Source organism: Alcaligenes parafaecalis (genome assembly GCF_026344135.1).
Lineage (GTDB): Bacteria > Pseudomonadota > Gammaproteobacteria > Burkholderiales > Burkholderiaceae_B > Alcaligenes > Alcaligenes parafaecalis.
Genome location: NZ_JAPKNA010000003.1, coordinates 172,734 through 230,404, shown reverse-complemented (window position 1 = coordinate 230,404; position 57,671 = coordinate 172,734). Strand labels below are relative to the sequence as shown.

Genomic DNA, 57,671 nt, shown 5'->3' with positions numbered 1-57,671 from the left:
AAACAAACAGGCCCCACATGCCATAAATGATGGAAGGGATGGCGGCCAGCATTTCAATAGCCGTTCCCAAAGGACGACGCAGCCAAGCTGGCGAGAGTTCCGTCAGGAACATCGCAATCCCGAAAGAGACCGGCACCGCAATACAGAGTGCGATCAGGGAAGTGAGCAAGGTACCGGCAATGGGCACCAGTGCGCCATATTCGTTATTGACCGGATCCCAGTTATTCGTCCAGAGAAAAGAGAAACCGTATTCGGCAATGGATTCCCGGCTTCCATAGATCAGGGAAATAGAGATGGCAGCCAGCAATATGAACACGAGGAACGCAAACGAGCGCGTCATGTTCTTGAAAATGCCGTCCATAAAGGCGTTCTGATTTGATTTCATGTAGACAGATGAAGGGTCAGGCCGGAATGGGACAAACGCACTGCAACCGATTTACGGATTCTGTAACAGCCAAGGCTGCTTGAGTCCGAAAAAACGATCAGGTCACGCGCCGTGCGTCCAAGACAAAACCGTAATTTTTACATAATAAAGACGGCACCACCTAGTGGTGGGCCGTCTCACAAGATCAATTTACAACTGACCTGTATTTGAACACGAATCTTACTTCCAGACCGCTGCGCCGTCTTTGGACTTGATTTCCGCAGCCCAGGCCGCTTTGATCTTGTCGGTCACGTCTTTAGGCAGTGCAACGTAGTCCAGATCGGCAGCGGCTTGAGCGCCGTTCTCAAAGGCCCAGTTAAAGAAGCTCAACACTTCTTTACCGCTTTCAGGCTTGTCTTGCACCTTGTGCATCAAGATGAAGGTAGCCGAAGTGATAGGCCAGGATTGTGCACCAGGCTCTTCGGTCAGAATCACACCCATGCCAGGTGTACCGGCCCAGTCTGCATTCGCAGCGGCGGCAGCAAAGCTTTCCTGACCAGGCTGGACGAACTGGCCGTCCTTGTTCTGCAACTGGGTCCAGGACAGTTTGTTTTGCTTGGCGTAAGCGTATTCAACGTAGCCGATCGAGTTCTGCAACTGACGCACGTAAGCGGCCACGCCTTCGTTACCCTTGCCACCCTGACCGGTAGGCCACTTCACAGCCTTGCCTTCACCAACCTGGGATTTCCAGTCTGGGGACACTTTGGACAGGTAGTTGGTCCAGCCAAAGGTGGTGCCCGAACCGTCGGAGCGGTGAACCACAACGATGTCTTTGTTAGGCAGAGTCAAGTCGGGGTTCAGTGCCTTGATGGCAGCGTCGTCCCACTTGGTGATCTTGGCCAGGTAGATGTCACCCAGCACTTTGCCGGACAGTTTCAGTTGACCAGGTTCGATGCCGTCGACGTTGATCACAGGAACCACACCACCAATCACGGCGGGGAACTGCAACAGGTTTTCTTTTTCCAGCGTCTCGACCTTCATTGGGTCATCCGAAGCGCCGAAATCGACCGTCTTGGCAATAATCTGCTGCTGACCACCACCCGAACCAATCGACTGGTAGTTAACGCGGTTATTGGTTTGCTTGGCGTATTCAGCCGCCCACTTGGCATAAATTGGGTAAGGGAACGACGCACCGGCACCGGTTACGTCTGCTGCTGTGGCAGTAGCCGCAAAAGCGCTGAACGCCAGAGCAATACTTACCTTGTTGAATACACGTTTTAACATCGAGAAATCCTCTTGATGATAGTCAGATCACAGGCCCACCCTGTATGTGTCGTCATAGTAAACAGGCTATGTGACACGTTCATGACAGTCTGTATTTCACACACCGCCCAGACGCTGCATCATATTCAAATGCAGGTTGAACGGTGCCCCACGACTACGGATACGGTTATAAGTGCCATCCGGGTTGGCTTTCCAGGACAGTTGGTTGTCACGCAAGGCGTAGGTAAAGGCTTCGGCAATAACCCGTTTTCTCAGGCTGCGATCCAGTACCGGCACGCCCAGCTCCACCCGGCGGAAGAAATTGCGATCCATCCAGTCTGCGGAGGAAATAAAGACTTCTTCCTGGCCGCCATTGTAGAAATAGAACACACGCGAGTGCTCCAAAAAGCGGCCGATAATCGAACGCACCTGGATATTTTCCGACAAACCCTTCACCCCAGGCCGCAAGGCGCAAGCACCACGCACAATCAGGTCTACCTTGACCCCGGCCTGGCTGGCGTCATAAAGCGCCTGAATGATTTTGGGTTCCAGCAAGGAATTCATCTTGGCCATGATGCGTGCTTTCTTGCCCGCCAAGGCTCGTTCCGTTTCTGCCTGAATCCGGTCCATCATGCTGTCATGCAAGGTGAAAGGCGATTGCAGCAACTGCTTCAATGGCCGCCAGGCCCCCAGCCCCGTCAACATGGAAAACACTTTATCCATGTCTTCACATACTTCCTGGTTGGCCGTAATCAAACCAAAGTCCGTGTACAGGCGAGCGGTACGCGGGTGATAGTTCCCCGTCCCCAAGTGGCCATAACGACGAATCAAGCCACCTTCACGGCGTAGCACCAAGGCCATCTTGGCGTGGGTCTTGTGCCCCACCACCCCATAACTGACGTGTGCCCCTACTTCTTCCAGCTTGGCGGCCCAGTTGATATTGGTCTGCTCGTCAAAGCGCGCCATCAACTCCACCACCACCGTCACTTCTTTACCTGCGCGTGCGGCTGACAGCAGAATATTCATCAGCTCCGAGTCTTCACCCGTACGGTAGATGGTCTGCTTGATGCCCACGACAGCCGGGTCGGCCGCGGCGGCACGCAAAAAGCTCAGGACAGGCTGAAAGGACTGGTAAGGGTGATGCAGCAACTGGTCTTTGCGGGCAATGGCCTCAAAGAACTGTGCGGGGGACTCAAAAGAAGAATCAAAGGGCGCGGGAATCGGCGCGCGGTAATCCGGGAACAGCAAGTCCGGGCGATCCGGCACATTGCACAACTGCATCAGGCGCGTCAGATTGACCGGGCCACTGACACGGTAGGTATCGGGCACATCCAGCGAAAACTCGCTTTGCAGAAAGCGCTCCAGGCGCTCGGGCATGGAGCGATCGATTTCCAGACGCACAGCCGCACCGAAGTTACGTTGCGACAGCTCGCCCTGCAAGGCGGCGCGCAAGTTGGTGACTTCTTCCTCGTCCACAAACAGATCGCTGTTGCGGGTCACACGCCACTGATAGCAGCCCTTTACATCCATGCCGGGGAACAACTCGCCCACGAACACGCTGATCAGGGAAGTCAGCAGCATATAGCCCTGTGGAATGCCGGCAATATCGTCTGGTACGCGGATCACACGAGGCAAGGCGCGCGGCGCCTGCACAATCGCAATCGTGCCGGTACGGGCAAACGCATCCTCTCCGCTCAGCTCGACAATGTAATTCAGGCTTTTGTTGTAAACACGGGGAAATGGGTGCGCCGGGTCCAGACCGATAGGCGTGAGCAAAGGCATGACATCACGCAAAAAGGTTTGATAGGCCCACTCGCGCTGGGCCGGTGTCCATAACGCGGTCAGCAACAGGCCAATGCCTTCATCCATCAAGGTAGGCAAAACCTCATCCATCAGAAGGTCGTTCTGTTTCTCGACCAGTTGGTGGGCGGCAGCCTGCACCTTGTCAAAGGCCTGTTGAGGCAAAAATCCATCATCCCCCACTTGATGAGGATTTTGCAAAATCTGTTCTTTAAGGCTGGAGATACGAATTTCAAAAAACTCGTCCAGGTTGGAACTGACAATACAGATGTAGCGCAAGCGCTCCAGCAAAGGCGTGGTCGAATTTTCGGCCATGGCCAGCACTCGCTCATTGAACTTGAGCAAGGACAACTCACGGTTTAGCAAGGTTGAATCTGGAGAAGGCAGCATGGTGAGGTCGTTAAAAAGCCAAAGAAGATGGGATCGTGAGACTTTTACTACATGAATGTTACAGCTCTATGACCCAGGGTCAATTCAAGTCTAAATCACCACCTCAGAAGCTGCCTTCAAATACCACATCGCCTTTCTAAAGATGCTTTCGTCTAACTTTTCTTAATTTTCCGGTTCGTGTAACAAAACCCATGATTAATGTCCTTATAATCGCACAGTAATCATCCCGAGCGATGCCTCATGGAACAACTTCTTGCCGCTGTGGACCTGGGCTCCAACAGCTTTCGTTTATCCATTGGACGAGTGGTTCAGCACAACGGTCATGCCCAGATCTACACCATTGACCGGCTAAATGAATCCGTCCGACTCGCCGCTGGCATGGGCCCCGACAAGTACATCAGCCCCGATGCCATCGAACGCGCGGTCGTCATCCTGAAACGCTTTAACGAACGTCTGGCTGGATTTCACCCCAATCGTGTTCGCGCCGTGGCCACCAACACCTTTCGGGTGGCCCGCAATTTAAGCGAAGTACTGCCTGCGGCCGAAGCAGCTTTTGGCTTTCCTATCGAGGTCATTTCCGGCCACGAAGAAGCCCGCCTGATTTTCTCCGGTATCAGCAACGAACTGCCCCCCTCCCCCAATCGCCGTCTGATGATTGATATTGGCGGTGGTTCGACTGAAGTCATTATTGGCAAAGGCCTCAAGCCCTTGCTGCTGTCTTCCCTGTACATGGGCTGTGTCAGCTATACCGACAAATTCTTCTCCGATGGCGTGATCACCGAAGAGCGCATGAGCAATGCCATTCTGACGGCCCGCCGCGAGCTGGAAGGCATTACGCGTCAGTATCGCAAGACAGGCTGGCAGGAAGCCTATGGCTCCTCCGGCACCGCGAAAGGCCTGATCGCCATCCTGCAAGAAAATGGCATGTCCAAAAAGGGCATTACGCTGGAAGGCATGGAGCTGCTGCGCAAACGTCTGGTGCACGACGGCAAGGTGGACATGCGCAATCTCAGCGGCATCAAGCCGCACCGTGCGCCCGTGCTGGCGGCAGGTCTGGCCATCATGATGGCAGCCTTCCAGGAACTGAAGATTCGCCAGATGCTGCCTGGTGAGGGCGCGCTGCGTGTTGGGGTGCTCTACGACATGCTGGGCCGCGAATCGGAACACGATCAGCGCGACCAGACGGTTCAGCAGATGATGAAGCGTTATCAGATCGACACGCGCCAATCCCATCGTGTACACGATGCCGCCATGCAGTTTTTTGCGCAGTTGAAGCTGCCTGAATCGCCAGAAGTGCAAGAGCTGCAACGCCAATTGGGCTGGGCCGCTGATCTGCACGAAGTGGGCCTGAGCATTGCACATGCGGACTATCACAAGCACACGGCGTACGTGCTGGAACATGCTGATATGCCCGGTTTTTCCAACGACGACCAGATGCTGCTCAGTTTCCTGAGTCTGGGTCACCAGGGCAAGCTGGGCAAGCTCAAGCGCTTTGAAAGCAATAACGCCTGGTGGCTGACCTTGTTAAGCCTGCGCCTGGCCGTCATGCTGATGCGCCGTCGTGAAGACAGGGATACCTTGCCACTGAGCCTGCAAATGCGCGGCAAAACCGTCCAGATCCATCTGGATCATGAGTGGATGGCTAGCCATCCACTGTCCCAGGCGTCCTTGCTGGCCGAAGTACAGGCCTGGCAAACCGAGCTGAACGAGTTCAGCCTGGAACTGGTTTAAGCCCCTGCCCTGTATAGCCTAAGAATGCCGAGCCAGACTCGGCTTCTTAAGCTTGTTCGGGATGCGTAATGCGGCTCAGGCACAGGAAACCCAAGGATGCTGCTGCTCTCGCGATCCGGTCCCATTGGAATCGCCAAGGTTTGCTTACTAACTTGCTGACTTGCTGCCCATCAAACCATAAAAAACCCCCGAAAGTTGGATAGCTATCCAACTTTCGGGGGTTCTTTTTTAATCTGAGGGCCTTGTTTCAGCCCACACCCTTGGCACTACGCCACTGGCAATCAGACCAGGCCGAAGTGACGCTTGTAGCGCTCGTCCATGGCTTCCAGATCCAGCAAGACCGGGAAGTCTGCTGTATTGAAATCCGGGTCCCAGGCAGGCGCACCGCAAATCGTGGCTCCCAACTTCAGGTAGCCTTTGATCAACGGTGGAATACGCGCTGGCAAATCACTATTCAGGCGTTCGACCGGGTAGCGATTCAAAGGCTGCACATGCGGGATGTGCTTATTGTCCTGCATGGACTTTTGAGCCACACGCCACACTTCAGCGGCAGTGACCCCATCGTCACGCAGGCTGACGCTGGCGCAGCCAAGCAGGTAGCGATAGCCACCCACACGCGTCAGGGCGGCAATTCCACCCCACAGCATCATGATGGCCGAGCCATTACGGTAATCGGGATGGATGCAGGAGCGCCCCACCTCAACCAGGCTGGGCCGCAATGCAGCCAGGGCGCTGATATCAAACTCGGACTCTGAGTAATAGCCGCCCGCCTTATTGGCATTTTCAGGGGTCAGCAAGCGGTAGGTTCCAACAACCCGGTTTTCCTCGGGCTCGGTAACCATGAAATGCTCGCACCAGGGATCAAAGCGATCAATATCCAGACCATTATGCTGGTCTGGAAAGACGGCGTTCATTTCCTGGGTGAAAACCTGAAAACGCAAGCGCTGAAGGCATTCAAGTTCTGTCTGGGTACGAGCCAGACGCAAGGCCAAGCCTCCAACGGTATGACCTGCCCAAGTATTTCCCCAATCCACTTCAGTACGTTCGCGCTCAAGATTTAGCATCGTGATGACTCCAAACACTTTCGTGCATGATGCACAAACAATGTTTCAGGTATTTGATAGCCACATTACTATTTCATTAAATCCACTGCAAGCAAGGTATCGATACCTGCTTGAGCCAGATCCGCCTCTTCCGCTTCCACCATCAGCCGCAGCTTAGGCTCCGTGCCCGATGCGCGAATAAGGACTCGACCACGGTCGCCCAACATTTGCTCCACTTCCTGGGTAGCCTGTTGCAAACCTGCATGATTTTTCCAATCCTGGCCCGGCTGCAAAGGCACGTTGACCATGATTTGCGGGTACATCTTCAAACCATCCATCAATTCGGGCAGGCTCTTGCCGCTATGGCACAGCGCAGTCAAGACCTGCAAGGCGGCCACAATGCCATCGCCTGTGGTGTGCCATTCCAGACACAACAAGTGTCCCGAGCTTTCACCACCGAAGACCCAGCCTTTTTGCTGCATCAATTCCAGCACATAGCGGTCACCCACTTTCGCGCGGGCAAATTCCACGCCCAATTCCTGCATTTTCTTCTCGAAACCCAGGTTGGTCATGAGCGTGCCAACCACGCCTTTTACGGGCTGAGTCTGCAGGCGATCAGCAACAATTAGATACAATAGTTCATCGCCATTGTAGATACGACCCTGCGCATCCACCATTTGCAGACGGTCTGCATCACCATCCAGAGCGATGCCCAGATCAGCACTGTGCTTGCGTACTTCTTCAGCCAGCTTCTCGGGATAGGTGGCACCGACTTCCTGATTGATGTTGAAACCATCAGGCTGAACACCCACGGCAATAACTTCTGCACCCAGCTCGCGGAACACGTGTGGAGCGATGTTGTAAGCCGCGCCATGAGCGGCATCTACCACGATCTTGAGCCCGTTCAGGTTCAAATCGTTCGGGAAGGCGCTCTTGCAAAATTCGATATAACGACCTGCCGAGTCAGCCAGACGACGCGCGCGGCCCAGGGACTCGGACTTCACCCAATGCATGGGCTGGTCAATGGCTCGTTCAATTTTCAGCTCGATCTCGTCAGGCAACTTGGTGCCTTGAGCCGAGAAGAACTTGATACCGTTGTCGTAATACGGGTTGTGCGAGGCGGAAATCACAATACCGGCCGTCAGGCGCAGGGTACGCGTCAAATAAGCCACAGCGGGCGTAGGCACAGGGCCAGCCAGCAAAACATCGATCCCGGCGGCCGACAAACCCGCTTCCAGCGCCGATTCCAGCATGTAGCCGGAAATACGCGTGTCCTTGCCAATCACCACGGTGGGGCGACCTGTCCCTTCATACTGGGCAGCCAGAACCTGCCCGGCCGCGTAACCCAAACGCAGGGCGAATTCGGGGTTAATGGTTGGACCACCCACTTCACCGCGGACACCATCGGTGCCGAAATACTTACGATCGCTCATTCAGAGACTCCACATTCAACCGCGTTCCACACATCCAGCGCTTCGCGCGTGGCGGCTACATCATGGACACGGACAATTTTTGCGCCCCGTGCCACACAGGCAAGGGCTGCCGATAGACTGCCAATCAAACGCTCACTGGCGGGTTTCCCCGTGACATGGCCAATCATGGATTTGCGTGACAAGCCGATTAGCCAGGGGTAACCAGGCACTGCCGCCTGCTGCAAATCCCGTAGCAACTGATAATTATGTGCCGCTGTTTTACCGAAGCCAAAGCCGGGATCCAGCATGATACGCTCGGATTGAATCCCTGCGCTCACTATGGCGTCACATCGTTGTTGCAAAAAATGACGTACATCAACGACAACATCATCGTAGTGAACCTGCTCTTGCATGGTGCGAGGCTCGCCTTGCATGTGCATGATGCACAGACCGCAATTGGAGTCCTTGACGACCTCGATGGCACCGGGCATGCGCAAGGCGTAGATGTCATTAATCATGTCCGCACCGGCGGCAAGGCTGGCACGCATGACATCAGGTTTAAAGGTATCGACCGACAAGGCCACACCGCTATCACGCAAACCCTCGATCAGAGGGATGACACGCTCAAGCTCTTGTTCCAGAGAAACGGGCTCGGCACCGGGGCGAGTCGATTCGCCACCAATATCCAGAATGTCTGCGCCTTCGGCGATTAATTGACGGGCGTGGTCCAGCGCCCGAGGCAAATCATTGTGTGTATTGCCGTCATAAAAGGAGTCTGGGGTGACATTCACAATCCCCATAACCAAAGGGCGCTCCAGCCCAAACTGGAAGCGCCCACAAGACCACTCAGGGTAATTCATGAAATAGGCGTGGCCTATGTTGTAAGTTAAGCAACCGGCGTTGTCGCCGCGGCACCCTTGTCATCGGCTGGGCTAGGACCAGCGGCTGGTGGCGTAGAGCCATCGGAGGGTGTGTTGTCATTGCTGTTGGGCACGTGTGGAGCCCGTGGTGGCAAACCTTTCATGATGTCGTCGATCTGGTCGGCATCAATGGTTTCCCACTCCAGCAAGGCCTTGGCCATGGCATGCATCTTGTCCATATTATCTTCGATCAGCTTGCGAGCAACCGCGTACTGTTCGTCGATAATCTTGCGAATCTCGGAGTCCACTTTTTGCATGGTGGCCTCGGACACGTGCGTCGTTTTAGTGACGCTGCGGCCCAGAAACACTTCGCCTTCGTTCTCGGCGTAGACAACAGGACCCAAGGAGTCCGTCATGCCGTAGCGAGTCACGATGTCGCGGGCAATCTGCGTGGCACGCTCAAAGTCGTTCGATGCGCCCGTGGTCATTTGATTCATGAACACTTCTTCAGCGATACGGCCACCGAACAGCACGGCAATCATGTTCAACAGGCGCTCTTTGTCCATGCTGTAGCGATCGCCTTCCGGCAATTGCATGGTTACACCCAAAGCACGACCACGAGGAATGATGGTGACTTTGTGAACCGGGTCAGTCTTGGGCAGCATGCAAGCCACCAGAGCGTGACCGGCTTCGTGGTAAGCGGTGTTGCGACGCTCTTCCTCGGGCATGATCATGGTGCGGCGTTCTGCACCCATGATGATCTTGTCCTTGGCGCGTTCAAAGTCCTGCATATCCACAGTGCGGCCGTTACGGCGCGCAGCGAACAAGGCCGCTTCGTTAACCAGGTTGGCCAGATCAGCACCGGAGAAACCGGGCGTACCACGAGCCAGCACCACGGCGTCCACGTTGGGAGCCAAAGGTACTTTGCGCATGTGTACTTTCAGAATCTGCTCGCGACCACGGATATCAGGCAGGCCGACAACCACTTGACGGTCAAAACGACCAGGACGCAGCAAAGCGGGGTCCAGAACGTCAGGACGGTTGGTAGCAGCAATGACCAGTACGCCTTGGCCGGTTTCAAAACCGTCCATCTCAACCAGCAACTGGTTCAGAGTCTGTTCGCGTTCGTCGTTACCGCCGCCCAGACCAGCACCACGCTGACGGCCTACGGCGTCAATTTCGTCGATAAAGATGATGCAAGGCGATTGCTTCTTGGCGGTCTCGAACATGTCGCGAACACGGGAAGCACCCACACCTACAAACATTTCAACGAAGTCGGAACCGGAAATGCTGAAGAAAGGTACTTTGGCTTCGCCAGCAATAGCACGAGCCAGCAAGGTTTTACCAGTACCGGGCGAGCCGACCATCAGGATACCGCGGGGGATACGGCCACCCAGACGCTGGAAGCGAGTCGGGTCACGCAGGAAATCCACCAGTTCCTGTACGTCTTCCTTGGCTTCGTCGCAACCGGCAACGTCGGCAAAGGTAACTGGGTTAGTGTTCTCGTCCAGCAAACGCGCACGCGATTTACCGAAGCTGAATGCCCCACCCTTGCCACCACCTTGCATCTGGCGCATGAAAAACACCCACACGCCAATCAAGAGCAGCATGGGGAACCAGGAGATGAACAGGCTGGTCAGAAAGGAAGGCTCTTCGCGGGCTTTGCCCGATACCTGCACACCGGATTTCACCAGTTCAGGCACCATCCACAGGTCACCGGGGGACGTCAGCGAGTAGCTGCGGCCAGAATCCGGCGTGACATGCAGGGTATCGCCCTGAATATCTACCTTGCTGATGCGGCCGGAGCGGGCATCATTCATGAATTGTGTGTAAGTGACGCCATCAGTGGCTGGTGGCCGGCCGTCAAACTGCTTGAAAACAGTAAACAGCACCAGCGCAATAACCATCCAGATCGCGACTTTGGAAAACGAATTGTTCAAAGCCAATCTCCTGCGATTGCGATAACTTGCCCACTATGCTTACACATAGCTGAACAAGCGCCATACATAGTTCATTCTACCCGATTCGAAGACCGGCAAGTCATAAATTACCTGCCCTTCAAGCCTCGGGCAACAAGAAAGGTCTCGGCGGATTTATCGCGCGAAGCCTTGGGTTTACGCTCGACGACTCTGACAAAATTCTGCTTGAACGATTCCACGATCTGGGAAAACCCGCTTCCATGGAAGGCTTTGACGATCAGCACACCTTCATCGGTCAGATGCTGCAGGGCAAATTCCTGTGCCAGCTCGCATAAATGCTGGATACGGGCGGAATCAGCCGATGCCACACCAGACAAGTTGGGGGCCATATCCGAAATCACAAGGTCTACGGCTGCACCTTTTAGGGATTCTTGCAATTGCTCCAGGACGGAGTCCTCGCGAAAGTCGCCCTGCATGAATTCCACACCGGCAATGGGTTCCATTTCTAGGATATCCAGTGCGATAATGCGGCCATTGAGCACGCCGCCGGGACCGACCATGCGTTCCCGAATTAACTGCGACCAGCTACCCGGCGTAGACCCCAGGTCCACCACCACCTTGCCCTGAACCTGAATCTTCTCCAGATCCAATATTTCACTGAGTTTGAAGGCCGCACGCGCGCGATACCCTTTTTGTTGCGCCAATTTGACGTAAGGGTCATTTATATGCTGCTGAACCCACTCTTTAGAGAATTTTTTCTTGGCCATTCCCGTACAATCTCTTTATGCCAAAACTCAACCTTACACCTCATGAGCGCAGCGACCTTCGTGCTGCTGCTCACGCTCTGCGCCCAGTTGTCCTGATTGGAGACAATGGCCTGACCGAGGCGGTGCTCAAAGAAATCACCGTCCACCTGCAGGCTCACCAGCTCATCAAGATCCGTGTGGCCGGTGATGACCGTCAGGCCCGTCTGACCATGTTAGAACAAATCTGCGATGCGCTCGATGCTGCCCCTATTCATCATCTGGGCAAAATCCTGACCATCTACAGACCCAATATTGAACGCCCCCCAGTCTTGATGGGAGCGCCTGAAAAACCTACCCGTGCCGTGCGTAAGGCCTCGGAGCCCTACACACCCAAAAAACTGGCTGCCTCTGGTGTCCAGCGTACTCGCAGCACAGAACGTGCCCGCCGTGCGGAAATGAAAGCAGAACGCACTAGCACCCAAGAGAAAAAAGCGTCGGCCGCTCCACGCAGCCTTCAGAAATTCTCGTCGGTCAAACCGGCTGCTGCTCCACGTAGCAACACCAACCGTCCTGGCAGCGCCATGTCCTTGCGGGCCGGTGCTCGTCGCGGACTGGGCGGTTCGGGCAAACGCTAAACTGCCGTAAATTATAAGGCCCCGGCACAATGTACAGGGGCCTTTCTTTTGCGCGCTTGCATCAACAGCAGGCCAGGCCTGCTGTTTGAGGCGGCATCAAACGTAGTTGATGGTCAGGATTTCGTATTCACGAATACCGGCCGGTGCCTTCACCTCGACCACATCACCAGCGCTCTTGCCAATCAGGGCACGAGCAACAGGGCTGGAAATAGAGATCTTGTTGGCACGAATGTCGGCTTCAACATCACCCACGATCTGGTAAGTCACGGTGTTACCGGACTCCAGGTCCTCGATCTCGACCGTGGCACCAAACACGATACGGCCTTCGGCATCCAGCGTTGCGGGTTCGATGATCTGGGCATTGGACAAAGTGCCTTCCAGTTCGCTGATCCGGCCTTCAATAAAGCCCTGGCGCTCGCGCGCGGCATCATATTCCGCATTCTCGGACAAATCGCCCTGGGCACGCGCTTCGGCGATGGCGTTAATCACATCCGGGCGTTCCACCGTCTTGAGGCGGTGTAATTCGACTTGCAAACGTTGTGCGCCCTGCGCAGTCAATGGGATCGCAGACATAGTATTCCTGCTCAACAAGTAAAAGACGCTCCGTAGCAGGAGCGCCTGGAAAATAGGGGGATAACGATGATGGGGCAAACAATCAAACAGGTTGAATCGGCCGACTTGAAAGTCTTGCTGACCCTACAGCGTACATTCAAACACACTGCTCAAGCCAAACCTGCCGGCTGCCCCAATATGGCTTTTCTGATACAGAAGAATTCTGCTGCAGAAAAAAACCCCGCGAAGAACCGGGGTGTGAGATCTATTGTCGGCAAACTGCCTGAAAATAGCAAGCCCCTAAAACCCCTGTACAAAAAGACAGAAACCTGCCAGATAGGCCGTCTGTCACAAGCAGTCATGCGGATACTGGCTGGGCCTTTATAGCCCAGGCCAGTATTGATCAGCCTTGAGCGAATCAGGCCCGGCTTTGGCCCCGACCTCGCAACAAGGCGTGCAGCAAGATGGCACCAAAGGTGGCACAACCGATACCATCCAGACGGATCACGCCAAACTGCAAGGAGAAGTTACCTGCCCCCAGAATCAAGGTCACGGCAGCCACCAGCAGATTACGGTTATCGCTGAAATCCACCTGGTTGACCACCCAGATACGGGCACCAGCAATGGCGATCAGACCAAACACCACAATAGACATGCCACCCAGCACCGGGCCGGGAATGGACTGGATGACGGCGCCAAACTTGGGCGAGAAGCCCAGGAAAATCGCAATCACGGCAGCAAAGGCAAACACCAGCGTCGAATAGATACGGGTTGCCGCCATCACGCCGATATTTTCAGCGTAGGTTGTCACACCTGTACCACCTACCGAGCCGGACAACATGGTGGCGACACCGTCACCCACAAAGGCGCGCCCCAGGTAACCGTCCAGATCCTGCCCGGTCATCGCACTAACCGCTTTGATGTGGCCCAGATTCTCGGCCACCAGAATGATGGCCACCGGCACGATCACCGTCATGGCGTGAGCCTGGAACACAGGCGTGGCAAAGCTGGGCAGACCCAGCCAGTCCGCCGCCGCCACGGGAGCGAAATTGATCGGAGTGCCGTAGCCCATGACGTTAGTAAAGACCCAGTACAGCACGCAGGCCAGAGCCAGACCCACCAGAATCAGCAAGCGCTGGGCCACCCCACGGGTGTAGACCGCAATACCGCCCACACACAGCACGGTCATCAAAGCCATCATGGAATCGAAGGTGCCGCTACCCATGGCGCCTTTGGCTGCAATCGGTGCCAGATTCAGGCCGATCACGGCCACAATCGAACCGGTAACGACTGGAGGCATCCACTGGTTGATCAGACGCGCCGCACCGCCCTGAGTACGGGCATTGAACACCCAGACCAGCACACCAATCAGTGTATAGACCAGACCGCAGACAATAATGGCTCCCAGAGCCACGCCGATATTGGGATTGGGCCCGCTACCGGCATAACCGGTTACGGCGATCACACCACCGATAAAGGCAAAGCTGGAACCCAGATAGCTGGGAACACGGCCACCCACAAAAACGAAGAAAATCAGCGTACCAATACCGGACATCAAAATGGCCAGATTGGGATCAAAACCCATCAACAAGGGAGCCAGAATGGTGGAGCCAAACATGGCCACCACGTGCTGCGCGCCCATCGCAATGTTTTGCGGCGTGGCCAGACACTCGTCGGGCTGCACAACCGCATCGGGTTCGCTGCCGGATACACGGCGCCAACGCGGAAAGTAAGACTGAGACATAGGGGGTTCCAGAAAAGGAATAAAGAAATACAGCTGAATTCGATATACGGCAGCGCAGCAGGCAATAGTTCACTGGCTGATTCGTTGAGGCATGATTTTAAACGTGAAAGACTCAACAAGGCACCTGAAAATAAGGCAGTACGCGGTAAACCCCAACACAGCTCTAAGCAATAGTGGTTTCAAACTGCCTTTTGGCGTCGATGCTCGCGCTATATGCGGTATATACCCACTCTATCTGCCTGCTCTTGACTGGCCCATTACAATAGACAATCAGCCTGCCTTTGGCAGTCCGATCCCTTACCTGAATGATGGTTGCGAGCATGAGTACGTCTATTTGTCTGATCCGTCACGGTGAAACCGCCTGGAATGCCGTACGCCGTTTACAAGGCTGGCAGGATATAGAACTGAACGAGACCGGCCGCGAGCAGGCCCGTGCCCTGCAAAGCTATTTAAGCTCCCCGGCATTTCACATGCCTGTGAACGCCGTCATCAGCAGTGATCTGCAACGCGCCTCGGAAACGGCAGCAATAGCCTGTCAGCACTGGGATATTGAGATTCAGCAAACCCGGGGACTGCGTGAGCGCGGCTTTGGAACACTGGAAGGCCAGGCATGGGATGCAGCCGGTCGCCACGGCCCGGACCAGCCAGATGACACCGTGGATATCGACTACGCAGTAGAAGGTGGTGAGTCGCTACGCCAGTTCCAGACGCGGATACTGAGCTGCTTTGAGGAACTGTCCCAGCAGAATGCTGGCAAGAACCTGCTGGTTTTTGCACACGGTGGCGTTATTGATATGGTCTGGCGCAAACTGAATCAGCAGCCGCTGAATGCGAAACGCACTCACGCAATTCTGAATACCAGCCTGAACTTCTTCAGCATTGATGCAGCCTTGAACTGGACCTGTACGCAGTGGGGGCAGTTACCACATCTGAATACGGCGCTGGACGAGCAACGCTAAACGGCTTGTCTCCAGGCAAGCTCAGGAGTCTTTCTTCAGGCGCGGCTTGCGCGGTGCCCCACGGGCCAGGCGGTCGTAGAGCCAATTGGGGAGCAGACGCATCAGACGGGACACAATACCCATCGGCCAAGGAATCACCCGGTAGGAAATGCCCTGCTCTATCGTCTTGCGGGCTTTGCGGGCAAAGTCCTCGGCAGGCATCAGGAACGGCATGGAGTATGGGTTATGCGCCGTCATGGCCGTGCGGATATAGCCGGGGGTAATGGTGACAACGGATACGCCGTGCAGCGATAGCTCCAGACGCAGGCTCTCGCAATACGCAATTACTGCTGCCTTGGAGCTGCTGTAAGCACCCGCACCGGGCAAGCCACGAATACCAGCCACACTGGCAATGCCCACCAAAGTGCCCTCGCCTGCCGCTTTCATGGTGCCGATAAAGGGCTCGAAGGTCGCCACCATAGCCAGCAGATTCGTATCCACAATGGCTTTGAAGACAGCGAAGTCTTCGGTTTCTTCCGTCAAGGTGCCAGCGCTGATGCCTGCACTGGCAATAACCACATCAATCTTTTGCCCCGTGAACTGTAAAAAGTCCTGGGCAGCTTGATGCAAAGCGTCTCTGTCACGCACATCTGCAACGTAAATACGATGCTCGCCGGGCAGGCTGTCGGCCAGTGCCTGGAGCTCTTCCTGACGCCGTCCCAGCAAACCCAGGCTGGCCCCTTGAGCCGCATATTCCTGGGCCAGGGCTTTACCCAAACCGCTGCTGGCACCGGTGATAAAGACGGTTTGCATTGTCAGCCGCGCTTTACAGGAAGATCAAGGCAGCGATACCCAATACCAAAATCCATTTGAGGATGTAGTACAGGGTTTCGTTCTTTTTCTTGATCGCCTTGCCGAAGCGGCGCACGGCGTAAACCGTACCGAAAATACGATTGATACCGCCCGTGCGGTCGCCTTCCTGGTTGGGAGCGGCTGCCGCACGCAACAAGAATCCACCCACCGCATGGTTGATAGCCTGCGCCCAGCGGTAACGCATGGGGCGCTCTACGTCGGCAAACAGGATGATACGGTTTTGATCGGTCTTGTTTTCAGCGTAGTGAATAAAGGTCTCATCAAACACCACGGCTTCACCGTCGCGCCAGTAGTAGGTCTGGCCGTCTACGTCGATGTAGCAATCCGGGCTGTTTGGCGTCATCAAGCCCATGTGAAAACGCAGCGAACCGGCATAAGGGTCGCGGTGACGCGGCAAACGGGCACCCGGCGGCAAGGAGGTAAACATGGCCGCCTTGATGGACGGAATATCCTTGAGCAGATTGGTCGTCACCGGGCACAGCTCGCGGGCTGAGGGGTGGTCGGCGTCATACCACTTCAGGTAAAAACGCGTCCAGCCGGTTTTGAAGAAGGAGTTGAAGCCCGCATCGTTGTACTTGTCGGAAGCCTTGATATGTCCTTCGCCAAACAGTTGCTCGGCCTCGGCACGGATTTCGTCACAGTGCTCCAGCAGCTTGTTCAGCTCGGGAAAGTGCTTCAGATCCAGATACGGCTCGTTCGGTACTGCCGAAAAACCGTACATGAAGACGTTCAGAGGTGCCGTGAAGGTGGAATGGTCCAGCAACTGGCGGGAAAACCGGTGCCTGACTCGACCCCTGAAGTGCACCACAATCGTGCACACAATGAATAAGGCAAGAATGAACCATTTCACGACATGATCTCCAAAGAAGAAAACTTCTACGCCTGACAGGCTGTAGCCTGCATGCTGCCCCAATACGACGGCTTGGTCTTGTTGATGCAAGAACAAAAAAAGGCGCACCACTTAGGTGCGCCTTTCTGGCATGGTACGACTTAGTGTTTCGCGAGCAGAGCGTGCAGCTCTTGAACCGCGTAAACCTTCAAGCCATCGCCATGACGCAGATACTGTAGGCCTTGAACAGCCGCTACCGCACCGGCAATGGTGGTGTAGTAGGCCAGGTTGGCAGCCAGCGCATGTGTACGGATTGTACGCGAATCAACGATAGCGTTGCGACGCTCTTCAACCGTATTGATGACCAGGGAAACTTCGCCGTTCTTGATCATGTCCACAATGTGCGGACGACCTTCGGTAACCTTGTTCACCACTTGAACAGCCAGACCAGCCTGTTCGATAGCGGCGGCGGTACCGCGGGTAGCCACAACCTTGAAGCCCAGCGAGATCAGGCCACGAGCCACTTCAACTGCTTGTGGTTTGTCCTGGCCACGCACGCTGATGAAGGCCAGACCGCCTGTAGGCAGGGTTACGCTGGCAGCCATCTGCGACTTCACGAAGGCTTCGGCAAACGAGGTGCCCACGCCCATGACTTCACCGGTGGACTTCATTTCAGGTCCCAGAATGGTGTCTACACCAGGGAACTTCACGAAGGGGAACACGGCTTCTTTCACGCTGTAGTAAGGCGGCGTGATTTCTTCGGTAATACCTTGTTCGGTCAGAGTTTGACCGGCCATGGCACGAGCCGCAATCTTGGCCAACTGCAAACCAGTCGCCTTGGAGACGAAAGGCACCGTACGCGAAGCACGTGGGTTCACTTCCAGCACGTAAACATCACCGTCCTGAATGGCGAACTGTACGTTCATCAAGCCCTTCACGTTCAAGGCCTTGGCCATGAGTGCGGTCTGGCGCTTGATTTCAGCTACGGTTTCGTCGCTGAGCGAGTAAGGAGGCAAGCTGCAAGCGGAGTCACCGGAGTGAACACCTGCCTGCTCGATGTGTTGCATCACACCGCCCACAAAGACGCGCTCGCCATCGGCCAGGCAATCCACGTCGACTTCAGTGGCGTTGTTCAGGAAGTGATCCAGCAGCACAGGCGAGTCATTGCTGACTTTGACCGCTTCGCGCATGTAGCGCTCCAGGTCTTGCTGTTCATGCACGATTTCCATGGCACGGCCACCCAGCACGTAGCTTGGGCGCACCACCAGTGGGTAACCGATTTCGGCAGCCAGAGAAATGGCTTCGCCTTCGGTACGGGCGGTACGGTTTGGCGGCTGACGCAGACCCAGCTTGGTCAGCAGCTTCTGGAAGCGCTCACGGTCTTCGGCCACGTCAATGGATTCCGGGCTGGTACCGATGATAGGTACACCGTTGGCTTCCAGAGCACGTGCCAATTTCAAAGGAGTCTGGCCACCGTACTGAACGATGGTGCCCACTGGTTTTTCGATGTGGACGATTTCCAGCACGTCTTCCAGAGTCAGAGGCTCGAAGTACAGACGATCGGAAGTGTCATAGTCGGTAGAAACCGTTTCGGGGTTGCAGTTGACCATGATGGTTTCGTAACCATCTTCGCGCAATGCCAGCGCAGCGTGCACGCAGCAGTAGTCAAACTCGATACCCTGACCAATACGGTTAGGACCACCACCCAGAACAATGATCTTCTTCTTGTCCGTAGGGTTGGATTCGCACTCTTCCTCGTAGGTCGAGTACATGTAGGCCGTATCGGTGGAGAACTCGGCCGCGCAGGTGTCCACACGCTTGTAGACAGGACGCACGTTCAGTTGGTGACGCAGTTTGCGCACTTCCGATTCCACGGTATCCAGCAAGAAAGCCAGACGGCGGTCGGAGAAACCACGACGCTTCAGACCGAACAAGGTGTCGCGGTCCAGATCGGCCAGCGTCTTTTGTTCCAGAGCCAGCTCGATGTCCACGATCTCTTTGATCTGGGCCAGGAACCAGGGGTCGATCTTGGTCAGGTTGTGAACTTCGTCCAGAGTCAGACCTTGAGCGAAGGCATCGCCCACGTACCAGATACGCTCTGGACCGGGTTCGCCCAGCTCGACCTGCAGTTTTTCGCGGTCGGTAGTTTTCTGGTTCAGGCCATCTACACCCACTTCCAGGCCGCGCAGGGCTTTCTGGAAGGATTCCTGGAAAGTGCGGCCAATGGCCATCACTTCACCCACGGATTTCATCTGGGTGGTCAGACGCGAGTCGGCCTGAGGGAACTTCTCGAAGGCGAAACGTGGCACTTTGGTGACCACGTAATCGATGGTGGGCTCGAACGAAGCGGGGGTAGCACCACCGGTAATTTCGTTCAGCAGCTCGTCCAGGGTGTAACCCACGGCCAGACGCGCAGCGATCTTGGCGATAGGAAAACCCGTTGCCTTGGAAGCCAGGGCCGAGGAGCGGGACACACGTGGGTTCATTTCGATAACGATCATGCGGCCGTTATCGGGGTTCACCGCAAACTGTACGTTCGAGCCACCAGTATCCACACCGATTTCGCGCAGTACGGCGATCGATGCATTACGCATGATCTGGTATTCGCGGTCAGTCAGGGTTTGGGCAGGAGCCACGGTGATGGAGTCACCGGTGTGCACACCCATGGGGTCCAGGTTTTCAATGGAGCACACAATAATGCAGTTGTCGGCGCGGTCGCGCACGACTTCCATTTCAAACTCTTTCCAACCCAGCAGCGATTCTTCAATCAGCAGCTCTTTGGTCGGCGATGCTTCCAGACCACGGCGGCAGATGGTTTCAAATTCTTCCGGGTTGTAGGCGATACCACCGCCTGTACCACCCAGCGTGAAGCTGGGGCGGATAACCACGGGGAAACCGGCTGTGCCGATGTCTTCCGCAATACGCTTTTGAACCGCCCAGGCTTCGTCCATGGAGTGGGCCACACCGGACTTGGCGGACTCCAGACCAATGGACGTCATGGCGTCTTTGAACTTCAGGCGGTCTTCCGCTTTTTCAATGGCGGCTGCATTGGCACCGATCAGCTCGACACCGTATTTTTCCAGCACGCCATGCTTGGCCAGATCCAGTGCGCAGTTCAGCGCAGTTTGGCCGCCCATGGTGGGCAAGAGCGCATCGGGACGCTCTTTTTCAATGATTTTCTCGACCGCTTGCCAGGTAATGGGCTCGATGTAGGTCACATCGGCTGTATCCGGGTCAGTCATGATGGTGGCCGGGTTGCTGTTGACCAGCACAGTCCGGTAACCCTCGGCCTTCAGGGCCTTACACGCCTGAGCTCCCGAGTAGTCGAATTCACAAGCCTGACCAATGATGATCGGGCCTGCGCCAATGATAAGAATGCTTTTTAAGTCTGAACGCTTTGGCATAGTGCGATTTATTTATTGGCCTGGTGAGCAGCCATCAGGCTGATGAATTTGTCGAACAGCGAGGCAATATCGCGCGGGCCGGGAGTGGCTTCGGGGTGACCCTGGAAGCAAAACGCGGGGCGATCTGTCAACTCGAAGCCTTGCAGGCTCTGGTCGAACAAAGAGATGTGCGTAACCTTGGCATTGGCTGGCAGGGTTGTGGCATCCACCGCAAAGCCATGATTCTGGCTGGTGATGAACACACGGCCACTGGCCAGTTCTTGCACAGGGTGGTTGGCACCGTGATGGCCATTCTTCATTTTCAAGGTCTTGGCACCGACGGCCAGGCCCAGAATCTGATGACCCAGACAAATACCAAACACAGGCAGCTTGCGCTCCAGCAAGCCCTTGCAGGCTTCGATGGCGTAATCGCAAGGCTCCGGGTCGCCAGGGCCGTTGGACAGGAACACACCATCTGGCTCGTAAGCCAGCACATCCGCCAAAGGTGTCTGCGCAGGCACGACGGTAACTTTGCAGCCACGGTCTGCCATCAAACGCAAGATGTTGGCTTTGACACCAAAGTCGTAGGCCACCACGTGGAAGCGGTCTGTTGCAGGCTTACCGAAGCCTTGGCCCAATTCCCAGGAACCTTCGGACCAGTCGTAGGATTTGTCGGTGGTGACCACTTTGGCCAGATCCTGACCTTTCAGGCCAGGGAAAGAACGAGCCAGTTCCAGCGCACGCTCGGCATCGTCACCCACGAAAATGCAGGCGCCCATGGAGCCTTTTTCGCGCAGGATGCGGGTCAGTTTGCGTGTATCGATACCCGAGATAGCCACAACGCCCTGAGCTTTCAGGTAGTCAGGCAAAGACTGGGTGGAGCGGAAGTTGGACAGGCGAGCGGGACAGTCGCGAATAACAAGCCCGGCAGCATGGGCTTTGGTGGATTCGGAGTCCTCTGGATTGACACCGGTATTACCGATGTGCGGATAGGTAAGCGTAACAATTTGACCGCTGTAGCTTGGGTCTGTCAGGATTTCCTGATAGCCCGTCATGGCTGTATTGAAAACGATCTCAGCAACACAGTGCCCCTCGGCACCGATTGATACCCCTTTGAATAGGGTTCCATCCGCCAGGGCTAGGATAGCACTAGTGATAGTGCGGGACTCCTCAGGAAATAAAGACGGCAGCACGTTAAAAACCCCGGTTCTGAAATTAATATTAAACCTTCTGATTATATGCTCAAACAGCCATCTTCCGGTAGTTTCTCGGTAATAACACTGAAATCAGGCGCGAAACCATGGGAAATCGACTACAGTAATCGATTGGTTTGATGGCTTTGCGATGGACTAGTAACAGACATGACTACTCAGCTTGACTCTCTGCGCCAGTGCACAACCGTAGTGGCCGACACGGGCGATTTTGAAGCGATGCGCGCGTATCGCCCTACCGATGCAACAACCAATCCTTCCCTGATTCTGAAGGCTGTCCAGCAGGCGGCCTATCGCCCCTTGCTCGATCGCGTCATCGCCGACCACCCCAACGCCAGCCTGGCTGAAACCAGCGATTTGCTGCTGGTTGCCTTTGGCCGCCAGATTCTGGACATTGTGCCCGGCCGCGTCTCCACCGAAGTAGATGCCCGCCTGTCCTTTGACACCCTGGCCAGCGTCGAGCGCGCCCGCCACATCATCCAGCATTACGAAAAAGCCGGTATCGCCCGCGAACGCGTGCTGATCAAACTGGCCAGCACCTGGGAAGGCATTCAGGCCGCCCGGACGCTGCAAGCGGAAGGCATCAACTGCAACCTGACCCTTCTGTTCTGTCTGCCGCAAGCCATTGCCTGCGCCCAGGCCAAAGTCACCCTGATCTCGCCCTTTGTGGGCCGTATCTACGACTGGTTCAAGAAAACTGCCGGTCAGGACTGGGACGAAAGCGCCAATCAGGGCGAGAACGACCCCGGCGTGCGCTCGGTACGCAGCATTTACGAATACTACAAAACCTATGACATCCCTACGGAGATCATGGGCGCCAGCTTCCGTAACATCGGCCAGATCAAGGCCCTGGCCGGTTGCGATCTGTTGACCATCAGCCCCGAGCTGCTGGGCCAGTTGGATGCAGCCCAGGGTGAAGTCCCTGCCATGCTGGATGTAGCCCGCGCCAAGGCCGTTGCGCCGGAATGGCGTGCCAGCAATGAAATCACCTTCCGTACGGATTTGAACCAGGATGCGATGGCGACGGAGAAGCTGGCCGAAGGCATACGCCAGTTCACCGCTGACGGTATCAAACTGGATGCCCTGATTCAGCAGGCACGCCAGCAGGCTTGAGTCCCGGGCCATAGCGATATAGAAAGGGGCTTTGCACCATGCAAAGCCCCAAAAAACGCCCTCTTCCTGAAAAGTGATCTACACCCTGCTCGGGTTTCGCTTATCACCTCTTCTAAAACAGCATTTACATCCTCTCTCAGCGCCCACACAACAAGCTGATTTGTGGACAGTTCAATCCATAGTTATCCCAGAAACCGGGCGGATAGGCATCCAGTGCCTGCCGGGTAACAAGCGGCGCTTGCCAGCGAAAAGATCGAAAGCCTGCTTTTTTCAAAGCAGCTTCATAGTGCTGCTTGCCCCAGCGATGGTAAGTAAACTGGATCGGTGGCCCCACATTGAAATGGGCGGTATGCCGAAAACCCTCGTGGTACGGTTCCTCGGTCAGCACTTTCAAACCGTACTTGGCCACATCCTCTTTTCCCAATTGAAAGTCCGGGTTCACGGTGTAAGCCACCAAACGGCCATCGGGTTTGAGGTTATCCGCCACCGCCTGAAACATCTGCTCCAGCTCCTGCACCGAGCGTGCGTAATTGAACAGAAAAGCCGCAATGGCCCGGTCAAACTGCCCGATCACACCCATTTCCAATACATCTCCCACCCGGAACTCGATATCTTCGTTTTGTTGTCGGGAAATATCCTTGGCCTGATTAATCATGCTCTCCGAGATATCCACCCCCACCACCCTGTCTGCGCCCTGCTCATAAGCAGCACGCCCAAAGAAGCCATAGCCACAGGCCAGGTCCAGCACAGACTTGCCGTTCACGTCTCCCAGCAATTGCTCCACAGTGGCCACCTCCGCCAAGCGGGCGGGTGAGGTTCGGTTGAACTCCTCGTATATGCTGCCGATTGCGTTGTAATCATGCTTTTTTTCCATGTTCAAATCTCCATCTCCGTTTGTCTGAAAACAAAACTACGATGTCTTGAGACTGCTTGAACCCACCGATCACGCGGTACGGCCTTTTTCTATAGCATTTTGTCGGCGCTACCATCGCAGGGAAAAAACATGCCCCTGCATTCCCGGATCTTTTTCTATCTATTTAAGTGCCTAACTGTTTCCTTGCTCCTACCACGAGGGGCAAGCATAAAAAAACCGGCTCCTGAAACAGGAGCCGGTTTTCAACGCATAGCCAAGTTAGCCGATGACTTGCTCAGGCATACGATCAGAGCTTTTCTGTACCGCCACCCTGAGGCCGCCAGGCCAGCAGGCGATCTTCAAACACACTGACCAGACCATCCAGAATCAGCGCAAATACCGTGAGCACCACAATACCGGCGAACACCGTATTCACATCCAGCGTGCCCTCTGCCTGCAGGATCAGATAACCGACGCCACTGGCTGAACCCAGGTACTCGCCCACCACAGCCCCCACAAAGGCCAGACCGACCGATGTGTGCAAGCTGGAAAACACCCAGCTCGTAGCCGAAGGAATGTAGACATGGCGCAGCAACTGACGACGGCTGGCACCCAACATGCGGGCGTTATCCAGCAGCGTGGAGCTGACTTCACGCACACCCTGGTACACGTTGAAGAACACGATAAAGAACACCAGCGTCACCGCCAGAGCAACCTTGGACCAGATACCCAGGCCGAACCACATGCCGAAGATAGGCGCCAGAATCACGCGAGGCATGGAGTTGGCCGCCGTCAGGTACGGGTCCAGCAAGGCCGCCGCACGGGGAGAAAGCCCCAGCCACAGGCCACAAGCCAGACCGGCAATCGTACCAATGGCAAAGGCCAGCAGGGTTTCGCTCAAGGTCACGCCCAGGTGCAGGTAAATATCACCATTGGTGACGAACCAGGCCCAGATCACCTTGACCACTTCCAGTGGCTGTCCAAAGAAAAAGGCCACTTTGGGGTCCAGCGTGAAGAAATGCCAGGCAGCCAGAATGACGATGAGCAGCGAGATTTGCCAGCCGCGCAGGGCCAGCTTGGATCGAGTAATAGATTTAGACATATCAGGCACGCTTTTGCTGGGCATAACCCTTCAGAACTTCATCACGCAAGACGGCCCAGATTGCCGCATGCAATTCGACAAAGCGGGGGTCATTGCGTACTTCGGCCACGTCGCGAGGGCGTGGAAGATCGACATGAAATTCGCCGATGGGATGAGTGCCCGGCCCGGCCGACAGAACCACCACCCGATCGCTCATGGCAATGGCCTCGTCCAGGTCGTGCGTAATGAACAGCACGGCTTTACGCTGCGCCATCCAGATCTCCAGCACTTCGTTTTCCATCAATTGACGGGTCTGAATGTCCAGCGCCGAGAATGGCTCGTCCATCAGAATGATGTCGGGATCACGAATCAGGGTCTGAGCCAGCATGACGCGTTTGCGCATGCCGCCAGACATTTGATGCGGGTAACGATCCCCGAAGCCACCCAGGCCAACTCGCTTGAGCCAGTCCTGCGCACGTGCTCGGGCTTCGTCCTGCGGGACACCGGCAAACTCCAGACCGGCCATCACGTTGGACTCGGCACTGCGCCAGGGCATCAGTGCTTCGCCCTGGAACATGTAGCCAGCGCGCTCGTTCACCCCTTCCAGGGGTTTGCCAAACACGCGCACTTCACCTGACGAAGGGGTCAGCAAGCCTGCCCCTACGTTCAGGAGCGTGGACTTGCCGCAGCCTGTTGGCCCTACAACCGATACAAACTCGCCTGGCGCGATATTCAGGCTGGCATCACGGACGGCGGTGTAAGTACCCTTGCCATCACGCGATGCGAACACACAACTGATGTTGTCTAATGAAAGTGCTGCCTCAGACATTGGGGTACTTCTTGTTGGCATTGTCGACAAATTCGTTGGTAAAGATCTTGCTGGTATCGATCTTGGATGCGTCCAGATTCGGCACAAAAGCGGCCAGTGCATTCAAGGCGGTAGCGGGGCCATCTGCATCTACGCGGCCATCGGGCGAGAGCGCTTCTTTATTGGCGTCCAGACATTGCTTGTAAAGCTCTACGTCACCCAGCAGGTAGGTAGCAGGCACGGTCTTGGCAATGGTTTCGGCATCATTGGCCTGAATCCATTTGTCGGCACGCACGATGGCATTGGCCAAAGCCTGAGCCGTATTCGGGTTCTTGGTGATGAATTCTTCAGACGCGTACAAGCAGGCCGAAGGCATATTGCCGCCAAAAATGGTCTTGGTGTCGGCAACGGTACGCGTGTCAGCAATAACGCGGACTTCGTTTTCTTTCAGCAAGGTGCCAATAACCGGGTCCAGGTTGGCCATGGCATCGATCTGACCCGTACGCATGGCGGTCACGGCACCGGCGCCAGCGCCTACACCGATAAAGGCCACGTCCGACGGTTTCAGACCGTTCTGTTCCAGATAGAAGTTGACCATCATATTGGTCGAGGAACCCGGTGCAGTCACACCGATTTTCTTGCCTTTCAGGTCGGCTGGCGACTTATAGTCAGGCATCGTCTTGTTGGACACAGCCAGAACAATGGCTGGTGCACGCCCCTGCTGCACAAAGGCGCGGTACATCTGCCCCTTGGACTGCAAGTTGATAGTGTGTTCAAACGCACCCGATACCACATCGGCGCTACCGCCCACGACGGCTTGCAGGGCTTTGGAGCCACCGGCAAAGTCCGCCACCTTGACTTTGAGACCTTCGTCATCAAAGTAGCCATTGATCTCGGCAATGGACAAAGGCAGGTAATAGATCAGCGCTTTGCCACCGACGGCAATCGTGATGTTCTTTTTTTCGATTTCTTGCGCACGGGCCAGAGTTGGCAAGGACAGCGCCAGTCCCGATGCTCCAACCAGTTTGAGTGCATGACGACGTGTCAGTTTCATGGCAATCCCCTTCTTGTTGTTGGTCATTAACTTTTTAGGTTTAATACTTATACTAAAAACAAAAGGGGGTGTCCCCCCCTTGTCCACTAAGCGGTCAAACCTGATTAGGTGGCGCGACGCTCCATTAGCGCCCAGGCAATGGTACTGGGGTCTACATACTCCAGTTCGCTTCCCGCTGGCACACCGCGGGCCAGACGAGTCACTTTCAAACCTTGGCTACTGAGCATCTCCGCCAGATGATGGGCGGTGGTTTCGCCCTCTGCGGTGAAATTGGTCGCTAGTATCACTTCCTGCACTTGGCCATCACCAGCTCGCTCTAGCAAGCGGTCAAATTGCAAGGCATCCGGGCCTATGCCTTCCAGCGGCGTCAAACGCCCCATCAGCACATAGTAAAGGCCTCGATAGCCATGCGTGGCCTCGATCATGTTTTGATCAGCAGGCGTCTCCACCACACACAACAACGCCGGATCACGGCGGGGATTGGCACAGGTTTCACAGATAGGTTGAACAGTGAAACCATTGCAGCGCTGACAGTGCTGCAATGCCGTAGTGGCATGTTCAAGAGCGCGGCTCAATTGGTCGGCGCCTACCAGATCGTGTTGCAACAAGTGGTAGGCCATGCGGCGAGCACTACGCTCGCCCACACCGGGTAGCCGACGCAGAGCCTGGATCAGAGCCCGAAGCGGTTCGGGCTCAGCGATCTGCGGTTCGTTCATTAGAACGGCAGCTTCATACCGGGTGGCAGTGGCAGGCCAGCGGTCACACCCGCCATTTTTTCCTGCGAAGTTGCCTCGGCTTTGCGCTGTGCATCGTTAAAGGCAGCAGCAATCAAATCTTCCAGCATCTCTTTTTCGTCTTCCAGCAGGCTGGGGTCGATAGAGACGCGGCGCACATCATGGCGGCAGTTCATGGTGACCTTGACCAGACCACCACCGGAAACGCCTTCGACCTCGATATCGGCCAAGGCTTCCTGGGCCTTTTTCATGTTTTCCTGCATTTGCTGCGCCTGGCGCATCAAGCCGGCAATCTGACCTTTCATCATGGTTTGGTTTTCCTGATTGATTTAAATTGACAAGGGGCCATTTCAGGCGGCCCGAACCAAAGGAGTTGCCTTGATCGACCCTGCTTTGACGCTACCGTCAAAATCCTGGATCAGGCTCAAGACAAAGGGATCCCGGGTAACTTGCTCTTCAGCCTGCCGTTGGCGTTCGGCCAGCTTGGCCTGCTCCACGGCATGCGCGGTGGCATCACCGGTATCCCCGTATTCGATCACCAACTGAATGGACTGGGCAAAGTATTCCGACAAGACGGTGCGCAAGCGCGCTTTGCCCTGGCTGCCTTCAGTGGCCTTGATTTTGGCACGCAGGTGAATTTCCTGCCCTTTCACACCCAGCCATTCGCTTTGACGAGCCAGTTCAGCGGCCCAGCCACTTAATGGCAGACTGGTGGCGACATCGGGCCAGGTCTCTGCTTTCATCCCACCCAGACGCACCACACGGGGGCTGTCCGAGCCGCTTTGCGGTACGGGCAAACCCAGTTCGGTGTCGGGCATGAAACGATCAGACATGGACACGGAGGGCACATCGCCCTCTTCTTCGGCCAGGGCCGCGTCCATATCCAGGGGTTGATAATTCTCGAACTCTTCGTCCATGCCCTCGGACACCCAGGCGGGCTCTTGCTGGCCATCCTGAATCGCTACCGCAGCGGAAGCGTCCTCTGCCACGGGCTCCACACGAGTGGCAGCCTGGGCCTGGGAAGACATCAGGGGTTGAGCGCTACTCTTGCCCTGAGCTTTGGAAGGTTCTGCGGCAGGGTCGGCAGAGGAGTCTACCTGGCCTGCGGAGGTGGACTCTGCGGCTGGCTGGGCTGACGGAGCGGAAGGCGTTGATAGCGCTTGGGCGGCTTCAACAGCGCTGTTGTCAGCAACTGCGGTCGCAGCTTCTTGAGGCTGACTGGTCGCGGACCGGGCGTCAAAATTTGCATCCGCTGGGGCAGACTCTGAAGAGTCATAGCTGACCCCTGCACCGGCAGGCTCAGGGGCATCTTCCCAGGCAGGGACAAAATCGTCGTCCGCAGGAATGGATTCTTCGACAGGCGCTGCTTGGGCTGCATGAGCACTAGCAGCGTCAGCGGCCGGAGCGTCTGCAGGGGCAGAGGCTTGTGCCTGCTGAGACGCAGCCTGTGGATCAGACACAGGCGGAGTTGTTTGCACTGCATGTGCCGTTTGCGTGCTCGGCTCTGTTTGGGCACCCTGCGCAGCTTTCTGTACAGGCGCGGCAGAAGCAGCGGCATCAACAGGGACTGCAGAAGCAGCCACTGAAGCAACTGGAGCTGTCGCAGGAGCGGGAGCAGCCTGAGCCGCACCAGCACCAGCACCAGCAGTATCAGCCCCCGAAGGCCCTGCTGGCGGTGGCACATAGGCCGAGACGGGCTCGGGCAACAAGGCCAGCATACGCAAGCACGCCATCACAAAACCGGCGTACTCATCAGGCGCCAAAGACAGCTCCTGGCGGCTATGCACGGCTACCGAATAAAACAACTGCACATGATCAGGCGAGAGTGTAGGCGCCAATTGCCGCACCGCCGCTGCCAGGGGATCATCATCAGAAATCGTGCCGGGAATGCGTTGCTCGATGGCGATACGGGACAGCAAAGTTGCCAGATCAGCCAGAGCGCCCGAGTAAGACAGACCACGCAAGGCCAGATCATCGGCCACACCCATAATGGCCTGCGCATCGTAAGCGACCAGCGCTTGCAGCAATTGCGCCAGGTGGCGTTGATCAATCGTGCCCAACATGGCTTGCACGGCCTGAGCGCTAAGATCGCCAGCACTATAAGCAATGGCCTGATCGCTAAGCGACAAGGCATCCCGCATGGAGCCATCAGCCGCCTGCGCCAGCAAACGCAAGGCGGGCAGCTCGAACTGCATTTCTTCCTGGGTCAGAATGTCTTGCAGGTGGCCCACAATCGCAGGCACCGTCATCTGCTTCAAATTGAATTGCAGACAGCGCGACAAGACCGTCACGGGGATTTTTTGCGGGTCCGTGGTCGCCAGAATGAATTTGACGTGCGCTGGCGGTTCTTCCAGCGTCTTGAGCATGGCGTTAAAGGCGTGCCCGGTCAGCATGTGAACTTCGTCAATCATGTAGACCTTGTAACGACCCGAGCTGGGGGCGTAGACCGCCTGCTCCAGCAACTGGGTCATTTCCTCCACCCCCCGGTTGGAGGCGGCGTCCAGCTCTACATAATCAATAAAACGGCCAGCATCAATCTCAGTACAAGCGCGGCAAACGCCACAGGGCTTGGAGGTGATGCCGGTTTCGCAGTTCAGCGACTTGGCCAGAATACGCGACAAGGTGGTCTTGCCCACGCCGCGTGTGCCCGTAAACAGCCAGGCATGGTGCAGGCGTTGGGTATCCAGAGCGTGCGTCAGTGCGCGCACCACGTGGTCCTGACCAACCAGGGTGTCAAAGGAGCGAGGGCGCCACTTGCGGGCCAGAACGAGATAGGTCATGCGAATTCCGGACGGCGTGAACCATCAATACAAATAAGCGAAAGGAAAAGTGTACCGGATTCGGTGCTGAAGGGAAGCAGATAGACCGGGCGCGCATAACCCGATAAGCAAATGAAGTGGCGAGCCTGACTCCGGCACTGATTCTGCACGGCTGTGGCTGCTTCGTTCCCGACCTGACCAGATTCACCGCCGAACCATGCGGAGGGGCCCGCCGACCAGTAGTGTAGCATTAATACGGCAGCCAAAGATCGGCCCTCGGGAAATAAAGCGCAGCCTGCGCGGGGCGTCCATCCAGAGCCTGCACCTGCTCACAATAACGCTGTAATTGCGGCGCATAACGCAGCAGCATGCGCGCCGCAAAATCGTCCTTGCTTTCATGTTCGGCAGGCCGTCCGGTCTTGTAATCCACAACCAGCCAGTGATCCTCCTGGGAAATCGCCAAGTCAATAATCGACACCCGACCGCTGACGTCCAGCAAAGACCATTCGCGGTACGCACGGGTAACACCCAGCAACCAGCGGCCCCGTTCGGTCTGTACGGTTGCGGCAATCGCCTCAAACAAGGATTGGGCCGCTTCATCCAGATAGGTGGCAGGCACCCCGGCTCGCAACAATTGACGGCGCATCACGCTACGACCTTGCTGCAAGCGCTCTACCGGCCATTGCTCCAGTCCTTCACGCCCCAGCTTTTCCAGCCAGTCGTGGGCAACGGTCCCAATGGCTTTTTCGTGGGTCGTGTCCAAAGACCACTGCCAGCTTTGATATTGCGAAGAGGCCGCCTGCAACTGCTCGGGAGGCGCAGCAGGCAGGCTGACAACACGCTGCAACAAGGCGGCAGAGCTCTGCCCTGCATTTTCTTGCAGCACGCCTTGCTCGGCTTGCCAGACGGGAGCTTCCGGCTGAACCAGCACCGGCCAGACACGGCTTAACAAAGAGCGACCATCCGGGTCACGCAGGCCTTTATCCTGGGTGATGCTCAGCTCTGCAAACAAATGCAGTTCCTGACGAGCGCGGGTTAAGGCCACATACAAGAGACGGTGGCTTTCCTGCTCCGCCCGTATGCGCTCCCGTGCAGCCAGAAACTGCGAGACCGGGTCACGCTGCTCACTGCCTTTATGACTGATCGGTCCCAGAATCAGGCGCTCGGCGCTATGCTCCAGGCGGATCAAGGGCTCGGAGTCCGCAGCAGACTGCTTATGCAAACCAAACAAGATAACGGTTTCAAACTCCAGGCCTTTGGATTTGTGAATCGTCATCACCTCCACGGCCTTGCCCGTGCCTTGCGGCGTGGCGTACAGGGATTCCACGCGGGCCTGCAACTGCTGCTGGTCGGGCGGCCCGTAGGGGCACAGCTCTTCCAGCAGCCGCAAGACTTGTTCCGCATCGGCCTGATCGGCCAGGCTTGGGTACACCTGCGGCCCGCCCAAACGTGTCCAGCATTCCTGCACCCAGCCCGCAAAAGGCATCAAACCGCTGCGATTACCCCGGTCCAGCAGAATCTGGCAGGCAAACAAAAGACGGGCACGCTCATTCGGCTCCCAGTCTTCAAAATCCTGATTGTGTGTCAGCTCGGCCAGGGTCTGAGTCGGATGCAAGGCACACAGGCGATGCAGGCTGTCCAAGCGCAAGCCGATCAAGGGAGAACGCAACACAGACAGCCAGGCCAGACGATCGGCCGGATGCGCCAGCGCACGCACTAGCTGCACCAAATCCGCCACCACAGGACGCTGCTGCAAAGGCTCCAGCTCTACCGCTCGACACGGTATGCCCTGCTCGCCCAGTTTGCGCACCAGACCATGCAAGTGCGAGCGTGCCCGCACCAGGATGGCTACCGGATGTTCGCTCTCCTGATAACGCTCCAACGCCTGCGCCGCACATTGCACTGCTTCCTCAACAGCCCGCTCCTGCGCTGCTTGCTGTGAAGGCACCGCATCCTCACCACGCGCAACCCGGAAATGCCAGGAAGGATGGAACTGCACTGCCCATTCAGGAATATCGGGTTTGAAAGCCGTGGAATGCTCATACGTCACCATGCCCAGGTCGGGGTCAGGCTGAGCCGGGAACAGTTGCGCCCCCACCTTGTTCACCCACTCCACCAAACGCGGGTGCGAGCGGAAGTTATTGCTCAGGTTCAGCGGCTCCAGCTCTACCTCACCCAGACGTCTGGCTTGCCAGACCTGCAAAAACAAGCCCACTTCGGCTTTGCGGAAACGGTAAATGGACTGCATGGGGTCGCCCACCAAAAACAGGCTACGTCCGTCATTCGGCTCCCAACCACTGGTCAAGCGCTCCAGCAATTGCACTTGAGACTGGCTAGTGTCCTGGAATTCGTCCACCAGCAAATGGCGTATGGATCTGTCCATGCGCAGCAGCAATTCGCCCGGCTCGTCAGCATCACCCAAAGCCTGCAGCGCACGCTGGGCGATCTCGGTGAAGTCGACTTCGGCCTTCTCGGCAAAGCGCAGCTTCAGTTGCGCCGCAGCCAGCCACAAGACCTGAATCAGATTAGAGAGCACCTCTTGCTGCTGTTCGGAATACTGGGCAGGCAACAAGCGAGCACTAGCCAGGCGCGAAATCCAGGGCTCCATTCCCAGGCAATTGCCCAACCATTCGGTCAGCGTTTCTTTTTGAGCGGTTTTAGGTGGGAAACCATTACGCACCGTCAGGCTTTTACGTAGGTCGCCCTTATCGGTCAGCAACAAGGCGGCCAAACCGCGCCAGCGCGGCAAATCGTCCATGACTGGGGCCAGCTTATCGCCTTGCCAATCCGCCAGGGCCAACACATCACCGCTTTCCAGATTCGATGCCGCAAAGCAGGCCAAGGGCGCCAGGGTTTGCGCCCAGCCGGGGGGAAGGGAGTCACTTAATTGTTGTAACTGCTGCTCTACCACCTCGCGCAAACTGTCTTGCAAAAGCGCAACATCACCGCCCTGACCTACCGCGGACAACCACTGATCCCGGCTGGCCAGCATACCGGCCAACAGTGCCTGTGCCTGGAGCAAGTTGACATCCATATGCTCCAGAAAACGCGCGACACTGGGTACGCTTTCAGCCATTTCCAACGTGGCCCAAGCGGCGGCTTCGTAGTGTTCCTGAGCCTTGTCGGTAATGGCTGGCACACCGCCCAAGCCGGTAATCCAGGGCATGGCACGCACCAGGTGCGCACATAAGGAGTCGATCGTACGGATACTTAGACGAGCCGGGTAAGCCAGCAAATCCCAATGCTGCTCTTGATTGCGCTGCATGGCGGCACGTGCCAACTCCCAGCTACGCACCCGGTACGGTTCGGCCGGGCGCTCCTGATCCGCCGCGGCCAGTTTTTCCAGTACACGAGCGTGCATTTCAGCCGCCGCCTTGCGGGTAAAGGTGATGGCCACAATTTCCTCTGGCCGCTGAACACGAGCCAGCAAAGCCAGAATGCGGTCAGTCAGTAATTCCGTCTTGCCCGAGCCTGCGGGTGCCTGCACCAGAAAAGAGGACTCGGGGTCCAGCGCCCGTGCACGGGCTGGGCTATCGCTAGGGGCTGTCAGCATTACACCTCTCCTCCATTGTCCTGGAGGTCTTCCTGGAATAAACGTAAAAAGGGCAAAACATCGCAATACAGCAAATCGTTGCGGTTCCAGATCTGATTGGCTGCCTGCCCTTGCAGGAACTCATCAGCCAGACCTTCCACCGCCTGCTTCCACTGGGCAATTTGTGCAGTCCACTGCTGCGCACTTTCCAATTCGGTCAGACCTTCAATCTCCATGCCGGGAGCAGCCAAACCGCTTAAACCTACTTGACGGGCATGCAAGCGCACAAAGGCCAAACCACTGACGGTTCTGCCCTCGTCTTGTAAGGCGGCCGCATAAAACGGCAGTTGCAGATTTACGGGTCTAGGCCGCAACCAGTCTTTATCAGGTCGCAGCTCGCCTATGCCGGTTTTGTAATCCATCAGCAATTGTTCGCCATCGGCCAGATCATCCAGGCGATCCAGACGCAGATTCAAGCGCAGCAGACCACGGTTCCAGCTCAATTCGTGCTCCGTCGCCCCCAATGCGAATGGGGGGCGCTGGGCTTCTTGATGGGTGTACTCACTTAACACCGCCAGACCACGCTCCATCTCCAGACTGCGCAGCACCGGGCCATAATCTGCCAACTCTTCCTGAGCCGCCTGATCGACGCAGGCTTGCACCACATCCTGCAAGGAGCCCTCGCCGATCAACTCATGCAAGCTGTCCTGATCCTTCACTCGCAGCCAGAACAATTCGACAGCACGGTGCAAGAACATGCCACGCGTATTCATGTCACCCACACGGGCGTAATCCGGCAAAGCCTGTCCGTGCAAACGGAATTTCACAAAAGCCCACAAGGGATTACGGGCCTGTGTATCCAGCACACTGATCCCGCCACGTATGCGCTCTTCCATGCGCAAACCGGGGCCTTGCTCATCCAATAAAGCCTCTTGCGCAACGGCCTGTTCAGCCTGCACCGCCCACGGCGTATCCAGCACTGGCCAATGAGCAATCAAGGGGCTGGGCCTGAGCTCTTGCTCCCCCTGATGCAAAGGTGCGCTCAGCAAAACCTGATTTCCACAGCGCAGCAAAGCGGCGAGCATCCAGCGCGCCCATTCCAGCTCTCGTTCCGGTGTACTGCGAGGAGCCTGCACCCGACGCAACACCTGGGCTGGAATCAAGGGATTCGGTTTGACAGCCGCAGGCAAAATATCGTCCGTCAGACCCAGAACCCAGACGGCATCCCAGCGCCCGCCTTCAGCCTCCAGAAAACCCAGCACATCCAGACGCGACTGAGGATCACGCTGCGGCTGGAACAGGTTTTCACGGGCCATGCGAGCCAAGGCACTTTGCGCTTTCAAAGCACTGATACGACCCAAGACAGGCGCTTGCTGTGCCAGTTGCAGCAGCAGGGCTTCCAAGGCCTCCAGGGTTTGAAACTGGGCACTGTCCAGACTACTGGAGCCCGGAAAGCCCAAGGCTTCCAGACACTGCCGCATGACCGAGGCCCAGGTATCCACACCTTGAGCACCGGCTGACACAGACTCGAAACGCTCCATCGCCTTGCCCCAGGCCAAGGCCAGTTCGGGCGTGTGGTGGCTGAGCATATCGGCAAATTCTTTACGGCTCACTTGCGTGATGCGATTGTCGCGCCAGGCCTTATCAATACGAGCACGGCCTCCGGCCTCGGACTGCTCGGCCTGACACGCCCCCAGACGCAAAGCCTCGCCCAGCATGGCCGGTTCTGCCTGCGCCTTGGTCGCCAACGTAAACAGGGCTTTCAACCAGGCCAGGGCCGCTTCGACGACCGGCCACTCTGCCAGGGATCGGGCAGCGGCCACGTTATAAGGCAAAGCACCGTGATCGGTTTGCATGGCCTGCCGCAACAAGCGGTGCACCAGCGGCAATTGTGTTTCCAACTGCGCGGCCACAATGGCGACCGTACGCTTCGGGTCCTCATCCACTTGACGACGAGCCCACTGCACGGCCAAACGCCATTCGGTATCGGCATCTTGCGCCTGCACCCGGTGTACCTGATTTGCCGGAGCCTCTTCATGCTCCAGACGCAAAATCTCTACCCCCATTTCCTGCAAGCCACTTAATAAGGCCTGCAAGCGCGGCGAGTACTCGTGGAAACCATGCAGCACCATATGACGATGACGTATGTGCAAGGCTCCGGCCCTGACCGCGTTCAGCACACGCCCGGCAGCCAGATTCGCGTCATCCAGATCCGCCTGTTCCAGACTTTGTCGGTAATGCGCACGCCACTGCAAAAAACGCTCGAAGTCCACGCTGGCTTCGCCGGGATTTAATTCAATATTCCATTCATCCAGCAAGGCATCGGCTTCGCAGGCCAGACGCGCCGCCTGCCCAACGTCCAGGAAATAGCCCTCTTCCTCGCACTGCTCAATACTGTGTTCCCAGCGCTGCAAGGCGGCAAAGCGATCCATCTGATGCGCAGCCGGTTGCCATTGTTCGGAAAAACAAAGCTGGTCGCTGGCCTGCCCCAGCCAAGCCCCCAAGGGCACAATTTCTGGAACTGCTACCGTCCCCCCTGCTCCGGCAAGGCGGGCCGACAAATGGCCCAGCAAACGGCGGGCATAGCGCTTGTTCACGGTCAGGACGACCGTCTCGGCACTATTGAGCTCCTGCAATTGAGCCATGGAAACAGTGGGGGTGTCGTACATAGAAAAAACCAGTTAAGGTTGCAAGAAAACAGAACGGCCAGCAGCGCTGATCCGGCCATTGTACCGGCGCTCTATCCCTAGCTCGCTCTCGCCCTTACACTTATCACCATGTCTAGTTCACACACTCCCAATACCGAATTAACCGGCAGCCTGTCGCTGCGCACGGGCGACCATACCTGGGGCAGCGCCCGTCGTATGGCTTTGCTGGCCGCCATTGCCGAGCTGGGCTCGATCTCTGCCGCTGCCCGCCATATTGGCATCAGCTACAAAGCGGCCTGGGACGCCATCGACATCATGAACAATATGGCGGGCGAGCCACTGGTGCTGCGCAGTACTGGCGGCCACCGTGGCGGTGGCGCCACCTTGACGCCCAAGGCTGTTGAATTGCTGGAGCTGTACCAAACCTACGACCGGCTGCATCAGCGTTTCATGAGCCGTATCGGTCGCTTAATGCCTTCAGTGGCCACTCAGATGGAGTTACTCCAAACCATGATCATGCAAACTTCTGCTCGCAACCAACTGCCCGGTGTTGTTACCACGATCAAAACGGGTGCCGTCAACGACGAAATTCATGTAGATATTGGCCAGGGCCAAACTGTCGTGGCGTCCATCACACGAGAAAGCACGGAAAACCTGGGCCTGCGCGAAGGACAGAAAGTACTGGCTTTCCTGAAAGCGTCCTCGATCATGATTGGTACTGGCGATACGCGCGACTCGCTGTCCGCCCGCAACCAGTTGCCCGGCAAGATTACCGATGTCATCGCCGGTGCAGTAAATGCGGAAGTGCGTCTGGAACTGCCTCAAGGGCTGACCGTGACGGCCAGCATCACCCTGGACAGCACACAGCGTTTGCACCTGGAAGCAGGCCAATCCGCCTATGCGCTGTTCAAAGCCTCCAGCGTGATGATCGCTACGCTGTAGCCAGTTCCAGATCAGCGCTGGTACAGCGCTCTATGATGCGTCCATCGCGAATGCGGTAGACCTCTTGGGCCAAGGCCCTGGCATCTTCAGGATCATGCGTGATCAAAATGGTGGGAATATCGATCTGGCTTTGCAACTGAGCCAGTTCGGCCCGCAAACGGGCACGCAAATCCTGATCCAGGGCCGCCAAAGGCTCATCCAGCAACAGCAATTGTGGCTTGATTGCCAAGGCTCGTGCCAGAGCACAACGCTGCTTTTGCCCGCCCGATAGCTGGGCAGGATAGCTGTTCAGCACAGACTCCAACTGAAACGCCTCTACCCAACGCTGGGCAGCGGCAGGCATGTCCCGCACCGAGCGGTTGAACAAGCCCGTGTTCAGGCCAAAGCAGATATTCTGCGCCGCTGTCAGATGCGGGAACAGGCCGTAATCCTGAAACAGATAGGCCACCCGACGCTCGCGCGGTTTCAGATTGATGCCTTTTTCAGAATCAAAATAAACCTGATCGCCAATCTGGATGCGGCCATGGTCGGGGCGCAACAAACCAGCCACGCTTTGCACCGTCAAGGATTTACCCGAGCCCGACGGCCCGTACAAGGCAATATGCCGGGCCTCGGTTTGAATCTGTATATTCAGCTCGAAACGACGGGCCTCGCTGAGCACGGTGCGTTGAATCTGTACATTCAGGCTCATTACATCCCTCTTTTACGACGTACATGGCGCGGTGACAAAGCACTGGTGCTCCACAGAACCAGCACGCAGGTAATCGAAATGATAGCGACCAGCACCAAGGCTTGCTGATCCTCGCCCGCCTGCACCGCTTCATAAATGGCAATCGACATAGTCTGGGTACGCCCAGGTATGCTGCCTGCAATCATCAGGGTGGCACCGAACTCGCCCAATGCACGGGCAAAGGCCAACAAGACACCCGCCATAATGCCACGCGCCGCCAAAGGCAGGCTGACACGGAAAAAAATGGCCAGGGGTTTCAGGCCCAAGACGCTGGCTGCATTTTCCAGTCGCGGGTCCACGTCTTCAAAAGCTGCACGAGCCGCTTTCAAAATCATGGGAAAGGCGACGACTGTTGCGGCAATGACGGCGCCCTGCCAGGTAAAGACCAGCTCAATCCCCATGCTGGAGAGCCACTGCCCTACAGCGCTTCGTCGCCCCAACAAGACCAGAAGGTAATAGCCGATCACGGTGGGCGGCAAAACCATGGGCAAGGTCAGAATGGAGTCGAGCAGGTCACACCAGCGCGACTGCCAGCGCGACAAGGCATAGGCAATGCCTATGCCCAGCACGCAGGCGAACAAGGTCGCCCAACCGGCGACCTTGAGCGATAACCACAAGGGAATCCAAAGTGAAGTCATCCTGCTATCAAAATCCTATCTATCAAGGCTTGGCAAAACCGTATTTTGCCAGCACTTGTTGACCGGACTCGGACATGACGAAATCCTGGAAAGCCTGGGCCTTGTCGTTACGGCCGTCACGCTGAACCAAAGCGATCGGGTAAGTAACAGGCTCGGTGGTCTTGAGCACTTCCAGCACTTCCACTTTGTCTTTCATGATGGCTGCGTCGGTTGCGAACACGAAACCGGCTTCCACTTCACCACGGGCCACGTAATCCAGCACCTGACGCACGTTTTGGCCCAGGATTTCGCGCTGTTTGACCGCATCCCACTGACCGGCTTTTTCCAGAGCAGCTTGGGTGTAGCGGCCAACAGGCACCACAGCAGGATTACCCAGAGCAACACGTTTGACTTCTGGCTTGCCCAGATCGCCAGCGTTAGTCACTTTAGCGGGGTTGTCGCTAGGCACAATCAGCACAACCTGATTCTGCACAAAATTCTTGCGAGTAGCGGGATCAACGGCTTTGGCTTCCTCGGCCTTGTTCATGGCTTTCTGGTCTGCCGACGCAAACACATCCACGGGAGCGCCATTGACGATCTGCTGCAACAAGACATCCGATGCGGCAAAGCTGGTCAGCACTTTAGTGCCGGGGTGCTCTGCTTCAAACTGACCGGCCAGTTCCTTGAAGGCGTTGGTCAGGCTGGCAGCAGCGGCCACCACCAACTCATCGGCTTGGGCGGTGCCTTGCAGGAACAGGGATAAGGCGGCTACCGATACGACACGTTTAAACATTGTTTTCTCCTCCAGGACGGGTGTAACGAATTAGTATAATCAGGAAATATATATAGGTATATAGCGCAGGACACCCTATCTACTGAATGAAGATCATCATGCTGGAGTGATAGCATGATGACTTTCTCGCCCTGTTTCCCTGTACTAAAGCTCTCTGAAACCCGGCTTTATGACGCCTCCATTCCCATGACGCAAGCCAGTCTGATTTCCGATTTCATCACCATGCTCTGGTTGCAGGATGGCCTGGCTGCCAACACGCAGCAAGCGTATCGGCAGGACTTGGAGCGCCTGGAAGAATGGGCTCAGCAAAAGCGCGGGGGAAAGCCGCTGGAGCAGCTGGAAGCGATTGATTTACGAGAGTGGATGGCCAGCCAGTCCGGGCACAGCAAAGCCAGCACCGCCAACCGCAGACTAGCGACTTTGCGCCGCTTTTACGATTGGACAGTACAGGAAGGCATGCGTCAGGATGACCCTTGCCTGGAACTGAGCAGTGCCCGTCAGGCCCCGCGCGTCCCGCACACCTTGTCCGAAGAGCAGGTAGAGCGCCTGCTGGCAGCACCAGACATTCATAATCCCTTGGGGCTGCGTGATCGCTGCATGCTGGAAACCTTGTATGCCAGCGGTTTGCGCGTCACTGAACTGACTGAGCTCCCCCTGCAAAACCTGAGCCTGAGCGACGGTGTGCTACGCATTGATCAGGGCAAAGGCGGCAAGGACAGACTGGTTCCCTTGGGCCAAGAAGCCATGCACTGGATCGAGCGGTATATGCAGGAGTCCCGCCCGGCTTTGCTGGGCCAGCGACGCAGCGACTTTGTTTTTATTACCGGACGCGGCACCTGCATGAGCCGCCAATCCTTCTGGCTGATCGTCAAAAAGTACGCTGTCCAGGCCGGGATTTTGGCCCCCTTGTCCCCGCACGTTCTGCGTCATGCTTTTGCAACTCATTTGCTGAATCACGGTGCCGACTTGCGCGTCGTGCAGATGCTCTTGGGGCACGCCGACATTTCCACGACCCAGATTTATACTCATGTGGCACGTGAGCGCTTGAAAGCCTTGCACGCAGCCCATCACCCACGCGCCTGAGCGCCCTACCCAGATATGGCTAAAGAAAAACACGTTAGCGAAACACCCGCCACGCAATGGCTACGTAAAAATGGCATTTCCTTTACCGAGCATAGCTACGACTATGTCGATCACGGCGGAGCCATGGAAGCAGCAGCCCAGCTAGGTCTGGACCTGCACCGGGTGGCCAAGACCCTGATCATGGAAGATGAAAGCGCCAAGCCGTTGATTATCGTGATGCACGGTGACCGTGAAGTCTCCACCAAGAATCTGGCCCGTCAGACGGGCGCGAAAAAGATCGCCCCCTGCAAGCCAGATGTAGCCCAGCGCCACTCTGGCTATATGGTTGGCGGCACCTCGCCCTTTGCCACCCGCAAGGCCATGCCTGTGTGGCTGGAAGAAGAACTGCTGGAGTTCGACACCATTTACATTAACGGCGGCCGACGCGGCTATTTGCTGGGTATCAACCCTCAGGTTCTGATCGACAAGCTGGGAGCACGACCAGTACAAGCGGGTCTGGAAAAAGGTTGAGCTCAAAAAAGCTGATCTTATTGAGCAACAAGTACAAAAAAGACGGAGCTATTAGCCCGTCTTTTTTTATGTCCCTCGCTCGCTTGAACCATCAAACGCCGCAGTAAACAGCCTGGTTCTGCGCCCTACACTTCCTGCCACGCACAGCCCACAACAACAACAACAACAACAACAACAACAACAACAACAACAACAACAACAACAACAACAACAACAACAACAACAACAACCTCCCGCAGCTGGAACTGGATCACGGCGCCCTACAACACTGTCCACCCAATCGCTTTTCACAAGACAAGGTGATTGCACCTCTTTGGCATTTCGCCAGATAATTCAAACCTGAATAATAAGAGGGGACCCCATGTTTCAATCCTTGCGCCAGCCCGCCGTCATGACGGTGACTTTGGCTGCTGCTGGCATCCTGATGGTCACCATGGGGATACGCCAATCCTTCGGTCTATTCGTCGGCCCCATTGATAAAGCAACCGGCATGGGCATTATGTCCATCAGCTTTGCAATGGCCGTCGGCCAACTGGCCTGGGGTGCCATTCAGCCCATTGCCGGTGCCTGCTCGGATCGTTGGGGGCCAGACCGTGTACTGATTGCAGGCCTCCTGATTCTGGCTCTGGGCTGCGCCGTCACTCCGTTTATTGGCTCAGGCCTGGGCCTGACCTTGACGCTGGGCCTGCTGGCCAACCTCGGCTCGGGAGCAGCCAGCTTTTCCACCTTGATTGGTGCCGCCGCCCAGCGCATTCCCGACCACGCACGCGGCCAGGCCTCAGGCCTGATCAATGCAGGCGGCTCCTTCGGGCAGTTTGTCTTTGCCCCCGTTGTACAAAAACTGATCGGCTGGGTGGGTTGGATGTCCACCTTCTGGGTCCTGGCCCTGACCGCCCTGCTGACCCTGCCCCTGATCCGCAAACTAAGCCCCGGCGGCAAGACTAACAAAGCGGCGGCTGCCCCAAGCCCCGCTCCCCTTCCCAGCGGCCCTGGCCTGGCCGAGACAGTCAAAAGCGCCATGAAAGATCGCAGCTATTTGCTGTTGAGCCTAGGCTTTTTCACCTGCGGTTTTCATATTGCGTTTCTGGTCACCCACCTGCCGGGGGAGATTGACCTGTGCGGACTGCCGCCTTCGGTGGCAAGCTGGTCACTAGCCTTGATCGGTCTGGCCAATATCTTCGGTAGTATTGCCGCTGGCTCCTGCATTGCCCGCTGGCGCAGCAAGTACGTACTGGCGCTGATGTATGCTTCTCGCGCCGTGCTGATCCTGTGGTATTTGATGATGCCTAAAACCGATCTGGTGTTTTATATCTTCGCCATCGGATTGGGACTGACCTGGCTGGCCACCGTACCCCCAACGGCCAATATCGTTGCCAAGCTGTTTGGCACGCGCTATCTGGCTACCCTGTTCGGTCTGGCCCTTTTCTCGCATCAGATCGGCGGCTTTCTAGGTGCTTGGCTGGGTGGCATTGCCCTGACTCGTTTTGGCGACTATAGCTGGATGTGGTGGGCTGATATTGTGTTGGCCGTACTGGCTGCCATCGTCAACCTGCCGATCCGCGAAGCCAAGATCAAGATGCAGACGGCTTAGGCGACTCGGGATTAAAACCCTGCTAAAACACAGCAAAAACGCTTGCCCAAAAAAGAACGCTGTTTAACGGCCCCCTTCATCAAAAAGACCCGCCAGTGATGGCGGGTCTTTTATCTGGCGTACACATAAGTCCTCTTTGCACTGGGGCAGCGCATCACCCCAAACTAGCGACCTTAGAACATGGTATTGCTATTGGCAGCCTGCTCCGGCACGGCCTGAATCACATCCCAGTGCTCCACAATCTTGCCGTCTTGCACCCGGAAAATATCAATCACCGCCTGTCCGCGATCTGCCTTGCCATTGGTCGAGTGCACATGCAGATAGACCAGATCACCATCTGCGGCACTACGCACAATCCGCGCACGAGACTCCGGGTTTTCTTTGAAGTAGCCACCAAAATAACCCACAAAAGGCGCCTTTCCGTCCGGCACTTCCGGGTTGTGCTGGATGTAGTCCTCGGCCACCACGGCTGCCGCTTCCTGCACCTGATGCTTGTTGAAGAAGCTCTCGTAAAAATCGACCACTAGCTTGCGATTGCTTTCTTCCTGAGCCACATCACGAGTCGGCGAATTGGCAGCCAACACTGCATTTGTGCTCAACAAGAAAGAGCCCGCTAATAACACTGGAGATACCCATCGGATTAAACCTTTCATCAGTCCCACTCCTTGTTCAATAACCTACGGTGAATCGCTGGCGCGAATGGGCTGGACGTTCAATCTCGTCCACCAAAGCGATGGCGTAATCCTCATAAGAAATCTTGCTGCCCTGGTCCGAGACCAAAAGGCTGTCTTTGCCGACACGGAACTTGCCTGTGCGCTGACCTGGGCCGAATTCAGCCGATGGGGACAGGAAAGTCCAATCCAGCTCTTTTTCCTGACGCAACTGATCCAGGAAAGCAATGCCACCCAAGGCCTCGGTACGGTACGCGTCCGGGAAAGCAGGCTGATCAATCAATCGCTGACCGGGAGCCACTTCCAGACTGGCAGCACCACCCACAACCAGATAGCGCTTCACACCGGCAGCACGAACCGCCGTGATCAGTTTGGAAGGGTCTGAAGACGCAAAGCGAACTGCACTAATCGCCACATCGTGACCTTGCAGTAGCGCGATCAAACCGTCCAGATCATTCACATCACCCTGAACAGCCGTGACATTGGGCAGACTGGCAATTTTTTCAGTATGGCGAGCAATCGCTGTCACCGTATGGCCGCGATCCGAGAGTTCTTTCAAAAGGCGCGAACCAACTTCGCCAGAAGCACCTATCAATGCAATACGAGACATAACAGCTCCTTGTGTGCTCAAATTAAGACTTGGTCTATAAAGTAGACCATTAAGTGTGATGCTAGACAGTTTTTTGACAGTCCACAAGAAGTCACGCAAGCCATACCAGGTCACATGGAAGTGACTATTGAACCCCAGAAGGCGATGACACATGTCCTCATCAAGCGCAGCAGTACTGGCTTCCAGCCCAATACAGGAAGAATTTGAACAACCCTGTCCCATACGGGATGTACTGGATCGAATTGGCGACCAATGGAGCCTGCTGATCCTGGAATCCCTGGCACCGGGCACCCTGCGCTTTAACGAGCTGGGCCGAGAAATCGGCGATATTTCCCGCCAAATGCTCTCACGCACCCTCAAGCGTCTGGAAACTGATGGTTTTGTACAACGGACCTTGTACGCAGAAGTACCGCCACGCGTGGAGTACACGCTGACCGAATTGGGGCAATCCTTTCTGGTGCCCATGCGAGAGCTGGTGAAGTGGGCAGATGTGCATCATGGACGCATCTGCCAGGCGCGTCGGGACGCTCAGGCGGAGTGACTATAGAAAACAAAAAAGCCGCATTACGCGGCTTTTTTATTGAGCGATGGGCTTCAAGCCGCGCTGGCTGGCAAGCCAAACACTCGATCAAAGGTCCAGCTAAAGATAAACGAGTAGATCAGGAAGAACACCAGAATGGCGACTTCCATACGCAGCGCTTCCATCAAGCCAACCTGATACCACCACATATACAAAGGCACGATGGCAATCACCAAGCCAGCCTCAAAGCTGATGGCATGCACGCTACGGCGCAACAGGCTGCGGCCTTTAATGGCCTGGCGGGATTCCCAATGCTCGAACGCCGTGTTGAACACGTAGTTCCAGATAATCGCGATCACGGAAATAGCCACTGCAATCGGTGCAGATTCAGAAGCCTCGCCCCCGGCAAAATACGCCAGCAAGAACGAAGAAAAAACAATAGCGAAAAATTCAAACAAACCCACGTAAAAAGCGCGGCGTTTCCAACCTTGAAGTGTCATGACTAAGCTGCTTATGCGCACGCCCCGCGGCCCCAGGATCAAGGGGCCAAGAGAACAGTGCGATTAAAAATACGATGGCGGGCCCAGCAGGAATCGAACCTGCAATCTTCCCTTAGGAGGGGAAAGTTATATCCATTTAACTATGGGCCCGGTGGGCTTTCTGTGGAGTGGGCCCAAGCGGGCCAGACGCCACATACACCGCAGGAATTCAGGCTTTACAGCACATGAAGGCAGATTGACTGCCTTGTTCTGTGCGTAAAAAAACAAGCCTTTTCCTGGCAAGTGCAGCCGGAAGTGCTACAGCAAAGGGCCTGTTCAACAAGCCAATCCCGCTACTGCGCGCTTCTCAGAAAAGCAGCCGCAAAGTGTACCAGCTAGACCGCAGGCGCGAAAGGATTCCAAGGGCCGCATGAAGCGCCTCAAGCAGCTTCAAAAAAACACAAAGAGAGCTATACCAGTACTGCTTCAGCCCTCTTTGCGAAACCTGAAACCACATCCAGAAACAGGCATCAAAAAGGCAACGCCATCCCCTGCCAAGGCCTGAAAAAAACTCCAAGCCAGTCCATAAGCCATCTACGGCCCCTTCTAGGACAAACCCCAATCTAAATATGTTGTTAATATATTTATAAAATATTAAGATGATTTCCATGCTCTCGCCCTAGCCACAGGCCTATGACAGAGCTGGACTATAAAAAAACCACCGGAGACAAATATGAAATCCAAACTTGGTGCTTCACGAATTGCTGGTTTGTTTTTGTTGTGCGGTATGGCCTCGGTACAGGCTGCTGACATCAGTTGGCGCGTTCCCACTTCCGTACCGGAAGGATCCCCCTTCTATCAGAACTTCCTGGAGCGTTTCGCAAAGAATGTGAAGCTCATGACAGGTGACCGGGTTGAAATCCAGCCCTTTGGAGCGGGGGTCATTGTTCCTGCCCTCAAGGTGTTTGAAGCCGTCGAAACCGGCGTCGTGGAAGCTGGGCACTCCACCTCCAGTTACCTGGTCAATCAGGATCCAGCCAATGCGATTTTTGCGGGCTATCCGGGCGGCATGGGGCCTGATGCCTATCGTGTCTGGCTGTATGAAGGTGGTGGCAAGGAAAAGCTGCAGGAGCTGCGCTCCAAAAACGGCCTCAAAACCATGATTGTCGGCCTGGGTTCGACCGAGGTGCTGGCCCACTCCAACACCCCTATTCGGAATGCAGAGGACTTGAAAGGGCTGAAATACCGCACTTCCGGCGCCTGGGCCGACGTGATGAAAGATTATTTCGGTGCCGTTCCCACCGTGGTTCCTCCTGGCGACACCTACACCCTGCTGCAACGCAAAGGGGTCGATGCAGTGGAATGGGCCACCCCCTCCTCCAACACCCCCGAAGGCTTTCATCAGGCTGCCAAATACATTGTGGTGCCTGGCGTACATCAACCCACCTTTATGTGGGAAGTCGTCCTTAAGCAGGAAACCTGGGACAAGGTACCGGCCGATTTGCAAAAACTGATCGAGGCCGCTGCCGAACTGACCACCCACCAATCTCTGGATTACTTCTACAACGCCGATATCAAAGCCATGGAAAAGTATCGCCAAGGGCGCAATGAAGTGATCACCCTGGATCCGGCCTTCATCAAACAATTGGCTGATGCCGGTAATGACTGGGTACACAAGAAAGCCGATGCGCAAGCCCAGTCCGGCAACGACTACATGAAGAACTTGCTGACTGATTACGATGACTTCCTGAACCGTTGGCGCAGCGAAAGCAATTACCTGATCCGAGACTAAGTCCCACTTTCTGAAGGAGAGCTGCCATGCTGCAGCCTATTTCAAAACTGATCGACTTTATCGCCCTTGCAAGCTCTCGGCTGGCTGAAATGGCAGCGGCAATCCTGGTCGCTGCCATGGTGTGGGAAGTCTTTGCCCGCTATGTCCTTCATGCTCCTACCGTCTGGGCCTTTGATGTGGCCTACATGATGAATGGTGCTATTTTTCTGCTGGGCATGGCCTGGGTGATGCGTCAGAACGAACACATCAGCATTGATGTGGTTCGCAAGCACTTGCCCAGGTCCTTTGCTCACATTTCAGACCTGGTCCTGTATTTGCTGGTGCTGTTTCCCCTCTTTGCCGTTTTAAGCAAAGTCAGCATTCACAAAGCCTGGATGGCCTGGAAGCTGAACGAGGTCGAAATGGTCAGCCCCTGGGCGCCGGTCATGTGGCCCTTCTACGCCTGCATTGCGATTGGTCTGGTTGCCTTTACCTTGCAATTGCTTGCCCATGGCCTGCGCTGTGCAGTCAAAGAACAAAGCCCTGCTGACGTCGAGGTGAACCCATGAATTTATGGATCGCCGGACTGATGTTCCCTGCGCTGTTCCTGCTGATTTTTCAGGGCATGCCCGTGGCTTTTGCGTTGATCCTGCCCGCCTTTCTGGCCGGTTGGTACGCCTTTGGCCCAATGGTCTTTGACCAGATGTATGGCGCTTTGTACGGCGCGGCCACCAACCATATCCTGTCAGCGATTCCCATGTTCGTCCTGATGGGGGCCCTGCTGGAGCGGTCAGGCATTGCTGCACGCCTGTTTCGCACCATGCAGCTCTGGCTGGGCGGACTGCCGGGCGGGCTGGCCATTGCCACGATCGCCATGGCAGCCACCTTTGCTGCTGCGGCAGGTGTGGTTGGAGCGGTAGAAATCATGGTGGGGCTGATGGCCATCCCGGCCATGAAGCGCTTTCGCTACAACAACTCGCTGATCGCGGGAACGATCTGCGCCGGGGGCTCCCTGGGCACCATGATTCCCCCCTCGGTGGTTGCGGTGGTCTACGCTTCCCTGGCCCAGGTTCCGGTTGGCGAGCTGTTTGCTGCCATGCTCTTTCCGGGCTTGTTGATGACCACGCTCTTTGTGGCTTACATCCTGATCGCCACTACGCTCAAACCTGAGTTGGGGCCTCGCGCCGATGACGAGGATATGCGCAGACCCCTGGGTGAAAAAATCAGTATTACGATGCGTGGTCTGGTTCCCATGATGCTGCTGATCATCGCCGTTCTGGGCTCGTTGATGAAAGGGATAGCCTCCCCCACCGAAGCCGCTGCCTTGGGTGCTGCTGCCGCCGCTGTTCTGTGTATTTTCTACCGTCAGTTCAACTGGGAAGTCTTCAGTGGAGCCTTGCGGATCACGGTGCGCATTACGGCAATGATCATGCTGATTGTGGCCGGAGGTACCATGTTTACCGGTGCCTTTGCCGCCAACGGTGGTGCCAAGCTGGTGCAAATGCTCACCAGCGATCTGGGGCTGGGCAGCACAGGTACGATCATCCTGTTTCTGGGCATCGTATTTCTGTTGGGCTTTGTACTGGACTGGACAGCGAACGTGCTCATTTGCGTTCCGCTTTTCCTGCCCTTTATTGTGGCGACCGGGCTAGACCCCTTGTGGTTTGGCGTCATGGTGATTGTTGTCATTCAAACCAGTTATCTGACACCGCCCCTGGCTTCATCTATTTTCTACCTCCTGTCCATTGCCCCGAAAGACATGACATACGGACAAGTTTGTCGAGGTGTAGTGCCGTTTATTCTTGCCCAGTTGCTGACCTTGTTGATCGTCGCCCTGTTCCCCGCGATTGCAACCTGGCTGCCTCAGCAAGTATCCGGCTTTTAACGCCATTTTTATATTGGAGTCTCTGTGAGTAGCGCCCCCACCCCTTCTTCTCGTGCCGCTGAAACCGCCTATCAAGCGATTGAGCAGTTAATTGCCACTCTCAAACTGGAGCCTGGTCAGGCCATTGTGGAAAGTGATCTGGTGGAAATGACAGGTTTGGGACGCACCCCCTTACGTGAAGCCCTGATGCGTATGGTGGCCCTGGGATTGATCGAGCAGCAGCCACGCCGTGGTCTGCGTGTCAGTGAAATCCGTGTGGCTGAACACCTGACTCTGATTGAAACGCGACGGGTTCTGGAGCGCTTGATTGTGCAAGGGGCCGCCCGATGGGCGACCCCAGCCCAGCGCAGCACCTTGCTCGGCCACGCCCAGGCCATGGTCGATGCCGCCAATGCCAAAGATATAGACGCCTATATGTTGGCCGACCAGCATCTGGACGAAGTCATCCACCAGGCCTGTCGCAACACCTTCGCTGTGCAGGCGGTCACCCCCATGATCGTTCAGTGCAGACGATTCTGGTACGCCTACCAATATGAAGGTGACCTGGAAGCCGGGGCTCAAGCCCACTTGACCCTGGCTGAAGGAATCCAGGACGGAAATCCCGACATGGCCTTGCAGGGATCTGAAACGCTGATGGCTTACCTCAGCGCCTTCACCCGCAAAGTCATTGAATAAACCGATAGATCAACTATTAATAATCTGGAGACATCATGAATCTGAACGGCATTCTCGTTCCTATCGTTACCCCGTTTGACGCCAACAACCAGTTAAATGAAGCCGCTCTGAAGCGTCTGGTCGAGTGTTTTATTGAAGCTGGCGTAGGAGGAATTGTGGCCTGCGGAACCACAGGCGAATACTACGCGCTGAGCGCACAGGAGCGTCGCCGCGTACTGGAGATTGTTGCCAAAACCGGCCGTGGTCGCACCACACTGATTGCCGGCGTGAACTCCATGTCACCTGCCGAAGCCATCAGCCGGATTCGTGAAGCCGAAGAATTGGGTTACGAAGCCCTGATGCTGTCCCCTACACCCTACAGTTTGCCGGGTCAAAATGAGGTGGTGGCTTATTTCAAGGAAGTGGCGGCAGCCACCACGCTGCCCATCGTCATGTACAACTTCCCGGCACGCATCGGCATACAAATTGAGCTGGAATCCGTCTACGAACTGGCCAAGGTCAAAAACATTGTGGGCATCAAGGAAAGCAGCGGCAACTTCAGCCGAGTGGTGGCCATGGTCAATGCCAATCTGCCAGATTTCCAGGTTGTTTGCGGCTGCGATGACCAAGCGGCCGACTTCCTGTTCTGGGGCGTGCGCAGCTGGATCAGCGGCGGGGCCAATGTGTTTCCTGCCGAGCAGGTTCAAATGCTCAAGGCAGCCGAGCAAGAGGACTGGGACAGCGTACGTCGCATGATGGCAGCCATGCTGCCCGCCATTGCCGCCATGGAGTCCGGCAACTACAACCAGAAAGCCAAACTGGGCTGCGTGCGCCACGGCATTGATGTCGGTTCGGTGCGCTTGCCCCTGCTGCCGGTCGAAGCGCAGGAACGCGACGACTTCCTGGCCCAGATCAACGCTTACCAAGTAGAACAGGAGGCTTGAATGCCCACGCAGAAAGAGACTGTCTTTGAATTGGCCCGCGCCGGAAAGCTGCACGCTTCCCATTTGATTCCGGGCCATCAAACCACGGCTTCGGCCCTGCTCGATAACATCAGCCCTATCGACCTGGCCGTGATTGGCAAAATCGCTGCTGGCCAAGCCTCTGATGTACAAGCGGCTGTCGCTGCCGCACGCACAAGCTTTGAGTCCGGTGAGTGGTCTGAGTTGTCTCCGGCAGAACGTAAAAAGATCATGCTCAAGTGGGTGGCCTTGCTGGAGCAACATGCCGAGGAACTGGCCGCACTCGATTGCGTGGATGCAGGCAAACCCATCACCGAATGCCTGAACACCGACATGCCCGCCACCATCGATACCTTCAGCTGGTATGCGGAAACGGCTGATAAATGCTTTGGCCGCATTTCCCCAACCGGCTCAGACGCGTTGGGCTTGATCACAAAAGAACCCATTGGGGTGGTGGCTGCCGTCCTGCCCTGGAACTTCCCGGCCCAGATGTACGCCTGGAAAGTGGCTCCTGCTCTGGTGTGCGGCAACTCGGTCATTGTGAAACCGTCCGAGCTGACCAGTCTTAGCGCCTACCGCATGACACAGCTGGCACATCAGGCAGGCATCCCCGCAGGGGCACTGATCCTGATCACCGGCACAGGCGAGGAAGTCGGGGAGCCTTTGGGACGGCACGAGGACGTGGACATTGTGTCGTTCACCGGCTCCACCGAAGTGGGTCGCCTGTTCCTGAAATACTCCGCAGAAAGCAACCTGAAGGAAGTCGTGCTGGAATGCGGTGGAAAAAGCCCGCAGGTCGTTTTTGAAGATGCCCTGCTGGACGAAGCGGTCCCCTCCATCCTGGCGGCCGCATTCTGGAACATGAGCGAAAACTGCAGTTGCGGCTCCCGCCTGATCGTACACAGCAGCCTGAAAGACACACTGCTGCAAAAACTCAAACAGGGGCTAGGCTCCTGGAAAGTGGGCTTGCCTACGGACCCGGATGTGTCTATCGGACCGATGGTAGAAAAAGCGCACTTTGAAAAAGTGGCCAGCTTTCTGGAAAACCCCGGAAAAAATGCCAAGCTGGTTCATGGCGGGCGTATTCATAGTGACTTGGGCAGTGGCTGGTATATCGAACCCACTATCTTCGATCACATTACCCCGGAAGACCGCCTGTTCCAGGAAGAAGTGTTCGGCCCCGTTCTGGCCGTCACTACCTTCGAGACAGAAGAGCAAGCGATCACCTTGGCAAACGATACCCAATACGGCCTGGCCGCCTCCATCTACACCCTTGATGTGCGCCGAGCACAACGTGTCTCGCGCAAGATCAAAGCGGGCACAGTCTCGGTGAATGGCTTTTCAGAAGGCGACATCACCGCTCCTTTTGGCGGCTTCAAACTGTCCGGTTTTGGCGGCAAAGACAAGGGAATGGAGGCGCTGGATCAGTACCAGCAAACCAAGGCGATCTGGTATGTCAATCAGTAAGCCGCTGCTTGCATAGCCCAGGCATCAATAAGCAGGCTGCTGTACACCGCCCCCTCCCAGACTCCTGGACATCAAAACGGGGGGCGGTTCTTGCCATTGAGCTGCTTCGGTTTCCTGGGCAGGTATGACATCCTGCTTCGAGATCTCGTCCGGCTCCCTCGGCATGGGGCATTCACGATGTGACACTAGTAATTAGCCCGCAACAGACAGAACGATACTAGTAGAAAAAAGCCCCCCGCTCCAAGGGCACCGTCTTGTCCGTACACACCCGTTTCAGCTCCTGGGCAAACAGCTTATCCACCGGTCGCTGCGGGCCAGCCTCACGCGTAAACAAGGCGATGGGCGACAAGCCCCACTCGAAGGAATACGGCACGATTGCCACCCCGGACACGCGCACCAGCTCCTCGGCAATTTCGGTCGGCACCACAGACACCGCACGAGGGTGGTTCACGATCAGCTCACCGATCAGCTTGGGAGACGAGGTCTCCACGCTGGGCACTGGCTCCAGCAAACCTGCCCGTAAAAACAAGTTCGCCACCTGCCGCCGCATCGGCGTATTGCGCGGCCCTAAAATCCAGTCCAGATCCTGCAGTTGTGACCAGTCCAGCTTGCGCCGCCCAAGTCGACCTGCCAGTTCTCGACTGGCAATCAGGCGCGGTTGCTGCGCGTATAGCGCCTCATGACGCAGGCCTTTCATATTCAATTCGGGGGAACTGCGGGCCACTACGGCATCCAGGGCGTGATCGCGCAGTTGTTCCAGCAGGGTCTCTGTCAGTCCTTCGGTAATGCTGACAGACACGACCTGCCCTTGGGGGCGAGTGGCTCTCAAGGCGGTGGAAACCAGCTTGCCGGACACCAGAGGAATGACGCCCAAACGCAAATGGGCTTGCCGCCCCATGCTGTGCGCCTGCAAGTCCAGGCTCAACAACTCCATATCCTGCACCATGGCCCGAGCGCGTGAAATCACGATCTGCCCCTGCGGTGTTGCCTCCATGCCACGGGAGGATCGCAGAAACAGCGGAGTGCCAAAGACCTGCTCGACCTCGGCCAGTGCCTGGGTGACGGCAGGCTGGCTCATCGCCATCAAATCCGCCACTTTGGTGAGCGAACCCAGGCGATCAATCTCGATCAGCAATGCCAGGTGACGCAGCTTCAGCCGTTGCACCAACCTATGGGCGATATCGTTTGTTTCCAAGCCTTTGCCTCTAGCTATAAGCATCTACTAATGGGGTAATAATAAGCCCTAATACCCTGGCCTGTTTAATTATCTACACTTGTTGAAAAGCGGCGCTGGTGCCTACTTCCCACGCCATTCCCAGATTCCACCAAACACCTGTTTGACGCCTGAGCAAGAGGAAACTATGAGTTCACCCGTAGATCGACAAGCTGCACTGGATTATCACGAGTTCCCGATTCCCGGCAAAGTGACGATTGCCGCCACCAAACCCCTGGTCAGCCAACGCGATCTGGGCCTGGCTTATTCGCCCGGTGTAGCCGCCGCTTGTGAAGAAATTGTTATCGACCCGCAAAATGCCTTCCGCTACACCGGCCGTGGCAATCTGGTGGGTGTGATCTCCAACGGTACGGCAGTGCTGGGTCTGGGCAATATTGGCGCGCTGGCCTCCAAACCCGTGATGGAAGGCAAGGCCGTTCTGTTCAAGAAGTTTGCTGGTCTGGACGTGTTCGACATCGAGATCAACGAAACCGACCCTGACAAGCTGGTCGACATCATTGCCGGTCTGGAGCCGACTTTTGGTGGCATCAACCTGGAAGACATCAAGGCACCCGAGTGTTTTGAAGTTGAGCGCAAGCTGCGCGCACGCATGAATATCCCCGTCTTCCACGACGATCAGCACGGTACCGCCATTTGTGTGACGGCTGCCTTCCTGAACGGCCTGAAAGTCGTCGGCAAAGACATCAAGAAGATCAAGGTTGTGACCTCCGGTGCCGGTGCAGCCGCTTTGGCTTGCCTGGACTTGATGGTGGACATGGGTCTGCCTGAAGAAAACGTCTGGGTCACCGACATTGATGGCGTGGTCTACAAAGGTCGCCCCGGCCATCAAGTGCCTGAACTGGCCCGTTTCGCCAAAGAAACCGAAGCCCGCAAGCTGGCTGATGTGATCGAAAATGCCGACGTGTTCGTGGGTCTGTCCGCCGGTGGCGTGCTGAAAGCTGAAATGCTGCAAAAAATGGCAGACCGTCCTTTTGTGATGGCACTGGCCAACCCCACCCCCGAAATTCTGCCTGAAGTGGCCAAGGCCGCTCGCGATGACGTCATCATGGCAACTGGCCGTTCGGACTTCCCGAACCAGGTCAATAACGTGCTGTGCTTCCCTTACATCTTCCGCGGTGCGCTGGATGTGGGTGCGACCACCATTACCCGTGGCATGGAAAAAGCGGCTGCACGCGCCATTGCCGCCCTGGCTGAAGAAGAGCAAGACGAAGCCGTGGCCGCTGCCTACGGTGGGTACGGTCTGAGCTTTGGCCCCGACTACCTGATTCCCAAGCCATTCGATCCACGCCTGATCGTGCGTATCGCCCCTGCCGTGGCCCAGGCCGCCATGGAAGAAGGTGTGGCTACCCGCCCTATCGCTGACCTGGAAGGCTACATCGCCAAGTTGCAGCAGTTCGTCTACCACTCCGGCGCGTTCATGAAGCCCGTGTTTGCGGTGGCCAAGCAATTGGTACGCGAAGGCGGCAAGGCTCGCATCGTCTTTACCGAAGGTGAAGAAGAACGCGTTCTGCGTGCCGTGCAAGTGATTGTGGACGAGAAGCTGGCTCACCCGATTCTGGTTGGCCGCCCTGCCGTGCTGCTGTCCCGCATCAAGAAATTTGGTCTGCGCCTGCGTCTGGGCGTGGATGTGGAAGTGACCAACCCCGAGTCCGACGACCGTTTCCACCAGTACTGGACAACGTACTGGGAAAAAATGTGCCGTCGCGGTATCAGCAAGGAAATGGCTCGCGTGGAAATGCGCCGTCGCCTGACTCTGATTGGCTCGACCATGGTGCACCTGGGCGATGCCGATGGCATGATCTGCGGCACGATCGGCTCCTACCACAACCACCTGCGTTACATCGACGAGATGATCGGCCGCAAGCCCAACTCCAGCGTGTACGCCGCCATGAACATCCTGCTCTTGGGCGAGCGCACGGTTGCCTTGACGGATACCCACGTCAACGACGACCCGAACGCACAGGAAATTGCCGAATACACGATTGAAGCGGCCCGCATGTTGAGCACACTGAGCCTGGAGCCTAAGGTTGCCTTGCTGTCGCGCTCCAACTTCGGTTCGGACTCAGCGGCTTCCGGCCCCAAGATGCGCGAAGCCCTGAAGCTGATTCAGGAACAGGCACCCGACCTGCAAGTAGACGGCGAAATGCACGCCGACTGCGCGCTGGACGAATCCCTGCGCAGCCGTACTTTGCCTAACTCGTCCCTGAAAGGCTCGGCCAATCTGCTGGTCTGCCCGAACGTGGATGCAGGCAATATCAGCTACAACCTGCTGAAAACCGCCGCAGGCAGCAACGTGGCTATTGGTCCTTTCCTGATGGGTGCTAATGCTCCGGTGCACATCCTGACTTACAGCTCTACCGTGCGTCGCATTATCAATATGACTGCACTGACCGTACTGCAAGCCAATCGCGGCTAAGCCTTAGTTGCAGAAACAAAAAACCGGCCTTTAAAAAGGCCGGTTTTTTTATGGGTGACGCTAAACGCCAAAAGCTTATTCCAGCTTGATATTGCCTTTCTTGACCACGTCGTGAGCCCAGTCGTACTGCTCTTTGATTTCCTTGGCGAACTCTTCAGGCGAATTCCCAGAGGGTGTTGCACCCTGCTTTTCCAAAGCCGAAATGATTTCGGGCTTTTTCAAGGCCTCTGCAGCGGCTGCATGCAGTTTGGCGACGACTTCAGGAGGCGTACCTTTAGGAGCCAGCAAACCGTACCAGGCCGGGCTGTTCAGTTGTGGGTAACCCTCTTCCGCCAAGGTAGGCACGTCTTTCAGAGCAGGCAGACGCTCGGGCCAGGCAATCGCCAGGGCTCGCAAATTACCCGCCTGAATCTGTGCCATGGAGGATGGCAAGTTATCAAACATGGCATTGATCTGACCGCCCACCGCATCTGTCACAGCCGGGCCTGCGCCACGGTACGGAACGTGCACGATATCGGTGCCCGTTTCCAGCTTGAAGGCTTCACCAAACAAGTGCAGCACCGAGCACGTGCCCGAGCTACCGTAGGAGTATTTGCCGGGATTGTCTTTCAGTTGTTGCACAAACTCTTTGAAGTTTTGTGCCGGGAATTTGGGATTGACCTCGATCACGTTGGGCAGGTTCGCAAAGTTGCTGACCGGCACAAAGTCTTTCAAAGGATCGTAAGGCAAATCATTAGGACGGCAAGCGGGGTTCACTGCCAGAGTCGAGATAGTGGCAATCGACAAGGTATAGCCATCGGGTTTAGCGCGAGCCGCTTCTGCCGCTCCAATCGCACCACCAGCACCACCTTTATTTTCCACAACCATGGTCTGGCCCAGGACCTCGCTCATCCCCTTAGTGACGATACGCGCCACAATATCCGTGGAGCCACCAGGAGCAAAAGGAACAATGACGCGAATAGCTTGATTAGGATAATCAGCTTGAGCATGGGCAACGGTAGCTGTACCAATTACCGACAAACTTGCACAAAGGGATAGCAGCGCAAATTTCTTGGGAAACTTCTCTATCATGGGAACATCTCCTCTTTAGTCTTTTTGTAGATCCATCCCCTGGGTAAGGGGAACTCACCAATAATAGCGCAGCTAATCCCCAACAATTGTTAATTATGAAAGCAGAGACCCACAGGGGATATACCTATATCTGCTTCTATTTACCGTCATCATGGCCACAATATTCCCGCTGATCCTGCCCGATTTTCTGTTGATTGCCTTGGGTGCTTTACTGCTTCATCGCTTCCATTTCAGCCGGGAGTTTTTCCAGGGTGCCGAAAAGCTGGTCTATTACGTGCTGTTTCCAGCCCTGCTGTTTGATTCCATTACTCGCATCCCGCTGAACCTGGGTGATACCTGGCCGCTATTAGTCGCGGCAGCCGCCCTGATAGCGGTCGGCACGGCATTAGCCTGGCTGGCCTTGCCCATTCTGAAACCCGAACCCTTGCAGCACGCTGCCCTGACCCAGTGCGCGTTCCGCTTCAATACCTATTTAGGCATGTCCCTGGCCAGCGCCATTGCCGGGCCATCAGGCGTGGCCGTCATGGCCTTGCTGGTTGGTTTTTCTGTGCCTATGGCCAATATGGTGGCGGTAACCGTGCTCGCACGGGGGCAACAAGGCCGTATTGCCATTGAGCTGCTTAAAAACCCATTGATTTTGTCTACGGTGGCGGCCCTGGCCTGGAATCTGGCCGGTTTCTCTGTCCCCGCCCCCCTTCAATTGGCATTTAGCCGACTGGGTGCTTGTGCCCTGGGCATCGGTTTGTTGTGTGTAGGCGCCACTTTATCCTTGCAAGGGTCACGTCAGGCAGGTGCCTTGATCAGTTGGATTACGGCCATCAAGCTGCTGGCGCTACCAGTTGCCGCACTGGCTATTGCCTGGGTGTTGGATATGAGCGCACTGGAGCGCCAGATGTTACTGGTATTTGCCGCTCTGCCCACGGCCTCTTCTGCCCACGTACTGGCTGCCCGCATGGGAGCCGATAGCCGTCTGGTCGCGCTGACCATGTCGATCGGCACTATACTAGCGGGCTTGACCATTCCACTGTGGTTATCCCTCGCTACCTGATCCAAGCCTATGAATCCGCAAGCTTTAACCCTGTCCTTGCCTGACGAGGACGCCACCACGGCCTTGGCCGAGCGCCTTGCCCCGCTACTGAGCGGCCAGGTGTCCGGAGTGCCGACGGGTGGCCGAATTCATCTTCATGGTGACCTGGGCGCCGGTAAAACCCACTTCGTTCGAGCCCTGTTGCGGGCTTGCGGCGTTACCGGTCGTATCAAAAGTCCTAGCTACGCTTTACTTGAAAGTTATAAAGTTTCTAGCTTATACTTCTATCACCTTGATTTTTATAGATTTAGCGATCCACGAGAATGGGTCGACGCAGGTTTTCGCGATATTTTGCAAGACAAT

50 protein-coding genes, 1 tRNA gene and 1 other RNA gene (2 of these 52 cut by a window edge) are annotated in these 57,671 nt (G+C 56.3%); 18 read left to right on the top strand and 34 right to left on the bottom strand.

Translation table 11 applies throughout. The features are described from left to right. The 3 genes from pstC to ppk1 form a co-directional block, all read right to left on the bottom strand. Nucleotides 1–385 carry the 5' portion of a phosphate ABC transporter permease subunit PstC gene (pstC, locus tag OSH09_RS11595; protein ID WP_207873502.1) on the bottom strand. It extends 554 nt beyond the left edge of the window, so the window shows 385 of its 939 coding nt (coding positions 1–385); the start codon lies at nucleotides 383–385; its stop codon lies beyond the left edge, outside the window. Between the two features lie 219 nt (nucleotides 386–604). Beyond that, on the bottom strand, nucleotides 605–1,648 hold the full coding sequence (gene pstS / locus OSH09_RS11590; protein ID WP_266121049.1) for a phosphate ABC transporter substrate-binding protein PstS: 1,044 nt from the start codon (nucleotides 1,646–1,648) through the stop codon (nucleotides 605–607). A gap of 96 nt (nucleotides 1,649–1,744) precedes the next feature. After that, nucleotides 1,745–3,817 (bottom strand): polyphosphate kinase 1, encoded by a 2,073-nt coding sequence (gene ppk1, locus OSH09_RS11585; RefSeq protein ID WP_207873500.1) that lies wholly within the window; start codon nucleotides 3,815–3,817, stop codon nucleotides 1,745–1,747. Between the two features lie 240 nt (nucleotides 3,818–4,057). Here ppk1 and OSH09_RS11580 point away from each other — a divergent pair, with 240 nt between their 5' ends. Next, on the top strand, nucleotides 4,058–5,548 hold the full coding sequence (locus OSH09_RS11580; RefSeq protein ID WP_207873499.1) for a Ppx/GppA phosphatase family protein: 1,491 nt from the start codon (nucleotides 4,058–4,060) through the stop codon (nucleotides 5,546–5,548). Nucleotides 5,549–5,829: 281 nt separating this feature from the next. Here the strand turns inward: OSH09_RS11580 and OSH09_RS11575 are convergent, their stop codons facing one another. The 5 genes from OSH09_RS11575 to OSH09_RS11555 all read right to left on the bottom strand — a co-directional run bounded on the left by OSH09_RS11575 (nucleotide 5,830) and on the right by OSH09_RS11555 (nucleotide 11,549). Further along, nucleotides 5,830–6,612 carry a GNAT family N-acetyltransferase gene (locus OSH09_RS11575; RefSeq protein ID WP_207873498.1) on the bottom strand — a complete coding sequence of 261 codons (783 nt, stop codon included), beginning with the start codon at nucleotides 6,610–6,612 and terminating at the stop codon, nucleotides 5,830–5,832. 68 nt (nucleotides 6,613–6,680) lie between these two features. Next, the gene (glmM, locus tag OSH09_RS11570; RefSeq protein ID WP_266121048.1) at nucleotides 6,681–8,024 is read right to left on the bottom strand and encodes a phosphoglucosamine mutase; all 1,344 of its coding nucleotides are present in this window, start codon (nucleotides 8,022–8,024) and stop codon (nucleotides 6,681–6,683) included. Then, nucleotides 8,021–8,863, bottom strand: a complete 843-nt coding sequence (gene folP, locus OSH09_RS11565; RefSeq protein WP_266121047.1) for a dihydropteroate synthase — start codon at nucleotides 8,861–8,863, stop codon at nucleotides 8,021–8,023. The genes glmM and folP overlap by 4 nt, the downstream gene beginning before the upstream one ends. A gap of 26 nt (nucleotides 8,864–8,889) precedes the next feature. Next, nucleotides 8,890–10,803: an ATP-dependent zinc metalloprotease FtsH gene (gene ftsH, locus OSH09_RS11560; RefSeq protein ID WP_207873496.1), complete on the bottom strand. Its 1,914-nt coding sequence runs from the start codon at nucleotides 10,801–10,803 to the stop codon at nucleotides 8,890–8,892. A 107-nt stretch (nucleotides 10,804–10,910) separates the two neighbouring features. Further along, entirely contained in the window at nucleotides 10,911–11,549 is a 639-nt protein-coding gene (locus OSH09_RS11555; protein WP_042483780.1) for an RlmE family RNA methyltransferase, read from the bottom strand. Between the two features lie 17 nt (nucleotides 11,550–11,566). On the opposite strand from OSH09_RS11555, the gene OSH09_RS11550 reads away from it, so the two are divergent. Continuing rightward, nucleotides 11,567–12,163 (top strand): YhbY family RNA-binding protein, encoded by a 597-nt coding sequence (locus tag OSH09_RS11550; protein ID WP_207873494.1) that lies wholly within the window; start codon nucleotides 11,567–11,569, stop codon nucleotides 12,161–12,163. Nucleotides 12,164–12,259: 96 nt separating this feature from the next. Here OSH09_RS11550 and greA read toward each other — a convergent pair whose 3' ends face one another. Next, nucleotides 12,260–12,736 (bottom strand): transcription elongation factor GreA, encoded by a 477-nt coding sequence (gene greA, locus OSH09_RS11545; RefSeq protein ID WP_207873493.1) that lies wholly within the window; start codon nucleotides 12,734–12,736, stop codon nucleotides 12,260–12,262. A gap of 397 nt (nucleotides 12,737–13,133) precedes the next feature. Further along, a complete protein-coding gene (locus OSH09_RS11540) occupies nucleotides 13,134–14,459 on the bottom strand; it encodes a solute carrier family 23 protein (protein WP_266121046.1) in 1,326 nt (441 codons plus the stop codon). Between the two features lie 320 nt (nucleotides 14,460–14,779). Here OSH09_RS11540 and OSH09_RS11535 point away from each other — a divergent pair, with 320 nt between their 5' ends. Further along, entirely contained in the window at nucleotides 14,780–15,418 is a 639-nt protein-coding gene (locus OSH09_RS11535; RefSeq protein ID WP_266121045.1) for a histidine phosphatase family protein, read from the top strand. Nucleotides 15,419–15,439: 21 nt separating this feature from the next. Here the strand turns inward: OSH09_RS11535 and OSH09_RS11530 are convergent, their stop codons facing one another. From OSH09_RS11530 to carA, 4 genes are all read right to left on the bottom strand, one after another. Further along, nucleotides 15,440–16,210, bottom strand: coding sequence for an SDR family oxidoreductase (locus tag OSH09_RS11530; RefSeq protein ID WP_266121044.1), 771 nt, complete (start codon nucleotides 16,208–16,210; stop codon nucleotides 15,440–15,442). A 13-nt stretch (nucleotides 16,211–16,223) separates the two neighbouring features. Then, nucleotides 16,224–17,120 (bottom strand): lipid A hydroxylase LpxO, encoded by an 897-nt coding sequence (gene lpxO, locus OSH09_RS11525; RefSeq protein WP_266121187.1) that lies wholly within the window; start codon nucleotides 17,118–17,120, stop codon nucleotides 16,224–16,226. A 140-nt stretch (nucleotides 17,121–17,260) separates the two neighbouring features. Further along, nucleotides 17,261–20,503, bottom strand: a complete 3,243-nt coding sequence (carB, locus tag OSH09_RS11520; protein WP_266121043.1) for a carbamoyl-phosphate synthase large subunit — start codon at nucleotides 20,501–20,503, stop codon at nucleotides 17,261–17,263. A gap of 8 nt (nucleotides 20,504–20,511) precedes the next feature. Next, nucleotides 20,512–21,675, bottom strand: coding sequence for a glutamine-hydrolyzing carbamoyl-phosphate synthase small subunit (gene carA, locus OSH09_RS11515; protein ID WP_376912291.1), 1,164 nt, complete (start codon nucleotides 21,673–21,675; stop codon nucleotides 20,512–20,514). 168 nt (nucleotides 21,676–21,843) lie between these two features. On the opposite strand from carA, the gene tal reads away from it, so the two are divergent. Next, a complete protein-coding gene (gene tal / locus OSH09_RS11510; protein WP_266121042.1) occupies nucleotides 21,844–22,806 on the top strand; it encodes a transaldolase in 963 nt (320 codons plus the stop codon). 136 nt (nucleotides 22,807–22,942) lie between these two features. Here tal and OSH09_RS11505 read toward each other — a convergent pair whose 3' ends face one another. From OSH09_RS11505 to OSH09_RS11460, 10 genes are all read right to left on the bottom strand, one after another. Continuing rightward, a complete protein-coding gene (locus OSH09_RS11505) occupies nucleotides 22,943–23,680 on the bottom strand; it encodes a class I SAM-dependent methyltransferase (RefSeq protein WP_266121041.1) in 738 nt (245 codons plus the stop codon). Between the two features lie 286 nt (nucleotides 23,681–23,966). Then, complete coding sequence (locus tag OSH09_RS11500; RefSeq protein WP_207873485.1) at nucleotides 23,967–24,761, bottom strand: ABC transporter permease; 795 nt, start codon at nucleotides 24,759–24,761, stop codon at nucleotides 23,967–23,969. A 1-nt stretch (nucleotide 24,762) separates the two neighbouring features. Further along, nucleotides 24,763–25,569 carry an ABC transporter ATP-binding protein gene (locus OSH09_RS11495; protein WP_207873484.1) on the bottom strand — a complete coding sequence of 269 codons (807 nt, stop codon included), beginning with the start codon at nucleotides 25,567–25,569 and terminating at the stop codon, nucleotides 24,763–24,765. Further along, on the bottom strand, nucleotides 25,562–26,602 hold the full coding sequence (locus tag OSH09_RS11490) for an ABC transporter substrate-binding protein (protein WP_207873483.1): 1,041 nt from the start codon (nucleotides 26,600–26,602) through the stop codon (nucleotides 25,562–25,564). The genes OSH09_RS11495 and OSH09_RS11490 overlap by 8 nt, the downstream gene beginning before the upstream one ends. Before the next feature lie 104 nt (nucleotides 26,603–26,706). Beyond that, entirely contained in the window at nucleotides 26,707–27,318 is a 612-nt protein-coding gene (recR, locus tag OSH09_RS11485; RefSeq protein ID WP_207873482.1) for a recombination mediator RecR, read from the bottom strand. Then, nucleotides 27,318–27,644, bottom strand: coding sequence for a YbaB/EbfC family nucleoid-associated protein (locus OSH09_RS11480; RefSeq protein WP_222667581.1), 327 nt, complete (start codon nucleotides 27,642–27,644; stop codon nucleotides 27,318–27,320). The genes recR and OSH09_RS11480 overlap by 1 nt, the downstream gene beginning before the upstream one ends. Before the next feature lie 42 nt (nucleotides 27,645–27,686). Further along, the gene (gene dnaX / locus OSH09_RS11475) at nucleotides 27,687–30,116 is read right to left on the bottom strand and encodes a DNA polymerase III subunit gamma/tau (RefSeq protein ID WP_266121040.1); all 2,430 of its coding nucleotides are present in this window, start codon (nucleotides 30,114–30,116) and stop codon (nucleotides 27,687–27,689) included. A gap of 115 nt (nucleotides 30,117–30,231) precedes the next feature. Further along, nucleotides 30,232–30,329, bottom strand: an RNA gene (ffs, locus tag OSH09_RS11470) — signal recognition particle sRNA small type. Between the two features lie 16 nt (nucleotides 30,330–30,345). Next, nucleotides 30,346–33,648, bottom strand: a complete 3,303-nt coding sequence (locus tag OSH09_RS11465; protein WP_266121039.1) for a UvrD-helicase domain-containing protein — start codon at nucleotides 33,646–33,648, stop codon at nucleotides 30,346–30,348. Continuing rightward, the gene (locus OSH09_RS11460; RefSeq protein WP_266121038.1) at nucleotides 33,648–36,296 is read right to left on the bottom strand and encodes a PD-(D/E)XK nuclease family protein; all 2,649 of its coding nucleotides are present in this window, start codon (nucleotides 36,294–36,296) and stop codon (nucleotides 33,648–33,650) included. The genes OSH09_RS11465 and OSH09_RS11460 overlap by 1 nt, the downstream gene beginning before the upstream one ends. 108 nt (nucleotides 36,297–36,404) lie before the next feature. Between OSH09_RS11460 and OSH09_RS11455 the strand changes: the two genes are divergently transcribed. After that, entirely contained in the window at nucleotides 36,405–37,217 is an 813-nt protein-coding gene (locus tag OSH09_RS11455; protein ID WP_207873477.1) for a TOBE domain-containing protein, read from the top strand. Here the strand turns inward: OSH09_RS11455 and OSH09_RS11450 are convergent. Genes OSH09_RS11450 through modA form a run of 3 tightly spaced genes read right to left on the bottom strand, consistent with a single transcriptional unit; the run spans nucleotide 37,207 to nucleotide 39,357 of the window. Then, nucleotides 37,207–37,908, bottom strand: coding sequence for a sulfate/molybdate ABC transporter ATP-binding protein (locus OSH09_RS11450; protein ID WP_266121037.1), 702 nt, complete (start codon nucleotides 37,906–37,908; stop codon nucleotides 37,207–37,209). The genes OSH09_RS11455 and OSH09_RS11450 overlap by 11 nt on opposite strands. Further along, nucleotides 37,908–38,585 carry a molybdate ABC transporter permease subunit gene (gene modB / locus OSH09_RS11445; protein ID WP_266121036.1) on the bottom strand — a complete coding sequence of 226 codons (678 nt, stop codon included), beginning with the start codon at nucleotides 38,583–38,585 and terminating at the stop codon, nucleotides 37,908–37,910. The genes OSH09_RS11450 and modB overlap by 1 nt, the downstream gene beginning before the upstream one ends. 22 nt (nucleotides 38,586–38,607) lie before the next feature. After that, nucleotides 38,608–39,357 carry a molybdate ABC transporter substrate-binding protein gene (gene modA / locus OSH09_RS11440; RefSeq protein ID WP_207873474.1) on the bottom strand — a complete coding sequence of 250 codons (750 nt, stop codon included), beginning with the start codon at nucleotides 39,355–39,357 and terminating at the stop codon, nucleotides 38,608–38,610. Nucleotides 39,358–39,543: 186 nt separating this feature from the next. On the opposite strand from modA, the gene xerD reads away from it, so the two are divergent. Both xerD and ybaK read left to right on the top strand, forming a co-directional pair. Further along, entirely contained in the window at nucleotides 39,544–40,440 is an 897-nt protein-coding gene (gene xerD, locus OSH09_RS11435; protein ID WP_266121185.1) for a site-specific tyrosine recombinase XerD, read from the top strand. A 15-nt stretch (nucleotides 40,441–40,455) separates the two neighbouring features. After that, a complete protein-coding gene (gene ybaK, locus OSH09_RS11430) occupies nucleotides 40,456–40,950 on the top strand; it encodes a Cys-tRNA(Pro) deacylase (protein ID WP_207873473.1) in 495 nt (164 codons plus the stop codon). Between the two features lie 125 nt (nucleotides 40,951–41,075). On the opposite strand, the gene OSH09_RS11425 is transcribed toward ybaK, so the two are convergent. Further along, nucleotides 41,076–41,204: a hypothetical protein gene (locus tag OSH09_RS11425; protein ID WP_266121035.1), complete on the bottom strand. Its 129-nt coding sequence runs from the start codon at nucleotides 41,202–41,204 to the stop codon at nucleotides 41,076–41,078. A gap of 107 nt (nucleotides 41,205–41,311) precedes the next feature. On the opposite strand from OSH09_RS11425, the gene OSH09_RS11420 reads away from it, so the two are divergent. Next, the gene (locus OSH09_RS11420) at nucleotides 41,312–42,541 is read left to right on the top strand and encodes an MFS transporter (protein WP_266121034.1); all 1,230 of its coding nucleotides are present in this window, start codon (nucleotides 41,312–41,314) and stop codon (nucleotides 42,539–42,541) included. A gap of 173 nt (nucleotides 42,542–42,714) precedes the next feature. Here the strand turns inward: OSH09_RS11420 and OSH09_RS11415 are convergent, their stop codons facing one another. Both OSH09_RS11415 and OSH09_RS11410 read right to left on the bottom strand, forming a co-directional pair. Continuing rightward, complete coding sequence (locus OSH09_RS11415) at nucleotides 42,715–43,194, bottom strand: nuclear transport factor 2 family protein (protein WP_207873471.1); 480 nt, start codon at nucleotides 43,192–43,194, stop codon at nucleotides 42,715–42,717. Between the two features lie 16 nt (nucleotides 43,195–43,210). Continuing rightward, entirely contained in the window at nucleotides 43,211–43,822 is a 612-nt protein-coding gene (locus OSH09_RS11410) for an NAD(P)-dependent oxidoreductase (RefSeq protein WP_207873470.1), read from the bottom strand. A gap of 151 nt (nucleotides 43,823–43,973) precedes the next feature. On the opposite strand from OSH09_RS11410, the gene OSH09_RS11405 reads away from it, so the two are divergent. Beyond that, nucleotides 43,974–44,363, top strand: coding sequence for a winged helix-turn-helix transcriptional regulator (locus tag OSH09_RS11405; RefSeq protein WP_207873469.1), 390 nt, complete (start codon nucleotides 43,974–43,976; stop codon nucleotides 44,361–44,363). A 53-nt stretch (nucleotides 44,364–44,416) separates the two neighbouring features. Here OSH09_RS11405 and OSH09_RS11400 read toward each other — a convergent pair whose 3' ends face one another. Continuing rightward, on the bottom strand, nucleotides 44,417–44,842 hold the full coding sequence (locus tag OSH09_RS11400; protein WP_207873468.1) for a PACE efflux transporter: 426 nt from the start codon (nucleotides 44,840–44,842) through the stop codon (nucleotides 44,417–44,419). 75 nt (nucleotides 44,843–44,917) lie between these two features. Continuing rightward, nucleotides 44,918–44,992, bottom strand: a tRNA-Arg gene (locus OSH09_RS11395). 562 nt (nucleotides 44,993–45,554) lie between these two features. Here OSH09_RS11395 and dctP point away from each other — a divergent pair. Genes dctP through OSH09_RS11365 form a run of 6 tightly spaced genes read left to right on the top strand, consistent with a single transcriptional unit; the run spans nucleotide 45,555 to nucleotide 51,560 of the window. Then, complete coding sequence (gene dctP / locus OSH09_RS11390) at nucleotides 45,555–46,613, top strand: TRAP transporter substrate-binding protein DctP (RefSeq protein WP_266121033.1); 1,059 nt, start codon at nucleotides 45,555–45,557, stop codon at nucleotides 46,611–46,613. Between the two features lie 26 nt (nucleotides 46,614–46,639). Then, nucleotides 46,640–47,161 carry a TRAP transporter small permease subunit gene (locus OSH09_RS11385; protein ID WP_207873466.1) on the top strand — a complete coding sequence of 174 codons (522 nt, stop codon included), beginning with the start codon at nucleotides 46,640–46,642 and terminating at the stop codon, nucleotides 47,159–47,161. After that, complete coding sequence (locus OSH09_RS11380; RefSeq protein ID WP_045930984.1) at nucleotides 47,158–48,477, top strand: TRAP transporter large permease; 1,320 nt, start codon at nucleotides 47,158–47,160, stop codon at nucleotides 48,475–48,477. The genes OSH09_RS11385 and OSH09_RS11380 overlap by 4 nt, the downstream gene beginning before the upstream one ends. A 24-nt stretch (nucleotides 48,478–48,501) precedes the next feature. After that, nucleotides 48,502–49,152, top strand: coding sequence for a GntR family transcriptional regulator (locus OSH09_RS11375; RefSeq protein ID WP_153229283.1), 651 nt, complete (start codon nucleotides 48,502–48,504; stop codon nucleotides 49,150–49,152). Between the two features lie 35 nt (nucleotides 49,153–49,187). Beyond that, nucleotides 49,188–50,075, top strand: a complete 888-nt coding sequence (locus OSH09_RS11370; RefSeq protein WP_266121032.1) for a dihydrodipicolinate synthase family protein — start codon at nucleotides 49,188–49,190, stop codon at nucleotides 50,073–50,075. Continuing rightward, complete coding sequence (locus OSH09_RS11365; protein WP_207873463.1) at nucleotides 50,076–51,560, top strand: aldehyde dehydrogenase; 1,485 nt, start codon at nucleotides 50,076–50,078, stop codon at nucleotides 51,558–51,560. It abuts the gene before it with no gap. A gap of 217 nt (nucleotides 51,561–51,777) precedes the next feature. Here OSH09_RS11365 and OSH09_RS11360 read toward each other — a convergent pair whose 3' ends face one another. Continuing rightward, nucleotides 51,778–52,779, bottom strand: a complete 1,002-nt coding sequence (locus tag OSH09_RS11360; RefSeq protein WP_266121031.1) for a LysR substrate-binding domain-containing protein — start codon at nucleotides 52,777–52,779, stop codon at nucleotides 51,778–51,780. Between the two features lie 142 nt (nucleotides 52,780–52,921). On the opposite strand from OSH09_RS11360, the gene OSH09_RS11355 reads away from it, so the two are divergent. After that, nucleotides 52,922–55,210 carry an NADP-dependent malic enzyme gene (locus OSH09_RS11355; protein WP_207873461.1) on the top strand — a complete coding sequence of 763 codons (2,289 nt, stop codon included), beginning with the start codon at nucleotides 52,922–52,924 and terminating at the stop codon, nucleotides 55,208–55,210. A 75-nt stretch (nucleotides 55,211–55,285) separates the two neighbouring features. On the opposite strand, the gene OSH09_RS11350 is transcribed toward OSH09_RS11355, so the two are convergent. Then, nucleotides 55,286–56,281: a tripartite tricarboxylate transporter substrate binding protein BugE gene (locus OSH09_RS11350; protein ID WP_207873460.1), complete on the bottom strand. Its 996-nt coding sequence runs from the start codon at nucleotides 56,279–56,281 to the stop codon at nucleotides 55,286–55,288. Nucleotides 56,282–56,432: 151 nt separating this feature from the next. On the opposite strand from OSH09_RS11350, the gene OSH09_RS11345 reads away from it, so the two are divergent. Then, nucleotides 56,433–57,329, top strand: a complete 897-nt coding sequence (locus OSH09_RS11345; protein WP_266121030.1) for an AEC family transporter — start codon at nucleotides 56,433–56,435, stop codon at nucleotides 57,327–57,329. Between the two features lie 9 nt (nucleotides 57,330–57,338). Further along, nucleotides 57,339–57,671 carry the 5' portion of a tRNA (adenosine(37)-N6)-threonylcarbamoyltransferase complex ATPase subunit type 1 TsaE gene (tsaE, locus tag OSH09_RS11340; RefSeq protein ID WP_207873458.1) on the top strand. Its footprint extends 168 nt past the window's final position, so 333 of the gene's 501 nt are visible here — the first part of the coding sequence; the start codon lies at nucleotides 57,339–57,341; its stop codon lies off the right edge, out of view.

Coding starts and splice junctions, on each gene's coding strand:
- OSH09_RS11370 (WP_266121032.1), top strand. CDS start 49,188: ATGAATCTGAACGGCATTCTCGTTCCTATCGTTACCCCGTTTGACGCC.
- dctP (WP_266121033.1), top strand. CDS start 45,555: ATGAAATCCAAACTTGGTGCTTCACGAATTGCTGGTTTGTTTTTGTTG.
- OSH09_RS11360 (WP_266121031.1), bottom strand. CDS start 52,779: ATGCTTATAGCTAGAGGCAAAGGCTTGGAAACAAACGATATCGCCCAT.
- ppk1 (WP_207873500.1), bottom strand. CDS start 3,817: ATGCTGCCTTCTCCAGATTCAACCTTGCTAAACCGTGAGTTGTCCTTG.
- OSH09_RS11385 (WP_207873466.1), top strand. CDS start 46,640: ATGCTGCAGCCTATTTCAAAACTGATCGACTTTATCGCCCTTGCAAGC.
- pstS (WP_266121049.1), bottom strand. CDS start 1,648: ATGTTAAAACGTGTATTCAACAAGGTAAGTATTGCTCTGGCGTTCAGC.
- OSH09_RS11410 (WP_207873470.1), bottom strand. CDS start 43,822: ATGTCTCGTATTGCATTGATAGGTGCTTCTGGCGAAGTTGGTTCGCGC.
- OSH09_RS11350 (WP_207873460.1), bottom strand. CDS start 56,281: ATGATAGAGAAGTTTCCCAAGAAATTTGCGCTGCTATCCCTTTGTGCA.
- folP (WP_266121047.1), bottom strand. CDS start 8,863: ATGAATTACCCTGAGTGGTCTTGTGGGCGCTTCCAGTTTGGGCTGGAG.
- modA (WP_207873474.1), bottom strand. CDS start 39,357: ATGTTTAAACGTGTCGTATCGGTAGCCGCCTTATCCCTGTTCCTGCAA.
- OSH09_RS11500 (WP_207873485.1), bottom strand. CDS start 24,761: ATGTCTAAATCTATTACTCGATCCAAGCTGGCCCTGCGCGGCTGGCAA.
- recR (WP_207873482.1), bottom strand. CDS start 27,318: ATGAACGAACCGCAGATCGCTGAGCCCGAACCGCTTCGGGCTCTGATC.
- OSH09_RS11420 (WP_266121034.1), top strand. CDS start 41,312: ATGTTTCAATCCTTGCGCCAGCCCGCCGTCATGACGGTGACTTTGGCT.
- OSH09_RS11540 (WP_266121046.1), bottom strand. CDS start 14,459: ATGTCTCAGTCTTACTTTCCGCGTTGGCGCCGTGTATCCGGCAGCGAA.
- OSH09_RS11465 (WP_266121039.1), bottom strand. CDS start 33,648: ATGCTGACAGCCCCTAGCGATAGCCCAGCCCGTGCACGGGCGCTGGAC.
- OSH09_RS11355 (WP_207873461.1), top strand. CDS start 52,922: ATGAGTTCACCCGTAGATCGACAAGCTGCACTGGATTATCACGAGTTC.
- OSH09_RS11575 (WP_207873498.1), bottom strand. CDS start 6,612: ATGCTAAATCTTGAGCGCGAACGTACTGAAGTGGATTGGGGAAATACT.
- OSH09_RS11495 (WP_207873484.1), bottom strand. CDS start 25,569: ATGTCTGAGGCAGCACTTTCATTAGACAACATCAGTTGTGTGTTCGCA.
- OSH09_RS11405 (WP_207873469.1), top strand. CDS start 43,974: ATGTCCTCATCAAGCGCAGCAGTACTGGCTTCCAGCCCAATACAGGAA.
- OSH09_RS11555 (WP_042483780.1), bottom strand. CDS start 11,549: ATGGCCAAGAAAAAATTCTCTAAAGAGTGGGTTCAGCAGCATATAAAT.
- OSH09_RS11535 (WP_266121045.1), top strand. CDS start 14,780: ATGAGTACGTCTATTTGTCTGATCCGTCACGGTGAAACCGCCTGGAAT.
- OSH09_RS11480 (WP_222667581.1), bottom strand. CDS start 27,644: ATGATGAAAGGTCAGATTGCCGGCTTGATGCGCCAGGCGCAGCAAATG.
- OSH09_RS11455 (WP_207873477.1), top strand. CDS start 36,405: ATGTCTAGTTCACACACTCCCAATACCGAATTAACCGGCAGCCTGTCG.
- OSH09_RS11490 (WP_207873483.1), bottom strand. CDS start 26,602: ATGAAACTGACACGTCGTCATGCACTCAAACTGGTTGGAGCATCGGGA.
- OSH09_RS11460 (WP_266121038.1), bottom strand. CDS start 36,296: ATGTACGACACCCCCACTGTTTCCATGGCTCAATTGCAGGAGCTCAAT.
- OSH09_RS11400 (WP_207873468.1), bottom strand. CDS start 44,842: ATGACACTTCAAGGTTGGAAACGCCGCGCTTTTTACGTGGGTTTGTTT.
- OSH09_RS11345 (WP_266121030.1), top strand. CDS start 56,433: ATGGCCACAATATTCCCGCTGATCCTGCCCGATTTTCTGTTGATTGCC.
- OSH09_RS11365 (WP_207873463.1), top strand. CDS start 50,076: ATGCCCACGCAGAAAGAGACTGTCTTTGAATTGGCCCGCGCCGGAAAG.
- OSH09_RS11580 (WP_207873499.1), top strand. CDS start 4,058: ATGGAACAACTTCTTGCCGCTGTGGACCTGGGCTCCAACAGCTTTCGT.
- OSH09_RS11415 (WP_207873471.1), bottom strand. CDS start 43,194: ATGAAAGGTTTAATCCGATGGGTATCTCCAGTGTTATTAGCGGGCTCT.
- carB (WP_266121043.1), bottom strand. CDS start 20,503: ATGCCAAAGCGTTCAGACTTAAAAAGCATTCTTATCATTGGCGCAGGC.
- OSH09_RS11530 (WP_266121044.1), bottom strand. CDS start 16,210: ATGCAAACCGTCTTTATCACCGGTGCCAGCAGCGGTTTGGGTAAAGCC.
- tal (WP_266121042.1), top strand. CDS start 21,844: ATGACTACTCAGCTTGACTCTCTGCGCCAGTGCACAACCGTAGTGGCC.
- OSH09_RS11505 (WP_266121041.1), bottom strand. CDS start 23,680: ATGGAAAAAAAGCATGATTACAACGCAATCGGCAGCATATACGAGGAG.
- ybaK (WP_207873473.1), top strand. CDS start 40,456: ATGGCTAAAGAAAAACACGTTAGCGAAACACCCGCCACGCAATGGCTA.
- xerD (WP_266121185.1), top strand. CDS start 39,544: ATGACGCAAGCCAGTCTGATTTCCGATTTCATCACCATGCTCTGGTTG.
- dnaX (WP_266121040.1), bottom strand. CDS start 30,116: ATGACCTATCTCGTTCTGGCCCGCAAGTGGCGCCCTCGCTCCTTTGAC.
- greA (WP_207873493.1), bottom strand. CDS start 12,736: ATGTCTGCGATCCCATTGACTGCGCAGGGCGCACAACGTTTGCAAGTC.
- OSH09_RS11550 (WP_207873494.1), top strand. CDS start 11,567: ATGCCAAAACTCAACCTTACACCTCATGAGCGCAGCGACCTTCGTGCT.
- OSH09_RS11380 (WP_045930984.1), top strand. CDS start 47,158: ATGAATTTATGGATCGCCGGACTGATGTTCCCTGCGCTGTTCCTGCTG.
- modB (WP_266121036.1), bottom strand. CDS start 38,585: ATGACTTCACTTTGGATTCCCTTGTGGTTATCGCTCAAGGTCGCCGGT.
- OSH09_RS11450 (WP_266121037.1), bottom strand. CDS start 37,908: ATGAGCCTGAATGTACAGATTCAACGCACCGTGCTCAGCGAGGCCCGT.
- glmM (WP_266121048.1), bottom strand. CDS start 8,024: ATGAGCGATCGTAAGTATTTCGGCACCGATGGTGTCCGCGGTGAAGTG.